The following is a 57,671-nucleotide window of genomic DNA, read 5'->3' as shown; positions in this document are numbered from 1 at the left end:
ATGCGGAAAAAGTTGAACTGATAACAACTCCAGCTAAGATGAGATTTAAAGGATTTAAGGAACCTTGACTTTTAGCTAAAAAGTAGACCAATATAACTGTAAATATAGCAAAGAGGAAGGAGAAGAAAGTAATTGTGGATAAGCCATAAATCCTATAATTAACCAAAAATGTCATAGCTAGAGTAGCGCCTAAACCTGCTCCACTGCTAACCCCTAAAGTATAAGGTTCTGCCAATGGATTTTTTAAAATACTTTGAAAAGCTACTCCACAACCAGCTAATACCCCACCTACCAACATACTCAAAACTACCCTCGGCATTCTCATTTGATATAAAATAACATAATAAGTTGTATTCGAGTTTAAGAATATTTCTCTTAAAGAAATGGGGGTTGCTCCAAAGGCTACCCCCAATATTAATACTGAAAAGAGAATTATTATGGTAAATAAATAAGTTTTTTTCAAATTACTCACCCTTTAAAATTTTAGCTATAGTAGCTATCCCTTCAACAATCCTTGGACCAGGTCTTGATGTCAAATCACCATCGATTAGGTATGTTCTTCCTTCTTTAACGGCAGTTAAGTTTTGCCACACTGGTAAAGAAGTTAATTCCTCCGATGGTTCCCATGTATATAATATCACATCTGGATCTAGTTCTAGTAATTTCTCTGCTGAAAATTCTAACCAACCAGTTTCTTCTGCCGCTATATTAATACCTCCGCTTTTTTCTATAACTTCGTTATAAAAAGTTCCTTTACCAGTAGTCCAAAAAGCTGTGCTATCTAAGAGGATGAATACAGTTGGCTTTTCTTCAAGGGTTTCTTTTTGTATTTTCTTTAGATCATCTTTCATTTTATTTACTATTTCTTGTCCTTTTTCCTCAACTTTCAAGATTTCAGCTACCTTTAAAATATCTTCATATATTTCCTCAATTGTTGTAGGATTAAGTATAAGTACTTGGATATCTAATTCCCTTAACCTATCTGCTACTTCTCCTTCATTCATCAACAATACTAAATCTGGCTGTAACCCTACAATTTTTTCAAAATTAACATTAAAGGCATTTCCTACTTTTTCTATACTCAGTACTTCTTCAGGATAGTTACAAAAATCCGATACACCAACTAAATTCTCTAATTTTCCTAAAGCTGCAACGATTTCTGTGCTACTGGGTGCTAAAGATACAATTTTAAAATTTTCAGTTTGCTGTAGATTTTCTCCTTTACTACAGGCTACTAAGGTAAGGGTAAGAAAAAATACTATTACCAGTGTCAATAATTTTTTCATTTAAATCCCTCCTAATTTAATTAGGGGCCCATAAAAAAACTGCCCTTTTTGGGCAGTTGAAGTCATGAATAACTTTACCTTTTCCTTCTGCCCCCGAAAGGAAAAAGTTTTAAGTATTGGCAGGTCTCCTGGCTTAGGTATAAGGCCGATATCCCTTCCCGTTATTTTCCTAACAGTGGTATGATATGGCCAAACCATCACAGTGGCGGGTCCGCTCAGGCTTTGCACCTGATTCCCTATTCTCCTCTAACGAGGCACCAATACTCAACATTTATTCACCTAAGTCAATTATATTCTTTTTTTTGCCAACAATCAAGGATTAAAAATTATTTATTCTTTATAAGAGATCAATTGTTAATCATCAAAGAAGCAATAAAAGATCAAACAACTGATACTATTGAAAAAGGACTAAACTTTTGTATGAAAAATAAGCTATACAGTGCGGCAGACCATTTTTGGTAAAAATTAGGTGCCAACTCTACAAGTGGGGGTTTAGTCTTTCTCTTAAGGTGGAATAGAGCCTTAAAAAATATATTATACTTAACTACCATGGAAATTTCTACGAGGTGGATTCAGTCACTTAAGGTATGGTAAAAATGTTTCTATCAGCTTTTAATATATTTTAAGGATAGAGTTGACTCAGATTTAGATATCCAGTGCTGGGCTTTGCCTAGGAAATTAGGTATCCAAAATATTACCTATTTAGAATAAGGTCAATACACGTCAATACCCTAATAAAGTTATATATCAACCCTCATTTTAATCAAATCGTACGGCATCGACTATCTTTATCCTTGATCCATAAATTGCAGGGATTATGCTTGCTATAAGAGAAATAACAAGAGATGTCAATAGCGAAATCAATATAGAACTAGGCTTTATAACAAGTAAAAGAGCATAGTAACCAGCTTCTTGTAAGTAAATTATGACAAGTGATACCAAGACAAGGGCTAAAAAAATCCCTATAATAGCTGCAATTATTCCGTATAGTAAGCCCTCAATAATAAATTGTATAACTATATCTTCATCCGAAGCCCCACAAGATTTTCTTATACCTATTTCGTTAATCCTCTCTTTAACAGAGAAAAACATTGTATTCATTATACAAATTCCAGAAAAAATAATTATTAATAAGACACCCAAATATAGGGTTTTCCTAGTCTCAATTAACTCGAATTCAATATCTCTATAAATAGATTTGTAGGAGTGAGCACTAACTGAATGGTTATAATCTCTTAAATACGTATCCAAGGCAGTAAAAGTTGCTTCATAATTAGGTAGATAACTATAAACAAGTGAAATAAACCTTGAAGAAGCTTCCATATCATCATAGTTAGAAAAAAGATCAATTGAATATGGGACAAAAACCCTTCCATTGTAAACTGTATTTATCTGACTTGAATTTTTATTAAATTCGTAGTACTTTTGTTTTGAATCATCAGATGCTTCAATAACCCCTATTATCTGCAATGGTTCATACCTAAGTGATGAAAAATTATTACTAAACTCTCTGATAGGTATATAGAGGTATTTACCTATAGAATCATGATCTCCGAATAATAAGTATTCTAAAACTGAATCGATTACAACTACCCTGTTACCATTTAATATATCTTCTAACTCAATAGATCTACCTTTAACTAAATAAGTTTTAAAATAAGTGGTTGAAGATAATTCCTCAACAGGTACTAAAAAATCTGTAAAATTAGCATTTGTTAGTATAATTTCAACATTAATATTTTTATTATTGGAACTGTATATAATATATGACCCTGGCACACGCTGATATGAAGCATAAGTACCACCAACTAAATTATTAATATTATTCATCGTGGTAATATCCATTTGGCCAGTAACCACAATAGAATTAGTTCTCTTATAATCATTTATTCTTGTAAAGTTGCTTTCATAATAACTATCAATAAAAACATACCCAAAAGTTAATAGAAAGCAAGCCAAAACCATTCCGCTTACTGTCAGTGTAAACCTCACCTTATTCTTGATTATATATAATAAACATGTTCTTATATACAATACAGCTTTATTCATTTGAGAAGGACTCCCTCCTCAAGAAAAAATCTTGTAGTTGCTTGCTGTGCTACATTTATGTCATGAGTTACAATAATAATCGTTTTACCATCCATATTTAATTCTTTGAAATAATCCATAACTATTTGAGTATTTTCATTATCTAAATTCCCTGTAGGCTCGTCCGCTATTATAAGGTTTGGGTTTAATGTTAAAGCTCTACATAGAGAAACTCTCTGTTTTTCTCCTCCTGATAATAGGTTTACATCTTTATCTTTTAAATCTGTGAGATTAAACCGCTTTAAAAGAAAATGTATTCTCTCTATATGCCCTTGATTAATTCTTTGCCTTGAATATAGGTGAGGTAGCATTACATTTTCATATACTGACATTCCTGGAATTAAGTTATATGCTTGAAACACAAAGCCAATATTTTGATTTCTAACATGTGCTAGATGAGAACTATTTAATTTAGATATATCTTTTCCGTAGAAAAGATATTTACCTTTAGAAAATGAATCTATAAGACCTAATATATTTAGTAGTGTCGTCTTACCAGAGCCAGATTTACCCATAATAGATACGAAACTCTTTTCTGGAATTCTTAAGCTGATATCTTTAAGAACATCTTTCTTTTGAGGATAAGACTTGTTTATTCCCACTAACTCAATCATGGCAATTGCTCCAAATATCTGGCTCCATCAAATTCATTAGTAATCAAAATAAATTCATCTCCTAAGTTAACATTGTTAGACAGTATTTCGATATAATTCTCATCTTCTATTCCTACGTCTATATATACTCTCGTTATTAAACCCTCTTCTGAGAGTTTTTCTAGGTATGTACCTCTTTCATCCCTCTTTAATACCTCTTTTTCAATGAGTTTCACATCCTTTCTTTCCTCTAAAATAAAGTTTAGCTTTACCTGACTTCCAGGCAAAAAGTCTCCTTGATATCTTATTTTCACTTCTAGTTCACCGTCAAAAATTTCAGGTGAAATATATATAATTTCACCATCTAAGATTAAATCATTACTTCCAATAATTTTCACTTGTGTTCCTTGATTTATAAGTCGTTCCTCGTCTTGTGTTATAAATGTATAGATATAATAATCGCTAAAATCAATGTACTCAATTATTGTTCTATTTTTATTATGAATAATTTGCGAGATCCATCCATTATCCTTACTAGTAAATTCTCTATCACCCATAGTATACAACACATCGCCAATGGAGAATCTATCGCCTACTACAAATTTAATGTCTGGTTTTGTATTAGAAGTATCGATAGCAATTTGCTTCAAACTATCTTTACTTGGGACAACAATCCCACTTTTTGAAATATGATTAGTAATATTTCCTCTAAATACTGTGTAATGGGTATATAATAACCTTTCAGTTATACCTTCGTCTTGGATTGACCATCTATTTTTTTGTCTTAACCCGCCTGAAGCTGTAAAGACTAGAATTAGCATTAGAGAAGTACAGAGAATGAATATTATAATATACAATACTATTTTCTTCACGGTATCCCCTACCTTTTATCGATGTATTTCATTATGTTTTCAGGGCTAATATCCCCTATCTTTAATAACATGGGACCATGAGAGTAAAATTTTTCCCCTGTATCAACTACTATATACTCTATAATTATATCAGTAAACAAAAATGTATTATTATTAATGTTTTTAGTTTTCACTAAATCAAACGAAAACTGGGCTTCAGTTTCAGCAGGTATAAGTCCATTCTCAGTAACTTTTACACCATTAAAAAATCTAAGATTTTCTGCTTGTATATCTTGGTTAGTGAAGGAAATATTTTTAATATCTATAGCCTTATTAGTATAAATCCTATAAGATAATTGTTCTGTATCCCAATTCCTTGTAACAGGCGCACCATCAATATAAAAATCTTTACCATATAGATTGCCTTGTTCAATATTATTAGTACGATAAAAAATCACTTTATTCAATGGAAAATTTAAGTCAGTGTTATTTATTTTTAAATCCACAGATTTAACTTCAAAAAAGTTTTCATTTTCATCTAAATCAACAATATCTATTCGAAAATCATATATATAAAATCCTTTGTATGTATCCAACAAATCACTAAGCTCAAAACTAAAATTAGTGCCATCGATATTTGTGCCGTTGATTCCAATAACATCCATTTTGTCTATTCTTTGATTTATTATCAATACAGAGCCAAAGTATGCAAAATCATCTAAAATTACATACTCTATACTCATTAGCTCTCCACCGAAGAATTCAAGGTCTCCTTCTGCCTCACTTCTCTTTGAATCACCCCTTATATTCCATAATCCCAATATAATAAAAACAACTAATAAGATGCTTATAATAGCCTTTTTATTCAAGATTTTTCCTCCTTAAGTCAGTCAAATAGGTGATGTATCCACCTATTTGACTGTTAGTAGTTACAAATTATGTCTCCAGATATCTATGTCTCCAGTTGTAGTATGATACCTATATATTTGATCGTTTGTAGAATAACTTCTCCAGACTCGTAGGATTCTTTTATCAGTATTTACCCTATATCTGTCAGCATACACTGTGTGTTTTAATGAATATCTACCTGCAGGTGATGTTCTATTAAGTGTATGAGCATGTGTTATTGTACTTGTAACAGTATAGGTTTGAGATGTTGTTCTACTACCACCTATTTCACCAGATACTTTCAAAGCATTTACTGGAATACTTAGCCCAAGTTTACTAGAAATTGTACTAGTTTCTGTAGCAGAAGCTATTGTTGTTTTTGTTAGCTTTATTGTAAGCGAACTCCTATGATCAGAGGATCCTCTCCAAACAAATCGTCCCTCTGTTAATCTTTCAAGACCTATCTGATAAGCATAGCCACTATTTTGAAGTGTAGCATTGAATCTCCAATGTGTTCTCACTCCCAAAGGTCCTGTCGTATATTGTCCCGAATAACTACGTGAGCCCTTAGGTGTCGCTAAATAATCTTTTCTCACAAAGACCTCAGAAGCTGAAGCACTTAAACTAAAAATAAAAACAAGTAGAATGCTTAAGACAAAAACTCTTATTCCCCTTGTCATTTAATTTCCTCCTCTTAATTGTTATATAACAATAGTTGCCGGCTAACTATTATTAACTAAGTCAACTTTCGCATATTAACTTCCATATTTATTAGTGCAAGGAAAATATCTTGTCCTAAGGAAAAGGATACTGATGCAAAATATCTTTAATTGTCATGGCTTCTTGAAAGCGTGTTATTACATCCCAAATCTCTCTTGTACAAAAAAGGAATGGGGTAGATGGGCTGTAATACCATATTCATTCTGTTCTTATAACCGTCTGTTTGTTTAGTATAGGTTAGCTTAACATGCCATTTTTTAGTAATACCTTTAGACATTTAGATATATATTTTTTAACATGTTATTAGCATTTAATTAAGATTCTTAGCCTTAGTTTCCGAGGTTACTCACTGATTGTTTCTTCAAAACTATAAGGTTCTACAGTATCTATGGGTGCACAATGGCTGATAATATTTGACCACCAGTTTAGAAAAAATACTATCAGATAGTGTTAGTGTAAATAAAAATCTTTGAAATTGTAATTTTCATAATTCTTAGTTAAAAACTTATCATAAAGATCGGTGTTTGTCAACAAAGTTATCGCATTTAATTAAAATAAATTATGAGTTCTTGACCCGATTTGTCATTGACATGGAGCCTCTGCCCACAAGGTACTAGTCCTTAAAGGCAGCCTAATGATAAGTCCTGCCTCTTCAACAGGCTACCATGTGGGCTTCTCCATGTAAATGATACGGGTTTTTGACAGTTGAAAAGTAAATACTAATCTCAAAAGTTTTGAAAACAGGGCTTTTTTTAGTAAAAAAACACAAATTATTTTTTTGAGATTGAGCAAGAGTTTGGACTTAAACAATATGGTGCCTCGAAGGAACATAAGCCTAATCCTATCGTGCAAATGGGATTATTTATGGATGGAAATGGTATACCCCTTGCTTTTAATATCAATCAAGGGAATACCAATGAGCAAACTACTTTGAAACCTTTAGAGGAAAAAATATTATCTGATTTTAAGCTTTCTAAATTTATTGTTTCTACTGATGCTGGTTTAGCTTCTGAAAGTAATAGAAGGTTTAATAGTAAGGGTGACAGGGCTTTTATTACAACTCAGTCTATTAAAAAGCTTAAAAAACATTTAAAAGATTGAGTTTTAGATACAAAGGGTTGGTTTTTAAGTGACAGTAACAAAACTTATGATATTTCTTCTTTAGATGAAGATGTTCATAAAGAAAGTGTTTTTTATAAAGAGCCCACTTTACTACTTGTTTTATTGCTCTTATCATCTATAGATAGATTGAGCATAAGTTAGATGGCAAATATACATGTCGCCAAATAATTGATGGGCTAAGAGATATGAACTTCCTAGAGATTTATGGTGATGGTTATACTCCAACATATACTAGGACTGATTTTACCGATGATTTACATGAAGTTTTTGGGTTTAATACAGATTATGAAATAATTCCTTTTAAAGAAATGAAAAAAATTTTTAAGTTAACAAAAAAATAATTTATATTACTCATTTTTTAGGGTAAAAGAAACAACGTCTCGTAAATATGAAGGTCTGTAAACCCTTGATATTAAAGGGCTTACAGACTTTTTTCTCTTTTTTAACTTTCGAAAACAAGTTATATTCTTTTTTTTGCCAACAATCAAGGATTAATTAGACAATTTATTTATCTTCTTTTCTTTCAATTTCTATAGTACATTTAGTTATTAAGGCAGACAGTACCCCTAAAATGGCTAAGTGAGGTGCTAATAATACCCCAATAGCTCCTGCAGTAACAGGTATTTCTACTATAGTTTTATCTCCTGATTTTACTATTATTTTTGTTACATTTCCTTGGTGAATTATTTCTTTAATTTTTTCTACCAATTCTCCACCGGTAACTTGTATTTGTTCCCTCCAAACCTTTTCCTTACCTTCTAATTCTATGATAGCCTTTAAAACATCTCCATCTGCTTTTTCCAAAGCTTCGTGGGCAGCTTTGTAACTACAGCCCACCCGTTCCCTAATAATGTCAACTTTCCGTAATTCATCCATTAAAATCCCTCCTATGGTAAGTTTTTTAATAAACCTTCGCTCTTGAATACATGTCCTTCACAATGATAGTTTATGTATTTTCCGATAATAGATTCCACTGTTTTTAACTTATCTGGTGTTATATTTACATTTAATATTTCTTCATAGGTGGATTTTAATAAAAATATTAGTAATAAAATTTCATTTTTAGGCAAAAACATGTTATTTTCTGGAACACATTTACTGCAAAGGAGACCTCCTTCTTTAATACTAAAGATAAACTTTAAATCATCTCCTTTAAAACCACATTTGACACAACTTGTCAATGTAGGGGTAAAGCCTATCATGGAGATAGCTTTAATTTTAAAAGCTGTAAATATAGCATGACTTTGGTCTGGGAAAGTGTTAATAAACTCTAAAGTCTTGACTGTTAAAGCAAAGAACCTAGGATGCTCTTGATTTTCTGGGAGAAAATAATCAATAAACTCACAGATGTAATAACCCATAAAGGTAAGTTTTAAATTAGAAATTATATTTTTATAATTGGCAAGAATTTCACTTTGCCTTAATACAGCAAGATTATAGTTTTTTTGGAAAAATGTATACTCTCCATAGGTAAATGGTTGGACACTTGATGCTAATTTACTCTTTATTTTTTTAGCTCCCTTTGCCAACATATCCATTTTCCCTTTTTTTTGAGAAAAAATCCTAACTATCATGTCAGCTTCACTATAGGGAAAAGTTTTTATCACAATACCTGTAGTTTTATAAAGCATAGTATCCCCTTATTCATTATTATCTAAACCAAATTCTTTTAATGCTCCCGGTAAATCCCGCCAATTCTTTTTAACTTTGACCCATAGTTCTAAATAAACTTTACTGTTGAAAAAATGTTCCATATCTATCCGGGCCCTTTTCCCTATTTCTTTAAGGAGTTTTCCGCCTTTACCAATAATAATCCCTTTATGGGATTCCCTCTCAACGTAAATATTAGCAGATATATCTAGTAAATTATCTCCCTTTGTAGTCATTTGAACAACTTCAACGGCTACTCCATGGGGAATTTCTTCTCTAGTTAATTCTAATATTTTTTCTCTAATTAACTCTTGGACAATTACCCGTTCTGGTTGATCTGTTATCATATCATCTGGATAGTATTTCGGTCCTTCTTGAAAGAATTCTAAAATTAATTTTACTAAACCTTGGGTATTAACTCCCTGTAAAGCGGAAATGGCAATTACATCTTTAAATGGAAATAACTGTGTAAGCTGAGCTATCCTTTCTTTTGCATCTTTTTCCACCGTTTGATCAATTTTATTTGCCACTAATACTACAGGTGTTTTGACCTTTTGTAAACCTTCTAAGATAAATTGGTCTCCTCTGCCTACTGGCTGGGAAATATCTGTGATAAAGAGAATGACGTCTACATCTAAAGTAGAACTTTTGGCTGCTTTAACCATTGCTTCTCCAAGTTTATGTTTAGGTTTATGAATTCCTGGAGTATCGATAAACACTATTTGATAATCTTCTCCCGTCAATACCCCATGGATTTTAGTCCTTGTTGTTTGTGCCTTATCTGAGGTAATAGCTACTTTTTGTCCTAGTAAATTATTAAGTAAAGTAGATTTACCTACATTAGGTCTACCTATAATTGAAACAAATCCTGACTTAAACATTGTTGACCTCCTTCAAGGATTTAGGTGTAAAGGCACCTGGAAGTAATTGTTCTACTGTGGTTATTTGATATTCCCCATACTCGTTAGCTAAAATAACTGGAGCTTTTGGTTCTAAAAATTCAGCAATTACTTGCCTACAAGCGCCACAAGGAGATGCTATTAATTTACCATTACAGATAATGGCAATAGCTTTGTAATCCCGTATACCTTCTGAAACACCTTTAAACAAAGCAGTTCTTTCTGCACAATTAGTCAAACCATAAGAAGCATTTTCAACATTACAACCTGTTATTATTTGATCATCTTCAGTAAGTAATGCTGCTCCTACTGGATAATTAGAATAAGGGACATAGGCATTATTCATGGCTTTTTTAGCTTCATCAATAAGTTTTTTAATTACTTTTTCTTCCATATTTTATCTCCTCCTTGAATATGCTGGTAAAGTTATTTGATCAACAATTTGTACATCGTATTTTATACCTCTAGGATCAAACCTAGTTCTAAAAAAGAGAGATAATCCACTTTTTAAAATTTCTGGATTTCCAACCACATGGATTTCAATAGGTTCAACCCTTATAGGTTCATGATCTACGTGAATTACTGGACCAACACAACGTATAGAACTAGTAGTTGTAAGCCTTCTGCCATCTATGGCGATTCCTCTAGCACCAGAACTAAAAAGTTCATTAACTAAATCTAATAAATCTAGATCATGAATAATATAAGGGGAAATATTTCCATAAACATTGGGATTATCATATAATTTTATTATTAATCCTTCTCCTGTCATTTCTGCATATCCTGTGGCTATTCTCAAACTTTCTATTTCTGCCTTTAACATATCAATTTCACTTCTAAGCCTTTGTTCCTTTTCTTCACTTGACCTAGGTGTTACTAAACGAGATGTTCCGTGTTCAATTTCCATCTCAATTACCCTTTCCCATAGGATAGGGATGCTATGAATATATTCAGAAATTTCGTCCTTTACAGCTTGGGATAGTAATCCACCGTCATTAAATATAATATCCCCTTGTGTATTGAAAGAAATACTTATTCTCATAGGCTCAACAATAGAACTTAAATTATAATCCGAACTTACCATCGCTAAAATTATATTGGCTTGCCTTGATTCTGTTTCTCTCCTAATAATATTTTGGGTTTCATTACCTAAATTAACAATTACCCTAGCTAATTCATCATTACTATTTGCTAAGTTAATTTCATACATAAATCTTGCCAAAACATTCTGAACCGCTGAATTTGAGTAAACCCCTGCATCCTTTGCAACTTTTTGGTAATAATCAACTATGGTTTGGGCATATTCCTTAGCTGTCTTTAAACTTTGACCCTTTTCTACAAAGTTTGTTAATAATAAAAAGGTATTAATAACAAATACCAAAATTAACATTACAGCAATTATAGATAACTTTAAATCTACTTTTCTAGTATACATCCTTTTAGCCCCCTTTATAAAAGTTAAAGTAATACCACAAACCCTATAATTCCAAACAAAATTCCCAAAACTGCACCTAAAAGAACTTCAATCAATGAGTGCCGGTTATTATTCATGCGATTTTGGGCAATCATTAAAGCGATAGCTATGCTACACATTGTTAGAAATAGATTTTCGGATAAAAATAATACAGCAACGACAAAGGCAAAGGCAACTGTTGTTTGACCACTAGGTAATCCAAGGTTTTTAAAATCTGAGATAAAGGTTTTAAAAACAATAATTAATAATAAAAGTATTCCAACTAATGAATTGTATAGATAAAGGGGAACTTCTTGAATAGAAGTAATGATAGTAAAGGTTAGTTTATCAAATTTATCGAAGAACAGAACATAGCCAACAGCTACAGCATTTATTGAAGATACTAATACTGCTCCTGCCGCAACATTTTTAGCTATTTTTGCTAAAGGATGATATTTATCAGTAATTAAATCAATTGTAGCCTCAATAGCTGTATTTATTAGTTCCATAGCAATTACTAGAGAAACAGTAAAAAAAAGTACCGCCAATTCAATTTTAGATAGACGAACCACAAACCCCATAGTTAATACTAATAAGGCTACAGCATAATGGATTCTCATGTTCCGTTGAGTTTTAACACTGTATATGATTCCATCCACTGCATATATAAAACTATGCAGCACTTTTTTAATTTCCAAATTTTTACCCCCTTACAATTCCTAAACTAGATAAGATTTTTTCTTCTTTTTCTCTCATTAATTCATTTGGTTGATCATTATGGTCATAGCCTAACAAATGTAATAGACCATGAACAGTTAAAAAAGCTATTTCCCTTGTTAATGTATGGTTATATTCCTCTGCCTGCCTTTTAGCGGTTTCTAGTGAAATATATACTTCTCCTAAAAATTCGGGGGTATCAAAGGGGAAAGATAACACATCTGTCGGGCAATCTTTCCCTCTGAATCTAGAGTTTAAGTTTTGAATAAAAGGATCGTCTACAAAAATAATATTAACTTCATATTCCCCGTTTATTGCTTCTTCCTCAGCCACTTGCCGACATATCTTATTGATTAACTCTTCTATTTCTGCAGTGATTTCTATTCCTTCTATTTCTTCGATTATTGGATATAACATTTTATATTCCTCCTTTATTTATTAGGATATTGGATCCTTTGATGGAAAATTCCCATTATAACTTTTGTCAATTTTTCCTTTATTTTATTGATCTCATAAAAAGTTATAGGACATTGATCTAACTGCCCATCAGCAATTTTATTGTTTATAATTCCTTCAATTATTTGACATATTTTCTCTTTCGTTGGTTGCTTAATAGAGCGAACCGCAGCTTCTATGCAATCTGCAAACATTAGAATTGCTGCTTCTTTTGTTTGAGGTTTAGGTCCTGGATACCTATAATCATCTTCATTTACATTTTCTTCACCATATAGCTCTTTTGCTTTATGATAGAAATATTCCAATTTAGTAGTTCCATGGGATTGCCTGATTAAATCAATGATAATACCGGGAAGTCCAAAGCTTTTACCTAATTCAACACCCTGTTTTAAATGGTCAATTATAATTTTCGCACTTTCTTTTGGCTCCATAGAATCATGGATATTTTCAATCCCTAACTGGTTTTCTATAAAATAATAGGGATTTGTTACTTTACCAATATCGTGATAATAAGCTGCCACCCTTGCTAAAATAGGATCTGCCCCTATTTCTTCTGCTGCCGCTTCAGCTAAATTACCTACTATAATACTGTGATGATATGTCCCTGGAGTTTCCATTAATAAACGCTTTAATGCTCCATTATTAGGATTTGCTAATTCTAAAAGTCTTATAGAAGTAGTCAGGCTAAAGGCATTTTCTAAAAAAGGCAATATCCCAATAGCCAAAATACTAGCAATTAACCCACTTAACATTCCCATTATTATATCCATTATTAAGTTTTTTATCATAGTAGATGTTCCCCCAAAGGAACCGGTTAATAAAGAAATAGATACTAATATAATAACATTGACACCTGAAATTATGGCACCAGCTCTAGTTAAATCTGACCTTTGACTAACTTTATTAGTAGTAAATATAGCCACTAAACCAGATACCAAAACTAGTACTATAAATTTAAACTCATTTCCTACAATAATACTAGCAAAAATTGCTAAAACTATTGTCATCATTGTGGCTAGACCTTTATTAAACAAAATAGAAATTAATAGAGGTGCTAATGCTATGGGAATTAAATATATTGAAAAAAAGCTTAAAGCTTTAGCTAAAATCAAAGTTATTAACAATATTAAACCTAAAAGTAAGAGTTTATGGGAATTATAGTACACATCTGGCTGATACAAATATAAATAAACACCAATAACAGCAAAAATCGTTAGAGTTAATAATAATATTCCTAAATATAAAACTAAATCCTGGTTAGAAGTTTTTTGTAAACCTAAAGCTTCTAATTGCTTGATGTGATGTTCTGTAACAACTTCCCCTTTATCAATTATTTTAGAGTCTTTTAGGATTTTAACTTCTTCTACGAGCCTTCTGGCTTCTCTCCGATTTTGTTCAGTGGCTTCTGCTGAGTAAACTAAGTTGACCTTTAAAAATTCAGAACTTAATGTATAAAGGTATTCCCTTAATTCTAAATCAGTAGTTAAAGTATTAACTTCTTGTTTTAAATTATCTTGTGCATTCTCTAAAGTATTTACTTTTATCCCTTGATTTAACAACCTTTCAACAGCTTCATAAATTTTATTATAAATAAGGGCCCTAGAATTATCCGGTAAATTTGCAAGCTTTTCTAAAGCTGTTTCCTGTTGTAATGAATCGGGTAAAGCCTCAAATAAGCCCCTTCTGATTTCTTCATCAGATTCCAAAGCAATTTCTTCTATTTTTTCAAAAATAGAAGAAAGGCCTTTTAGGGCATGGTTAGTAATAGTTTGATCGTGAACATATACATCAGGAACATTTGCTACTGCTTCCTCTTCCGCTAATTTAGTTAGGTAAGGATCAACGACAGTTCTAGGGGCATAAATAGTTTCTGGTGAAACCTGTCCAACTTCCAAAGAATATTTAGGGGGTATTAACCCAACAGCTAATAAGAAAAAGGTAGTGATAAATACCCCAAAATATATTAAATAACGATAAGTTTTAGATTTCTGTAAAAATTTGGAACTTTTAACGGTAAATCTTTTTAGGTTAAACACTTCCCCCACCTCATATCTAATTATATCAATTGTTATTATAAATTAAAGTTAGAATCTAATGACTTTCATATGCTTGGATTATTGCTGTAACTATTGGATGTCTAACTACATCTGATTCAGTTAAATGGATAAATTCCAAGCCTTCAATATTTTTTAAAATTTTTTCCACTTGTTTTAAACCTGAAAACTTCCCTTTAGGTAAATCAATTTGGGTAATATCTCCTGTTATTATAGCTTTAGAACCAAAACCAAATCTCGTCAAAAACATTTTCATTTGTTCTGGAGTTGTATTTTGAGCTTCATCTAAAATTATAAATGAATTGTCCAAAGTTCTACCTCTCATATATGCTAAGGGAGCTACTTCTATTATACCTTTTTCCATATAACGTTGGAAGACTTCTGGTCCTAACAAATCATTTAAACCATCGTAGAGGGGACGTAAATATGGATCTACTTTATCTTGCAAATCCCCTGGTAAAAAACCTAATTTTTCCCCTGCTTCAATAGCTGGACGGGTTAAGATTATTCTACTTACTTTCTTTTCCTTTAAAGCCTTTACCGCCATGGCTATAGCTAAATAAGTTTTACCTGTACCCGCTGGACCAATACCAAAAACTATATGATTTTTCTCTATTGCTTGGATATATCTATTTTGTCCTAACGTTTTAGGTCTAATATTTTTTCCTTTAAAATTCCTTATAATTGTCTGTTGTAATTCTTCCACTACCTTTAATTCACCCTTTTCATCGATGTTTAAAATATAATTTGCCTTTTGCTCATCTAAATAACCATCTAACTGAATGAGTTTAATTAAATCTTCAATTAACTTTTTAGTTTTATCTATTTCCCTTTGATTTTTTCCTGTTATGATTATTCCATTACTGTTAAGATTTATTATTGCATTTGTTTTTTCTTCAATTTTTAATAAGAAACTACCATTTTGGGTATTTAACTCCCTAAAAATAGTATAATCTTCAATTTTAATGTTATAAGTAAATTCTGTCAAAGTCATGCCTCCTTGAATGTTAATTAATAATTAATTCTTTGTATCTTGCCAATATCCTCTATTGTTTCTAAAATAACTTTTACTCTTACTATTTTACCACTTCTCTCTATTATATTAACAGTTTTATTTACAATTTCCACCCCATCAGGCACTTTTTTCATAGCATTTTCTATAGCCCTTTCCCTTGCTAATCTTTCCATTTGAGTAATATTGTATTTATTTTTTTCTTCTTTAATTTCATAATACCTTTCAATTACCACTTTAAATGGTAAAGGTGAGTCTTTAATTGCTAGTCTATTTACAGTTATTCCCTTTGAGTATTTTTCATAAGGGATATTTTTTTTTGAAATTCTTATCTTTTTGCCAAATACCTCTATATATTTTACTGCTACTGAATTTCCCGTCTTTTTATACAAAGATTCTTGTTGTAATGCTTCTCCATAACCTTCGTACCAAACCCTAGCCTCTACAATACCGAAGGCTCTTACTAACATATGGGTCCTTGTCTCTTCATTAAATAATTGACCTGAAATTAGTAATTGATTTTTAGCAACAGTATCTCCCACATTTACTTCTTGTTGCCCTGATAATACTAAAATTTTTGTTATTACTCCATCTTTTACCGCTATTAAGTTAGCTGGCCCTTTTTCTGTAGCTTCTTCTCCCTCTTTTTCCACAACTTCCACTAAAACTTGTGTTCCTCTAACATTAATTGATACCCAAGCGATTTGTGGAAATGCCAATTTTATATTTTGCTCTAATTTTTCAGTATCTATAAAATATTTAAAGGTTCCTACCTTTAAATTTTGTTCTTTTAAAAAGGTAGAAAACTGGTTATAGTCTATAGTTTCCAAGCCTGTTACATCAACAAACCAAATAAAAGAAGAAATAATATAGATTACTAAAATAAACAGAATTAATCCTACTGAAAATACTTTTCTTTTTCTAAGTTTATGTAATAAAAAGGGCCCTCCCTTTTTTCTAATGATTTTTATAGGTATATTTTCCTTTCGACATTGTTGCCACATTTTCCTGTATCCAGCTATAGATAAATTTAATATTAAGTAGTCTTTTTCCCTTTTTATATTCCAAAGTTCTACATCCATCCTCATAGCTAAGTTAATAAATCTCTCACCCTTTTTGCCCATCACTTTGACCGTTACATACCCTTTTAATTTTTTCATAAGTTGTATTAAAAACATTTTATCACCAACCTATTTAATAAAGTTAATAGAAGTTATTTCCCCATCCAAAAGCAAATCATCGCTATAGACATTTCTTAATAGTAGGTTTTTCCCTTTAATTTCCAAAATTCCTTGGGGCAAATCAATTTTTACATAATCATCTCTAAACTCTTTTATTCCTTGATGATTTTCTATATAAATTTGTATCTGTCCAATAATTATTATACGGGGTAAATTAAGGATAATATCTTTTGGTATATCAAAAAATTCCGCCAAACCTAGCTTTATCTTATCACCTCTTTTAGACATAAAAAAACACCTCCTGTCTATTTTAACAATATGCCAAAATAGAAGGAGGTATAACTAAATATTAGCGGAATTTATAAGGTTTTTTAAATCTTGGATTCTCAAGGATTTCAGACATAATAAACCCTTTAACTATATCATCATGTTCAAAACTTAACTCTAAATTTTTATTTGAAAATTGTTCCTCATGTTTATTTTCTTTAACTGTCATTGTCAGATTATGAGTAGTTGTAGTTTTTATAGGTTTTTCTATCTTTTTAGATATTAACTTTTCTTTATTGATTACAGCTTTAGATTTTTGCTGTTCAACAGGAAATTTCTCATATTTAGGTTCTAATATTGGCTTACCTTTATTTTTTTGATCTTGATCAATTAAACTTTTAATTAAACTAAATACCACAGTGAAGATCAGGAATATTATGAGCTCCATAATTTTTCACCTTAGCTTCCTTTTTCTTCTTTAGAACCTCTAGAAATCGCTTCCCTCATGTTTGTATCTGCATTTATATTTTTTAACTGATAGTAATCCATAACAGAAATTTTTCCTTCCCTTAAAGCTTGAGCCATAGCTTTAGGTACTTCAGCTTCAGCTTCTACAACTTTTGCTCTCATTTCTTGAACCCTTGCCTTCATTTCTTGTTCTAAAGCAACGGCCATTGCCCTTCTTTCTTCAGCTTTAGCTTGGGCAATACGTTTGTCAGCTTCAGCTTGATCTGTTTGTAACTCTGCTCCAATATTTTTACCTACATCGACATCAGCAATATCGATAGATAGTATTTGGAAAGCAGTACCTGCATCTAAAGAACGGTCTAAAACAGTCCGTGAAATTGCATCTGGATTTTCTAAAACTTCTTTATGGGTTTGAGCAGAACCTATGGTTGTTACAATACCTTCACCAACCCTGGCAATAATGGTTTCTTCACCAGCTCCACCAACAAGGCGATCAATATTAGCCCTTACTGTTACTCTGGCCTTTGCCTTTACTTCTATACCATCTTTTGCCACAGCGGCTACAACTGGGGTTTCTATAACTTTAGGGTTAACACTCATCTGTACAGCTTGTAATACATCTCTACCTGCCAAATCGATAGCAGTTGCCCTTTCAAACCCTAAATCAATGTCTGCCCTTTGAGCAGCAATCAAAGCATTAACTACTCTATCGACATTACCTCCTGCTAAATAATGGGCTTCTAATTTATCAATCTGTAAATCTAATCCTGCTTTAGTAGCTTTTATCAGGGGGTTGACAATTCTAGCTGGAATTACTTTTCTTATACGCATTCCTATTAGGTTAAATAAACCTATTTTAACACCTGCTGCCCAAGCAGAAATCCATAGCCCTACGGGTATAAAACTAAATAACAGTGTTAAAAAGAATATACCTAAAGCTATAACAATTACCATAAAAATCATTGTCTCTGGCATAAATAAAACCTCCTAATCAATTTTTTTGACTATTATATTATTACTTCCAACTTTAACGACTTTTATTTTTGCGTTGGAAGAAATAAAACCACCTTCTGAAACTACATCATACCGTTGACCTTCAATTTCAGCGATACCTGAAGGTCTTAACATTGTAATTGTTCTTCCTTCTTTTCCAAGTAATTCTTCATATTTTCCAGAAGCTATATAACCTTGTTCTTTATTTTCTTGTTGTTTTAACACTAATTTATCTAATCCTTTGGATCTTGATAGCAATCTGTAAAAAATAATTAGCAAAATAATTGTAAATAAAAGTGTCCATCCTAAGATAACTATCCCGTCTGAAAATGACCTGGCGGTGAAAATTACACTTAAAAATATCAAAGTAACCCCTCCAACTCCAAAGATACCGAAACCGGCAAAGAACATTTCCACAATCAACAATAAAATCCCTAAAATAAATAGAATTATAAACTCTAAATTGGCAAAACCTGCAATAATATGTCCACCGAAAAATAGTGTAAAGGATATTATGGAAATTATACCTGCTACACCAAAACCAGGAGCTAAAACTTCAATAATTAATGCTACCATTCCTACAGAAAGTAAAATTGAAGCAACTTGCGGGTTTGTGATAAAGCGGGCTAAACTTTCTGCCCATGATTGATCAAATATAATTATCTGTGGATTTTTATAATTCAAAGCTTTTAACAATTCATCTATTGAATTATATATACCTTCACAATATCCATATTGAACAGCTTGATGGGCTGTCAATGTTAATAGTTCTTTGCTACTAACTAATCCTTCAATTTCCTTCTCAATTCTCACCATTGCAGAGGCTATCTCAGGATCCCTACCCCTTGCTTCAGCTAAAGAACGCATTTGGGCATCCCATGCAGAGATTATCTTTTCAGGTGCCGGTTGACCATCTGCTAGGATTACTTGGGCATCTCCAATAGAGCCTTGAGGGGTCATATAAATTCTATCACAAGCTAATGCTAAAAAAGCTGCTGCTGAAAATGCATTATTTCGAACAAAAGCATAAATAGGAATATCTGTAGAAACTAAAATATCCCTTATTTGTCCTGCTTCTTTAACATAACCTCCAGGGGAGTTAATCTCTAATATTATTAAATCAACTTTAGACATTTCCGCTTCATTAATAGCTCTTTTTAAAATCCTTGGTAAAGCTCCGTCTATGGGACCTTCTAAAGTTATAACAAAGATAGTATCTTTTCCGTTAGCGGAACTACTTGTTGTAAAAAGAAACAAGGACAAGAATAATAGTACAAATACTGCTAAAAATCTAAACCTTTTCATTTAGTCACCTCCTTTAGTCAAACCTATTTCATTATTTATTCTATGTAAAAATAGTAAATTCCTGCAAAATTTCGGAAATTTATTTTTAGTTAAGGAAGACTTTACATTAAATAGATAATTCCTTTATATTACAAAAAAAGCTATCTAATTAGATAGCTTTTCTTTCACTAATTGATTAACGAGTTTTCCATCAGCTTTGCCTTTTACTTTCGGCATAATGTAAGCCATAAGTTTTCCCATTTCTTTTACAGAAGAAACTTGGGTTTCTCTGATTGCTTCATCTATTATACTCTGGATTTCTTCTTTAGTTAGCTGTTTAGGCAAGTAAGTGCTAATGATTTCCACTTCTTTTTCTAATTGGGCAGCTATATCTTGACGATTCCCTTTTGTATATTCTTCAATGGAATCCCTTCTCTTTTTACATTCTCTACTAAGAACTTCTAGGACATCTTCTTCAGTGAGAGGACTTCCTTTAGAGATTTCTGCATATTTGATTTCCGAACGCATCATACGTATAACAGACAGAGCCAATTTATCTCCATTTTTCATGGCAGTTTTCATGTCTGCCGTCAGGCGGTCTACCAAATTCAATGGCTTTTCCTCCTCTAGAACTTTTTCTTCTTCCTTGCTGCTTCTGCTTTCTTTTTACGTTTTACGCTTGGTTTATCGTAGAATTCTCTTTTGCGGAGTTCTGAGAGAACGCCAGAGCGTTGGCATGAGCGTTTAAAACGCCTTAGGGCATTATCCAGGGACTCGTTTTTGCCAATTTTGACTTCAGCCACCTTGTTTCCCTCCCCTCGCTACAAACCAGTAAAACTCAATATTATAGTACTGGAATATTAGTAAAATTTAATATAACAATGATATTATACATAAAAGGTAAATAACTGTCAAGGTAATAATATCCTATCCTGGAGGCCAAGTTAATTTTCTTTTTCCTAAAAGGTGAAAGTGTACATGGTCTACTGTTTGACCACCTAGTTCACCGCAGTTATTAACTATCCTAAAACCTTCCTCTAATCCCAAATCACTTACAAGGTTTTTAATAGCGGAAAAGATAGGTTCTATTTCCCTTAATTCTGTTTGAAGGATGTTAGAGTAATGTTTTTTAGGAATTATTAGTATATGAATGGGAGCTTGGGGATTTATATCATGGAAAGCTAAAACATTATTATCTTCATATACTTTCTTAGCAGGAACTTCACCTTTTATAATTTTACAAAATATACACTCCATAGCTTCACCCCCTTATATATATTATTTCAACACCTAGGCAAATAATTCCTCTTTTATCTTTGTTTTTTCTTAATCTTTTTTAATAGTTGATGTAAATATTATAAGGGTAAACCTTTTACGGATTTACCCTTATTCTTACACCTTCCAACTTTCTTCCCCGTTCGTCATAAAAATTCCAAACTACATCATTTTGATCTATTTGTTGATCCTTAGGCACTATGTAAATTTTATATTGAGCATTTTTTTCACTACAGATTACATTTAGTACTTTTCGTCCTAAATCATCTGATGTTCTGGTAAAACTTTGAATTTGAAAATTCATTGTAATTATTGCCAGATTGTTATTTGGGTCGAAATTGTGATTAGGTAATGCTATGTTATTATTTTGTAAAAACTTGACATAGCTTTCTAAGTTGTCAAAAATCAGGAGTTGTTTCTGTGGGTATAGATTTCCCTGTTCAACATTTACGTAATGTACTAACTCCCCAGTAAGGATAGCTGGAGTTGTTGTAGGAAATAAAGCATCATAAACAGATACAGTGATCAATAGCATTAGTAAAATAAACAGAGGAATCAACCGTTTTCCTTCAAAAACAAATACTCTTCCCATATTTTTTTCCCCCTTGTTTTTTTCACTAATACTATATGCACTTATCTTCCGTTAAATTCACCTTTTATTCTACCAAAAATAGTTTCTCCTTCAATTTCTAATAACTCCACAGGTAAAATAGAACCTAGCAATTCTTTTGTTCCATTGGCTTGAACTACCATGTAGTTAGTAGTATGTCCTTCTATTTTACCATCTACCTCTTTTTCAAATAAAACCTCTACTTCTTCCCCTAAAAACTGCTGATAATATTTATGTTTTAGTTCTAAAGCTTTTTTTGTTAAGATATCACTTCTTTTTTCTTTAATGGAATTTGGTACTTGATTAGGAAATGTACTGGCAGGGGTACCTTCCCTTGGAGAATACTTAAATACGTGGATACCAGAAAAGCGAATTTTTTCCACAAATTCAAGGGTTTTATTAAAATCTTCATCAGTTTCTCCAGGAAAACCTACCATAATATCAGTGGTTATAGCTACATCTTTTTTTATAGAACGTAAAGTTTCAATTACTTTTTCATAATATGCTGAATCGTATTTACGACCCATCAAATCTAAGATTTTATCACAACCATTTTGTAAAGGTACATGAAAATGATTGCAGATATTATTTGAATTTTTAATAGCTGTTAGCAATTCCATAGAAAAATCTGTAGGTTCAATTGAACTTAATCTTAACCTCTTTAAATCAGTTATTTCACTTAAAGAATTTACCACATCTGCCAAACTTAAAGTTTCAGATAAATCCCTTCCATAGGCCCCTAAATGAATTCCCGTTAAAACAATTTCTTGATATCCCTCTTTTACCAATTGCTTACAGTCCTCTACCACATCTTTCAACGGTTTACTCCGTATTGGTCCCCTTGCGTATGGAACAATACAGTAAGTACAGAAGTTATCACAACCTTCTTGTATTTTAAGGGTAGCCCTGTGACGCTGACGATTTGTAGCAATTGGCAAGGAATGGAATTTGGTCAGCTCATGTCTTTGTGAAACCAAAACTTCAGGCTTTTCTGCTTTATTTTTACCCAATGCTTCCTCTGATAATTTTACAATATTGTGTTTTTGATCATTACCAACTATTAAACTGACTCCAGGTATTTTTGCTACTTCTTCGCTAGCTGTTTGAGAATAACAACCTGTTACTACAATTAAAGCATCGGGATTTAAACGATGGGCCCGTCTAATCATTTGCCTGGACTTTTTACTTCCAACCTGAGTAACGGTACAAGTATTAATTACATAAATATCTGATTTCTCATTGAAATCTACTATTTGATAACCTCTTTTTTTAAATAAATCTATCATGCTATCTGTTTCATCTTGATTAACTTTACAGCCTAGTGTCATAAATGCTACTCTATTCAAATCCCTTACCTCCTAGTTCTCCTAGGTTATACATTACTAAAGAAGTTGCTACTATACATGCAGTTTCTGCCCTTAAAATTCTTTTACCTAAGGTAATGGTTGAAAAAGAATTAAATACTTCTAATTCTCCCCTATCCAAACCACCTTCAGGACCAACAAAGACTATGATCTTTCCCTTTACTTCCTTTAATTTTTCTTTAGGGAGGGTATTTTCCATCTCTTCCTCCCAAGGTATTAATAAAATGTCTTCTCCATTTAGGTTTTTTGCCATTTCTTTAGTAGATCTAAAAATTTTTATATTAGGAACCTTTAACCTGCCACACTGTTCAGTTGCTTCTTTGGCAATTTTATAAAGTCTTTCTTTCTTTTTTTCTATTTTATTTTCATCTAATTTTATCAATGAGCGATTTGTTATAACTGGCCAGAGTTCACTTACTCCTAGCTCTGTAGCCTTTTGTACTATCCAATCAATTTTTTCTCCTTTTGGATAACCAAAGGCTAAAACTACTTCTTTTTCTGGTTCTTTGTTATTTTCTAATTTTTGTTCTATAAGTAATGTTACATCTTTTGGGGATTGAGACAAAACCGAGGATAAAAATTCCTCGGCTTGATTAAATACAATAATTTCATCTTTTTCTTTCAGCCTTAATACTTTAGTTATATAATGATATTCTTCACCTGTAATTAACAGTTTTTGTCCTATACTTAGTTTTTGATCTATTGCTATCCTAAACATTTTACTCCATCCTTTGAGCTGTTATAGCTACCCAATCTCCGTCAATATCAATGTCTTTGATTATATAATTATGGTTATTTAAACATTCAATAACTTCTTTTTGACGGGATAAAATTATTCCTGAAAAAATCATATACCCTTTAGGTTTTAAAACAAATTCTATTTGAGGAATTAATGTTAATATAACATCTGCGATGATGTTAGCCACTAAGATATCACATTGGGGTAGATTTTGAGTGGAAAGGGTTCCTTCTAATACCTTTACTCTATCCGATAAATTATTTAACTCTACATTCTCTTTAGCTGCTTTAACAGCCAGAGGATCAATATCTAAAGCTATTGCTTTACCTCCAAATAAAGCAGCTGCTATAGATAAAATTCCTGAACCACATCCCACATCAATAATAGTACTATCGGTAGATACAAGTTCTATTAACTTTTTTAGACAAAGATTTGTTGTAGGATGAGTACCGGTCCCAAAGGCAAGTCCTGGATCTAATTCAACTACCTTTTCATCACCCTTTTTAGTATACTCTACCCACTTAGGTTTAATTACTAATTTAGGGGTTACATAAACGGTTTTATAATACTGTTTCCATTGATGTTCCCAGTCTTGTTGTGAAAGTTGGGTGGTGGTTACACTGTACTCCCCTTGTTCATTAACTGTTGCTACATAACTTCTAATAGCTGATAGGGTGTCATGTAACTTATCATTTACCGGTAAATAACATTTAATTATCATGCCTTCTTCTAGAACATAAACATCTTCGCTGTAATAGTCCCAAGCATTACTATTAATATAGTTTTCCACTGTTTGCTGATCTTCAATAACAACTCCGCCAACACCTATTTCATGGATAAAGTTACAAATTGCTTCTCCATATAAAGGGTCAGTGTTAATCTTAACTTCTAACCACTCCACCTACTTCACTCCTTAAAATTAATTTTTAAAAGCATCTTTTACTCTACTAAAAATGCCCTTTGAACTATTATCCACTGTCTCTTTGCGAATTTCTGCAAGTTTTCTCAATAATTGTCTTTCTTCTTCAGATAAGGTTTTAGGAATTTCTACCTTTACTTTAACATGTTGATCTCCACGACCTATACCTCTAATATAGGGTATTCCTTTTCCCTTCAATTTAAAAATAGTACCACTTTGAGTTCCTGGAGGAATTTTCAATTTTGCTCTGCCGTCTAATGTAGGAACTTCAATTTCTACACCTAGAGCTGCTTGAACGTAAGATATAGTTTCTTCAACTACCACATCATTATCTATACGTTTAAAGATGGAGTGGGGCTTAATATGAATAAATACATATAAATCTCCTGGTGGACCACCTTTTTCCCCTGGTTCTCCTTCTCCAGCAACCCTTAACCTTTGACCATGATCTATTCCTGCTGGCACCTTTATGAGGATTTTTTTATTCCCCAATACTTTACCTCTACCATTACATTTTGTACAGGGTTCTTTAATAACAGTTCCTTCACCATTACAACTATCACATGTTTTAACATTGATAAAACGTCCAAAAGGGGTGTTTTGTGTATATTGTATTTGACCTGTACCTTTACATGTTGGACAAGTTTTTATACTACTTTGGCTTTTTGCCCCAGTTCCATTACATGTTGTACAATTAGTCATCTTTTGAACAGAAATTTCCCGCTCTAAACCAAATGCTGCTTCTTCAAAGGTAATTTCTAAGTCATAGCGAAGATCAGCACCTCTAACAGGACCTCTTCTAGCTCCTTGACCACCAAAGCCACCACCAAAAAAGGATTCAAATATATCTTCAAATCCTCCGAATCCTTGACCAAAGCCCCCAAAACCTCCATTGTTAGGATCTGCGTGACCAAATTGATCATAATATTGTCTTTTTTGAGGATCGGAAAGGGTTTCATAAGCTTCTTTTACTTCTTTAAATTTTGCTTCTGCATCTTTATTTCCCGGGTTTACATCGGGATGATATTTTCTTGCTAATATCCTATATGCCTTTTTTATTTCTTCTTGACTTGCATCCTTTTTTACACCCAGCACCTCATAATAATCCCTTTTACTCATCACTCTCACCTCAATTTGGTTTCAAAAAAAATTTATCATAGTTAGGCGAAAAAGTCAAAGCACCTTTTGATGCTTTGACTTTTTTTTATTTACTTACCAGAAAGGTCTTCAAAATCAGCATCTACTACATTATCATCTTTAGCATCCTTAGGAGCTGGGCCTTCAGTGTTTTGTCCTCCACTTTGTGTTTGTTGATATAACATTGTTGAAAGTTTATGAAGCTCTTCAGTTAATTTTTCTGAAGCATCTTTAATTTTTTCGATATCTGTACCTTCTAAAGCTTTTTTCAAGTTATTAATTTTTTCTTCTACTGTTCCTTTAAGATTGGCATCTACCTTATCTCCCAATTCTTTTAATGCTTTTTCAGTACTGTAAATTAAGTTATCTGCATTGTTTCTAGTTTCTGCTTCTTCTTTCCGTTTTTTATCTTCTTCCGCATACTTTTCTGCTTCTTTAACCATCCGTTCAATTTCTTCTTCACTTAAACCACTTGATGAAGTGATGGTAATTTTTTGCTCTTTACCAGTACCTTTATCTTTGGCAGAAACATTTACAATACCATTGGCATCGATATCAAAGGTAACTTCAATTTGTGGTACTCCCCTTGGAGCTGGTGGGATACCATCAAGGATAAATCTACCTAAAGTCTTATTATCCCTTGCCATCTCCCTTTCACCTTGTAGAACATGGATTTCTACACTGGTTTGGTTATCTGCTGCAGTAGAGAAGATTTGACTTTTAGAAGTTGGAATAGTAGTATTTCTTTCAATTAGTTTAGTAAATACTCCTCCTAAAGTTTCAATACCTAAAGACAGTGGTGTAACATCAAGGAGTAATACATCTTTTACTTCTCCTGCTAGTACACCTGCCTGAATTGCTGCACCCAAGGCAACTACCTCATCGGGGTTAATTCCTTTATAAGGTTCTTTACCTAATTCCTTTTTAATTGCTTCTTGAACTGCTGGGATCCTTGTTGATCCACCTACCAAAATAACTTTATCTATTTGAGCAGGAGTTAAACCTGCATCCCTTAAAGCCCTTCTAGTTGGTTCCATAGTTGCTTCTACTAAATCTTCTGTTAGTTCATTGAATTTAGCTCTAGTTAAATTGATATCTAAGTGGGCTGGACCCTCTGGACCCGCTGAAATAAAAGGTAGGTTTATATTTGTAGTAGTTACACTAGATAACTCAATCTTAGCTTTTTCTGCCGCTTCTTTTAAACGCTGCATAGCCATTTTGTCTTTGCTTAGGTCTATACCCGTTTCTTTTTTAAACTCTGTAATTAAATATTGAATAATTCTTTCATCAAAATCATCTCCACCTAAGCGGTTATTACCACTTGTAGCCTTTACTTCAAAAACTCCATCCCCTAGTTCTAAAATACTTACATCAAAAGTACCGCCACCTAAATCATAAACTAAAATAGTTTGATTATCTTCACCTTTATCTAAACCATAGGCCAAGGCCGCAGCTGTTGGTTCGTTAATTATTCTAAGTACTTCTAAACCAGCAATTCTACCAGCATCTTTTGTCGCTTGTCTTTGACTATCATTAAAATACGCAGGTACAGTAATTACTGCTTTAGTAACTTTTTCTCCTAAAAAGTTTTCAGCATCTGTTTTAAGTTTTTGTAAAATAAATGCTGATATTTCTTGAGGAGTATATTCTTTATCTTCTATTTTAACTTTATAGTTTGTTCCCATGTGTCTTTTAATAGAAATAATTGTATTTGGGTTAGTTATTGCTTGCCTTTTAGCAGCTTGACCTACTATCCTTTCTCCAGTTTTAGAAAAACTCACCACAGAAGGAGTTGTTCTGCTACCTTCAGCATTTACGATAACAGTAGGTTCTCCTCCTTCCAAAACAGCAACTACTGAGTTTGTCGTTCCTAAGTCTATACCGATTACTTTACTCATATATTTATTCCCTCCTATTTTTATATTATTTACTTACTTTGACCATTGCTGGTCTAATTAGTTTATCTTTAAATGTGTAACCTGTTTGTAAAACTTCAACTACAGTATTTTCAGGCTTATCTATATCTTCAACTTGCATTATTGCTTCGTGAAAATTAGGGTCAAAGGGTTTATCTAAACAATCTATTTCCTTTAATCCTTCTTTTTCTAAAATATCTTTAAATTGCCTATATATCATCTGAATACCTTCTAAAAACTTAAGATATTCCCCATTTTTATCTAGATTTTTTTCCTGACCTGATAATGCCCTTTGAAAATTATCGAGGACAGGTAATAGAGCCGTTACCAAATCGGCATTTGCAAAGTTGAGAATTTCAGTCTTTTCTTTAGTCATCCTTTTCCTAAAATTTTCAAAATCTGCCTGCAGTCGTTGAAGGCGATTGAAAAGTTCTTCTTTTTCTTTAGTTAGTTTCTCAATCTCTGAATTTTCCTTATTTTCTCCAATATTTTCTTCGACTTGTTTTTCTTCTTCTGTTAAATCTTGTTTATCTTCTTGAAGATTCGGAGAGTTTTCCTTTAATTCCTCCAATTGTTTCACTCCCTTATTCAATTAATTTTTTGAAATTCTTAGTAAAGAAATCTAATATTTTAATTACTTTTTCATAGTCCATCCTTTGAGGTCCTAATATTCCTATTTTACCTGTAATCTTTCCATCTAAATCAAAGTTTGCGGTAATTAAACTACATTGTCTCATCTGATTAATTATTAACTCATCTCCAATAACCACCGATACTGAACCGTGTTCACCCTCATTATGGTGCTCTAATAAAGAGATCAATAGATCTTGTTGTTCAAAAACAGTTAATAATTCTCTAATTTTACCAATATCATTAAATTCCGGTTGACTTAAAAAATTGGTCGTTCCTCCTGTAACAACCTTTGTAGGGTTTTCCCCTAATAAAGATGAAATAACGGTATTGGCAAATTCTTCTAAGATAGGAGAATGTTTGAATCCTGTAGTAATATCATCTAATAACTGTTTTTCACTTTTAGATAATCTCTTGTTTATCAATTTACTTTTCAAAACTTGTAAAATTATTTCAAGTTCTTCTCTATTAAAGGAGTAATTAAAAGTAATTTTTTTGTGTTGAACAATTCCTGTATCGGTGACAAAGAGAATTAATCCTTCCCTTTGGTTTAACTGGATAAAATCTAAGTGCTTTAAAGTAATTGACGGGTTAGGGGTACTTAACACAACTGAAGTATAGTTGGTTATGTTAGATAATACCGATGCAGTTTCTGTAATTAATTGGTTTAAATCATCTATTTTTCCAGAATAATATTTTTTTAGATCAAGGAGGTTTAAATCATCGGTATAAATCTCTTCTAACAAATTATCAACAAAATACCTATACCCTTGTTGGCTAGGTATTCTTCCTGCTGAGGTGTGAGGCTGCACTAGAAAACCTAATTCTTCAAGGTCAGCCATTTCGTTTCTAATAGTTGCTGGACTTAGGCCTATATTATATCTTTTGACTAAAGTCCTTGACCCTATAGGCTCAGCTGTATTGATATATTCTAGTACTATAGCTTTTAGTATTTGGCTTTTCCTTGAACTTAGTTTACCCCTCACTTTCAACCCTCCTTTCTTTTTGTTAGCACTCTATTTATTTGAGTGCTAATCTAATAAAAAAATACCATATTTCCTGGGATAAAGTCAATATTTAAAAGGAATTTTTTGTATTTAACATAGTTTATTAATTATTTCATTTGAAACTAAATATCCTTTGGCAGTAAGCTTCAATCTATCCTTTTCTATATATGCTAATTCGTTATAGATGAGGTCTTTAACCACTTCAATGTTTTTTCCTTCGTCAAGTTTCAAGCCTCTGTGGGTTCTTAAAGATAACATTTTTTGTTCAAATTCCATCTCTTTGTTAGTAAGGATTTCCACTTCCTTTATCGGAAGATTATTTTGGTTTAATTTAAAGCAATACTCATCTAAGTTATCGGTATTAGCATATCGTTTATTACCAAGTTTAGAATAACTACTTACCCCAAACCCTAAATAATCTTTGTATAGCCAATAATTATAGTTGTGTAAAGCGATATTATTGCCTAAAGCAAAATTAGAAACTTCGTAGTGTTTAAAGCCTCTTTTTATTAAAAATTCTACTCCTGCTAAATAAAGATTTTCCTGGATTTCTTCATCAGGGATAGTCAATTCCTTGGATAATATCATTCTTTCTAAAGGGGTATCCTCCTCTACTTGTAAGCCATAAAAAGATATGTGGTTTATCCCTAAACTGTAAGTAATTTCTAAACTTTCCATCAATGTTTCTAATGTTTGAAATGGCAAACCATAGATTAAATCGATAGAAATTCTATCAAAACCCTGTCCTTTAGCTAATTGTACAGTATCTATGGCATCTTGAGGGGTATGAATTCTACCTATAGCTTTTAATTCCCTTAAATTAAAGGTTTGTACCCCTAAACTTAAGCGATTGATATTCTTGACCTTATAAAACTGTAGTTTTTCTGAAGTTAAAGTTTTGGGATTTGCTTCTATAGTAAACTCTTTAATTTTATTAAAATCAATATACAGAGCTAATTCATCTATAATTTTTCCTAAGTTATTTAAAGATAATAAACTAGGAGTACCTCCACCGAAAAAAACGGTGGACCACTCCTTAGTCTTTAAAATATCTTTTTGTAAGTGTATTTCTTTAATCAAGCTTTGTGTATATTCATTTTCCTTTTCTATATCTGGAAAGGAAATAAAATCACAATAATAACATTTTTTTAAACAAAAGGGGATGTGAATATATATACCTGCCATTATTCTATACTTAACACCGCCATGAAAGCTTCTTGAGGTATTTCTACTCTACCTACTTGCTTCATACGTTTTTTCCCTTCTTTTTGTTTTTCTAATAATTTTCTCTTTCTGGTGATGTCACCACCATAGCATTTAGCTAAAACGTTTTTACGCATTGCTTTAACGGTTTCTCTAGCAATTACTTTATTACCTATAGCAGCTTGTATAGGGACTTCAAACATTTGTCTTGGGATAATTTCCCTTAATTTCGTAGCTAAAGCTTTTCCTCTAGTATATGCTCTATCTTTATGAACAATAACTGATAATGCATCTACCATTTCTCCGTTAAGCAATATATCCAATTTAACTAATTTCCCTTCCTTATAACCGATAAATTCATAATCTAATGATGCATAACCTCTAGTTTTTGATTTTAGATGGTCAAAGAAATCATAAATAATTTCACTTAAAGGAATTTCATAGATAATCATAGCCCTTTTTTGATCTAAATAATCCATATTTTTAAAGACTCCCCGTTTTTCCTGACAGAGTTCCATAACAGCTCCAATGTAATCAGTAGGAACAATTATACTTCCTTTTACGTAGGGCTCTTCAATACGATCTATTTCTCCCACAGGTGGTAATACCGATGGATTATCTATAGCTAACATACTGCCATCTTTTTTATAAACATGATAAATAACACTAGGGGCTGTTGTTATTAACTCTAACCCATATTCCCTTTCTAAACGTTCTTGAATAATTTCCATATGCAATAAGCCTAAGAAACCACATCTAAAACCAAATCCCAAGGCTACAGAGGTTTCTGGTTCATAGACCAAGGAAGCGTCATTTAAACTAAGTTTATCCAATGCGTCTTTTAAATCTTCATATTGACTTGAATCTATAGGGAATAACCCACAATAGACCATAGGATTGGCTTTTTTGTACCCAGGTAGTGGCTCTGATGCTGGATTTTTCACAGTAGTTATAGTGTCACCAACCCTTGTATCTTTAACATTTTTAATACCAGCTACTATAAATCCTACATCTCCCGCACTAAGACCAGGGACAAGAACAGGAGCAGGTTTAAATACCCCTGTTTCTGTTACTTCAAACTCTTTACCATTTGACATCATTTTAATTTTATCACCTTTTTTAACACTACCTTCAACTATCCTTGTATAAACAACTACACCTTTATAATTATCAAAGTGAGAGTCAAAGATTAATGCCCTTAGGGGTTTATCTTCTTCACCTTTAGGTGCTGGTATCCTTTGTACAATTGCTTCTAAGATATCTTTAATACCTATTCCTTCTTTAGCAGAAGCTAAGATGGCACTTTCACCATCTAAGCCAATAATATCTTCAATTTCCCTTTTTACTTTTTCTACATCTGCATTTGGCAAATCAATTTTGTTTATTACTGGAATAATTTCTAAATCATGTTCAAGGGCTAAATAAACATTGGCTAAGGTTTGAGCTTCAATCCCTTGAGCAGCATCTACTACTAAAATAGCTCCTTCACATGCCGCTAAACTTCTAGAAACCTCATAAGTAAAGTCGACATGGCCTGGAGTATCTATAAGATTTAATTTATAGGTCTGGCCATCATCGGCTTTATATTCTAAAGCAACGGCCTGAAGCTTAATAGTTATTCCCCTTTCCCTTTCTAAATCCATTTGATCCAAGACTTGATCTTCCATTTCCCTTTCACTTAATGTCCCAGTGTACTCTAAAAGACGGTCAGCGAGGGTTGATTTTCCGTGGTCTATATGAGCAATAATAGAAAAATTACGAATTTTACTTTGATTCATGGTTTATCCTCCCCGAATTCAATATACTTACTAAATTATAACATAAATTCTTACCTTAACAAGGGGGTGTTATTTAATTCTAATAAGTTAATTATTATAGGAATTTTAATTTTTTTATTATAAACATGTATAATAACATTGTTATCTTCACGATAAATACTAGCAATTCTTATATTTGGTATAGGAATAGCATAGTATCCGATGTATATTTTCTCCATTTTTAGATCTATTCTCAAAAAATATTGAATTTCACCATACTTTTCTTCTAATCCAATATTAACAATTGTAAATAATAAGCCTAGTATTAAAATTCCTAAAGTTAGCATGGAAATCCATTTATTCATATTTTCTCCTAATCCCCTATGGTTTTATTTATTATTTGTGCTAAAGGTTCCACTGTATTTATTGCTTCTTCTAGAGTATTCCAATGGCCTCCTATCTCTATTAATATCATTTTATCACTTAGATCTTGATTGTAATTACCTGATGTTTTTAACACTACTCCTCTACTAATACTTAAACTTTCTTGTTCAACTGGATATAAACTTTTAGCCATATTATTTAAGGACTGGGCTAAAATATAGTTATTTCTCCAAGAATCATGGCGCTGTCCTACTACAAATAATAGTCTACCCATTTGTACTCCATTTATTGTAGTAGTTGTTATTGGCCTACCTAATTCTGAGCTTTGACCTATTCCATCTCTATGTAAATCTATTATCAAGTCAAACTCTACCCCTGAATTTAGATATCTCAAAACTGTTTCCCTACTTCTTCGATAAGATTCTGAGTGCCTTTTACTGTGATGGGTGGTATCATGGATAACTGTTGCCCCTAAATTTCTCAAGGCCTCCGTTAATTTTTCTCCAACTTTAACAATTGTTTCATCAAATTTTTCAGTATGGGGAATGCCACTGGTGGGAACAAAGGCTTCAGTGGTATGTGAATGATAAATTAATATAGTTTTTCCTACTAGTCCTCCCTCTGACGGTTCCCTTGGTAAAGGGGGATTGACAATTTCTCCATTATCATCAGGTTCTTTATCAATAGGGGGTGTAACAGGGATAACTGGTGTATATTCAAATTGATTAAATACTGGTATTTGTGCTTTGATTAAAGTTGTAGGATTAGTCACATTGATCCCTAATAGATAATGAAAAGTGGCTACAGATAAATTATCCTTTAAAATATCTTCTTCCCTAGGTAAAAAGGTTTTATAAAGTGGTATCGTTTCTGCTAAATATCCACTAAATAAATGGGGATTTTGAGGTAAATAATAAACGGCTGAAAACCAGATTATACTAACAAAAAGGGCAGCCAATAGTAGACATACTAAGGCTGATTTTATGTCTGTACTAAAGTAAAATCTTTTTTTCCTTCGAAATTTTCTAGATCTATTAAAATTCAAGTTAATCACCTCATTTTCTTGCTACCTAATGTTTATTCTAAGAAGTGAAAAAATTGAACAAAAAAATAAAGAGTTACTGTTTAATTAACAGTAACTTTAATATAAATGTTTGGTAGCATCTGCAAATCCAATTACTGGGTGAAGGGCTGCGTTAATTCCCCCTGCTAAAATTTCTCCCATATCTATCATAAGTCTATCAATTTCCTTTGGTGAGACAATTAACGGGCCTAAATTTTCTCCTAAAACCTCTTTTATAAGTTGTTGTTTTTCTTCCCGATCTAATTCTTTTAAAATTTGATAAAACTGTCCCCCTTTACCTACTGATTTTATTAATGTATCAATAACCATATCTATAGTGTCATTTGTTAAAGTAACAGCATCTACCACAGTTGGAACACCAATAGCTATTACTGGTATCCCAAGGATTTCTTTAGTAATACCTTTCCTTTTATTACCAACACCACTTCCAGGATGAATTCCCGTATCAGCAATTTGGATTGTTGTATTTAATCTAGTAATATTTCTTGCTGCCAATGCATCTACAGCTATAACTAAATCTGGTTGTATTTTCCCTACAATTGATTCAATAATTTCACTGGTTTCAATTCCTGTAATACCTAAAACCCCTGGAGCTATGGCACAGACAGTACAATATTCTTCATCACTGATGTTTTCTGGCATTAGCTCCTTTAAATGCCTTGTTATTAAAAGATTTTCCACAACCTTTGGACCTAAGGCATCTGGGGTAACATTCCAGTTACCTAATCCTACTATTAATACACTGTATTTGTCTTTGGTCATAATTTGATTAACCATAAAATTTAATTCTTTTGCGAAAACTTGACTTACTTTTTCTTCTAAAGCAGAATTCTTTTGTCTTAGTGTAGGGATTTCTAAAGTTACATAATTACCCATTTCTTTTCCCATCTGTTCAGCAGCTTTTAAATTATTAATTTTTACCCTTTTTACTTTAATATCATCATAATCAAATTCTTCTATTTCTACACCATCTAAATCTTGTTGTTTTATAGTTTGGGTGATATATTCATGGGCTTCAATTGCCAAGTCAGTACGAACATTTCCTAAATTGCTCATAATTCACCTCTTAACGTAGTTCTGTAGGTACCACCGCATCAATTAAACCAATTACAAAAGAAGCTAACAACGCCCCAAAAATACTTACTTGAAGTTGAGGGACAATGAATTGGGCCATATAAATAACTACTGCTGATACTATAAATCCTGTTATACCTCTGTTTTGAGGTGAAACATTTTTACCAAATAAACTTTCAACTATATACCCCAATACCGCTATAACAACAGCAGCTAGCAAAGCTCCTGTGAAACCAATAGCCCCAAAGCCTGGGAGAAAAAAACCTAATAGCATTAATACCAATGCTGAAACAATAAATCTTACTATTAAACCTATCATTTCCATTCCTCCTAAATATTATTTGTCATATTTAATTTTTCCAATAATAACCTTAGATATTCATTGAATTTTTAGGTAAAAAATGATAAAATATTAAACATAAGTTACAGTGAAGTGTTGCTTTTTTAATTTAATCATGGTAAAATGTTTTTGGTTATTTTAGGTCGTTCTGTTCTATAAAGGAGGTGACTTTATGCCTAATATCAAATCTGCTAAAAAACGTGTAAAAGTTATCGCTAAAAAAACTGCTCGTAACACTGCTATTAAATCATACGTTAAGACTATGATCAAAAAGTATGAAAATGCTGTGGCAGCTGGTGATAAAGAATTAGCTCAAACTGCCTTTGTAAATGCAGTTAAAGCATTAGATAAAGCAGTATCTAAAGGTGTTTTACACAAAAACACTGCTTCAAGGAAAAAATCAAGATTAGCAAAAAAATTAAAAGTTATTGCTTAATTTAATACTTAAATAAACAAGTCTTCCTTTTAGTTAAAAAGGAAGACTTTGTTTTTTAGTATCTATCAATAAAATTTAAATTACTTATTAGTAATTCTAATCCTATGTTATAATCTAAAGCCCCTGTCTTAATTTTTATTTCATAGTCAGCTACTATTTCCAAAGATTTTTTAATTGAACTTACTGTAAACTCATTGCTTTGCTTTACTAATTGGGCTAAAGCATAAGAGTTTGTTACACCTATCATCTCTCCAATTTGTTTTGTTGTATATCCTTTAGAAGTTAAAGATTTAACCTTAGCTATATTTCGTATTTGCTTAATGATCATAAAAAGAATAATCATAGGTGGCTCACCATCTTGTAACATGGCTTTAAGGGTCGATAGTGCAGCCCCTAGATCTCTATAAATTATCTGATCTATTAGTTTAAATATATTTTCCATCACAGTAAACGAACAGATAACTAAATCTTCTATTTCAATAGAGTTTTTTTCCCCTACATAAGATAGCAATTTATTTATTTCATTTTCTACCAAATATAGATCATTAGGAAGATTATTTCCTAAATATTCTATAAGTTTGGGGGAGATTTTTTTGTTCTCTTTTTTAAATTTTTCCCCAATCCAGTTTTTTAACTCAAAGGGCTTTAATTGATTCCCTTCAAAAACTTCACCAAAATTACTAATGGTTTTAAATAATGACTTTTTTTTATCTATTTTTTCACCTTCCACTATAACAATAACTGTATCTTCCACTTTGTTTTTTATAAAGTCTTCTATATACTGAGAAATTTCTTCTTCCTTTTTACCGGCCTTTTGTTTGAATAATTCACAACCTTTAAAAATTACCATTCTCTTTTTACTCATAAAGGGTAAAGTTTCTAATGCTTCTATATATTTTGTAAAAACATCATCATAAGTTAAAATATCGATATTGTATTCTTTCATTTCCTCATTATTTTTAAAAGTTTCGTTAATTATTTCTTGTAACCTATTATTTATTAGATATGGTTCATTTCCATATAGTAAATAAACTGACAAAATCATTACCTCCCATAAGTTGCTATCCTATATTGGCCATTTCTTTTAATTTTTACTGTAATCATTCCATCCCTTTGAGTAGTATAATAAATAATATTTCTATCTAGTAATCTTTGGAGCACTTCATTTGAAGGATGCCCATACCGATTAGGTCCTACTGATATTATAGCATATTTAGGTGTACTTATAGATAAAAATAATTCTCCTGTAGATGTATTACTTCCATGATGGGCTACTTTTAATATATCCACTGGTACCAACTGATCTAATAGTATACTTTCTCCTTCCCCTTCTATATCCCCTGTAAACAGTACTTTAACCCCTTTATAATCTAATAAAGTAACTAAAGAGATATTGTTGAGTACTGATTGACTTGGATAATAATTTTCAGGGGGATGTAAAACTTGTTTAGTAATATTACCTAAAATTAAACTATCTCCCCTTTTAAGTTTTTGCATACTTATACCCTTTTCCAGTATCCTTTCTAAAACATTTAAAAAGGTAGTAGTATACATTTCCCTATTATCTGGTATAAGAATATTATTAATTTTAATATAGTCTACTATTTCCTCCAATGCTCCCATATGATCATAATGGGGATGGGTAATAAACAGATAATCTATTTTTTTTACTCCGAGATAATTGAAAGTAGGAAGTAAAACATTTTTCCCTATATTTGCCCCCATAATCCCCCCGGTATCCACTAATATGTTATACCCCCTATACTGAATTAATGCACAATCACCTTGGCCAACATCGAGAAAATGGATTTTTACTGTTGGCTGTTGAAAAATGACTATTAACAATATAGCTGATAATAAAATAACAACAAGGCATTTAAATTTATAGTTTTTAAGCTTATAGATGGTAAAACCACAAAGTAATAAAAATAAAATAAATATCAACATTATCTCACTTATATGAAGCCAATAACCTGTTATTTCCGATACATTCAATATATAGTATGAAATTATTTCTAATGGTATTGCAATTATCCTCCAAGGAAACAATGTATAAAAAATAAGATTACCTAAATATAGTGGTAAAATTGGGGCAACTAAGAGATTTGCCATTGGGGTTAGTAACGGTATCCCTTTATTATAATAATAATTTAAAGGAAAAATAGCCACTTGAACAGCTATAGTAATTTTTAATATAGAACTAATATAACTATTGGGGATTTTATCTAAAAATGTAAGCTTAGGTGCAATATAAGCAATACCCCAAACTGCTAGATAACTAAATTGAAAACCAGGATCTAATACTACAAGGGGATAATATAAAATATTTACTAAGGCGGTAATTTCTAAAGCCCTTTTTAAACTATATGGATAACCTTGAATTTGAGCAAAACTATAAATACCCAGCATAATTATTGCCCTTAAAGTAGAAGGTTTAAATCCTACAATTCCTGTAAAAGCAAAGGCAGTAGTAAATGCTATTATTAATGACATTTTTTTTGAGAATAAGTTTTTTAGTATAGTATGTACTATCAAATATATTATCCCTACGTGTAGACCAGAAACTGCAGTTATATGAAGTAAACCTGCCTGATTTAAATTAATAACTTGTTCTGTAGTTAATTCCCTTCTCTGACCTAAAAGGACTCCCTTCGCTAATGGAACAACTTCCTGTGCTAACCCTTCAAGCCGTTTATTTATAAGAGAATTAATTTCCCTATCTCTAGCCTTATCTCCAAATTGAATAATAGCTATATTGCCACTATTTTCTGTAATATAACCGTAATTTCTCCACCTATAGATGTTGTATGGAGAAAAACTTCCTGGATTTTTATACTGATTAAACCTCCTTATATCCCCCTTGTATAATAAAATTGTATTTATGGGGAGTTCTTGTTGTGTAAAAAACAATATACTATCTTTTGTTTTTCTATTATTAGAAGAAATTATATTTAAAGTATAATAATGACCGTTATTTTCAGTAACTTTTAGCAAATATTCTCCCTGTTGATGTTGGACAACCTTGAATAAATAATCAACTTGCTGTTTATGGCCTAAAGAAGTAAAATAAACAAAAATTATTAAAAGTAAAGCTATAACTATTTTTATTGTACTTATTTTAAAATCTAATTTTATATATAAACATAAAATAATTAAAGAAAATATTGGTAAATAAATAAAGGGAAGAAAGGGTAAAAAAGCAGCTACTATTATACTGATTATCAAAAGTAACATAACCCCATCCTCCTTTAAAATTTCTATATACTTTCTATAAAATAATTGAAAATCCCTGCTTAAAGAATGAAAAAAGGCAAGATTTAAGAAAAAATCTTGCCCTAAATTTATAGTATTTCTTCTATTACAACTTCATTTATTCCATCATATTGTTCTAATTTTACCTTTACTAATTCTCTTTTTGATGTAGGAACATTTTTACCCACATAGTCTGCCCTTATGGGAAGTTCTCTATGTCCTCTATCTACTAATACTGCTAATTGTATCCCCCTAGCTCTTCCTAAATCTGTTAATGCATCTAATGCTGCTCTAACAGTTCTTCCAGTATAAAGGACATCATCTACTAATACTACTATTTTGTCTTCTATGGAAAAGTCAATTTGGTGTCCCTTTACTTCCGCTTGATGATTTTTAGTACTTAAGTCATCACGATAGAGGGTTATATCAATGGTTCCAACTAAAACTTTTTGTCCTTCAATTTCCATTATTTTTTCTGCAATTTTTTCAGCTAAAGGAACGCCCCTTCTCTTTATTCCTACTAAAACCACATCTTCAACACCTTTATTCTTTTCAATGATTTCATGGGCAATTCGGGTAATCGCCCGAAACATGGCTTTTTCATCTAAAATCTTTGCTTTTTCAACTAAATTTTTCATTTTTAACACCCCTTTATTCTTTCCCCTTGAATATTACTATAATAGTCATTTTTTGTCAAATTCCTTTCCTAATTTTGTTATATGGTAGTTATTTAGAGGATATGGCAGTATATATCCTTTATGGTACAGAATATATAAATAATCCCATGAGAAAAGGGATTATCTACTTTGAATTATGTAAACCAAAAAGTTATAATACTTAAAAAGCTATGTTAGTTATAGAAAGGGGAGATTAATATGTTTAATATTAAGAAGTTAGCTATGGGAATGATGATTGGTACAATGATTTTAGCTACTTCCATTAGTGCCTATGGTTTAGAATATAAAATTCAAAGGGGCGATACTTTATTTCTCATAGGTCAGAGGTTTGGAGTCACTGTTCAACAGTTAAGGGAAGCTAATAATATAAGTGGTGACCTTATCTATGCCGGTGATACAATTACTATTCCAAACCAGAACAATAGCCAAACATATACAGTTGTTAGAGGTGACTCTTTATTCTTTATAGCTCAACGTTTCAATACTACTATCCAATCATTAAAAACTATTAATAATTTAACTAGTGATATTATTTATCCTGGACAAGTATTAAAGATAACAGAAAATACAAGGACTACAACTACAACTGCAAACAGATCAACTGCTAATAGAGTTTTCAATGTTACAGATAGAGAGATGGAATTATTAGCTAGAGCTGTATACAGTGAGGCTAGAGGAGAGCCTTTTGAAGGTCAAGTTGCAGTAGCTGCTGTTATCTTAAATAGGGTAAGACATCCAGAGTTTCCTAATACTATAGAAGGAGTTATTTTTGAACCTTGGGCTTTTACAGCTGTTCATGATGGTCAGTTTTGGTTAACACCAAATGCAACAGCTTATAAAGCAGTGGAAGAAGCATTAAGGGGTGTTGACCCATCAAATGGAGCTATTTTCTACTATAATCCAGTTACAGCGACAAATCAATGGATTAGAACCAGAACAATCATTACCCGTATTGGTAGACACGTATTTGCAATATAATTCAGCAAAGACAAAGTCATTTTATTTTGACTTTGTCTATAGTTTATCTTCAGTCTGAGACAAAGTCATTTTATTTTGACTTTGTCTTTTTACTTAAGAAGACTTTATAATTTTACAATAAGTTTGGTACATAGTTGTTCCTATACCTATATCAGTTAACCCTTCATCTGTTATTAAATTAGGGGTATTACCGTAACTTAAAGGCCTTCCTTCATAAGTAAAGAGTACTTTTCTATGGACCCAATCAACTAGCGTAATCTCTCCTTTTAATTCTCCAGTTTTAGATTTGATTATAACTATATCCCCATCTTTTAACCCCTCTTTTTTTGCTAATTTAGGGTTAATAAAAATTTGCGGATAATCACCTAATTTTAAATGTTGTTGAAATTGACTATGTAGGCTTAATTTAGGATGAGGTGTCATAAAAAGATAAGAAAAATCTTTATTTTCTTCCAACAATAAAATTTTTTCATTCAGTAGGTTAAATTTCCCATCGGATGTGGAAAATTTTAAGCCTTGCCAAGGTAAACTATACTGATCTGTTGGGGATAATGATTTTTCTTTTAGTTTTTCTAAGGTTATATTGTATTTTTCCATAGGTTTTAAAGCCTTTTCTATCCATTGTGAAGCAGTGATTTGGGGAAAATTGGGCAAATCTAAATACTTAGCTAATTCTTGAAAAATCATCCATTCTGGTTTACTTTGCCCTTGTGGTTCTATAACTGGATGCACATAATTAATATAACGATGCCACATGGAAGTAAAAATTAAATCTTCTTCTTCAAAGGATGTTGTAGCGGGAAGGACCAAATCGGCAATTTTTGTAGTATCTGTATGAACCACATCACAACATACTACAAAATCAATATCCAAGAATGCTTTTAAAGTTTTATTGGTATTAGGTAAGGTAACAATGGGGTTTGCCCTGGAAATATATAAAACTTTGATAGGAGGTTCTTTTTCCTTTAATAGGTATTCAGCAAACTGGGGTTTAGGAAAATATCTAGGTTGTGCTGAATTTGCAAGGGTTAAAGAATTAATATCTAAATTCTTTGCCACATAAGAATCTGCATAATTGACACCCCCACCTTTAACTCCCACATTCCCACTTAAATATGCTAAGGAGTTGATTGCCCTTATGGTATTTCCTGAGTTATAATAGCGCTGCATTCCATAACCTAAGTATATAGTACTCCTACCTGATAAATATAGCTTAGCAAATTGATCTATCTCATTTACGCCAATCCCTGTTATTTCTGATATTTCCTCTACGGTGTAACAATCTACTATTTTTACTAAGTCATCGTAATTATTACAATGCTTTAAAAGTTCTTGGGATATTCCCAAGTTAATTAGTTTTTTTATCAATGCTAAGGCTAAAAAGCCATCGGTTGCAGGATTAATTTTTAAATAAAGGGTTGCTTTTTCACTAATTTTAGTTTCATTAGGATCTATGACCACCAATTTTTTTCCTCTTTTTAACCCTTCATTTATAAAAGGTAATAAATGAATATTGGTTTCTGTCACATTTCTACCCCAAATAACGATACAATCACTATTATACATATCTAAGGGATGATGGCAGTAATATGTACCGAAATCCTCCTTTGTCCCTTCCAGGCCTGCTGCCCAACATAAACTGCCAATAGGTTCTGTAACTCCTCCTAAAAGATTAAAAAAACGATGCTCTAAAGATTTCAATAACCCCCCTGCTCCAGAATCATAGTAATGGGCTATAGCCTTAGGGCCATAATTATCTAAAGTTAATTTTATTTTTTCAGCAAAAATAGATATAGCTTGTTCCCAAGATATAGGAATATGACTTTCCCCTTGTTTTAACAAAGGTGTTTTTATTCTATTTGAACTAAAGACCCTTTCTTTAAGATATTCCCTCCCTTTTTTACAAAGAAATCCTTGAGTTATTGGATGATTTGCATCTCCTTTGACGTTAAAATCACCATTTTCTTTAACTTCTACGATAAAACTACAGGCATCCCAACAATCTAAAGGACAGGCACTTTTTAAGGTCTTCATAATTAACACCAATCCTTTCTTAATATATGCTTAAAGGAGCAACTAAATTGCTCCTTTAGCTTACAATAATTCTTTTATATACTGAGGTAAATCAAAGGTACTTCTTTGAATTTCTTTATTAAAATACTTCAATTTCATATTTTCATCATAGTGCCTTGCATCTTCTCTTTTATATTTTTTACTACCTAAAGTAAAGGTCCAGGGTCCAATGGAATATGTAGGAACTTGTGCTGTATATAAATAATAGATAGGAAAAATTTCTTTTATTCCTGAGTAAACATCTCTAATTAACTGACTATTAAACAGTGGAGATTCAGTTTGAGCTGTAAACAAACCATCACTCTTTAAAGCTTTATATACATTTTCGTAAAAAGGTTTAGCAAATAGTCCCACTGCTGGTCCTATTGGATCTGAAGAATCAATTATAATAACATCGTAATATTCTTCTTTCTCTTGGACAAATTTAAACCCATCTACATAATATACATTTACCCTAGGATCAGCTAAACATCCAGCTAATTCTGGTAAATATTTTTTGCAACTTTCAACTACTTCTTTATCAATTTCTACTAAGTCAACTTGTTTAATGGTAGGGTGCTTCAGTACTTCCCTAACTGTTCCACCATCTCCTCCACCGATAACCAAAACCCTTTCAGGCCTTTGATGCATAAATAATGGAACATGGGCAATCATTTCATGGTAGATAAATTCATCAAATATGGTAGTTTGAATAATACCATCTAAAACCAAAGCTCTACCAAATTCTGCAAATTCTACGATATCCACTTGTTGAAAAGGGGATTTTTTAGAATAGAGGGTTTTGTTGACCTTCCATTGCACCTTAATATTATCTGTTTCTCTTTCTGTAAACCATAATTCCACTCAAAAAACCTCCTTTCTTATTTATATATAGTACCATGATATCCCAAAAAGGGCAACCCATAATCAACACTATAAGCTAATTCACTGTTATTTTATCCTTTATTTGGTTAAAAGTGGCTGGGCCTATTCCAGATACCTTTTGAATATCTTCAATTTTTGTAAATGCCCCGTTTTTTTGGCGATAATCAATTATTGCCTGAGTTTTAGCAGGGCCTATCCCTGGCAAAGTTTGTAAAAGTTCTGAAGGGGCAGTATTTATATTTATTTTCCCCAAATCACTAGATAAATTAAAATTAGAATCAGTCCCCTCATCCTTTTCTCCCGGTACTATGATTTTTTGCCCATCTTGAACTATTTGAGCTAAATTTAATTTCTGGATATCTCCTTCTTCCGTAGGACCCCCAGCTAATCCTATTGCCTGATAAACCCTAGACCCTGACAGTAATTGGTATACACCGGGATTTAAAACATGGCCACTGACATGGACATAAATATATTCTTCCTTTGTATTTTGTTGCTTTTCTCCTTCAGGAATTGTTATATTCAAAGTAGGACTTGGTTGAATCCATTGAAAATAAGTAACTCCACCTATTATAATTACCAATAAAAACACAATAATACTTATATATATTTTATCTTTATCCACTTTATCACCCCCATAGACAGAATTCTACAAAAATTAAAAAAATCCTTCAAAAAATACATTAAAAAAGCTCCCCTATTGCAGGGGAGCTTTGGTCACTATTGAGCGATTACTTCATTTAATTCTTTGATTAGTTTTTCAACATCTATACCATGTACCATGGCTGCTTGAGCAACACTTTCACCTGTTGCAGATGGACATCCTAAGCAATGCATACCGTATTTCATAAATACATCAGCAGTTCTGGGATCCTTTTGTAATACTTCCCTTATAGTCATTTCTTTTGTAATCATTTAAATTCCTCCTTTATATTATATCAATGCATAGGTTTTTCAACCTATCCAAAGCTAACAAAATAATTTTTCCTTTTTTTAATTCAATAATTCCTTTATCTTTTAATTCTTTTAATGTTCTAGTTACTGTTTCCCTAGTAGTACCAATTAATTCAGCTATTTCTTGTTGGGTTAATTTCATATCTATAATAATTTTATCGTTAGTACACTTTGTACATTTTATACACCCGGTACAACCGTAACATTTTGCTTCAGCCCATTTTAAAATTAAATTATATAAGCGTCTTTTTGTATCTAAAAGAGCTAATTCTTTTATTTTATCTTGAGCTATTCGCAAACGGGTAGAAATTATCTTAATTAAATTTATCGCTAACAAAGGATTATTAGCTATTTGTTTTTCTAGCTCTTCATTATATAAAATGGCAACCTTACTATCTTTAACTGCCAAGGCTGTGGCAGGATAATTACCACCTAAAAATAAGACAATTTCGCCAAAAACAGAACCTTCTGGAACCATTTTTAATATATGCTCTTTTCCAAAAGAGTCTGATTTTAAAAGCTTTATTGCACCTTCAATTAAAAAACAAACTCCGAAAGCCTTTTGATCTTCTAAAAAAATATGGCTTCCTTTTGGATAGTTTTTTATCTTTAATAAATTTGCTATTGTTTCTAAAGTTTTTTCATCGGCATTTTGGAAAAGATCTAAGTTTTTAACTATATCTATATTCATTTTTTTCACCCATTACCATTGTACCATAAATTCTATAGATTAAGAAGACATTAATTCTATATTTTTAGCATTTCTCCAAAATTTTTCTAACTGATAATATTCCCTACTTTCTGGGTTAAAAAGATGTACTACTATATCACCATAATCCATTACAATCCAAATAGCTTCATCATAACCTTGAGTACTAATAGGGTTAATCCCCTTTTCCTTTGTTTTTTCATCAATAAAATCACAAATACTTTTTAGATGTGATTGAGTATTACCACTAGCAATAACAAAAAAATCAGCAATCTCTGTTAAACCCTGAAGATCTAAAATTTTAATATCTTCACCTTTTTTATCATCAATTGCTTTGGCTATGGTTTGAGTTAATTGTAAAATTTCCAATGATTTTCCTCCCTCAATCTAAATCTTTTCCTATGATTACTATAATTTTATTACTTATATCATCTTCAATAAAATCACCTTCAATATTTAGCTTTATAGCAATTTCTTCTGCCAAAAATCTGTATCCTTGGGGATAACGAATAATTGTTTTTGGATAATTGTAATTATCTGCATTGCCAGTACTAATATTAGTATAACCTAAAGTTTCAATAATTCTTGCATATCTTCCTGCTATACCACTTTTACCATTACCATTTAAGACTTCCAAATTAATAGAAGTTTTATCGACAATAGGTTGACCAAATTTAATATTATTAATAACTGAGTTTAAACTTTCTGTGTTAACAATCCAAACTTTTTCATCTAGTAGTCTTTCAGTTTTTCCTGGTACAGTCATAGTATAACTTTCCCTAGAAATAACATCATCTAACATATTTCTAAACCAAGCTAGATCTCTAATAGTCATGTCAGTGATAAAACTACTATCTAGGGAAGAAATCCCCGATACTAGACTTACAGCTTTTCCAAATTTAAAATATTGATCAAATAAGTTTTGAAGAACTATTATTTGTCTTTCAATATATGATCCCCTATTATTTTCTTCAATAAAACTAAAAAAATGCTGTACCCGAGTTCTATCAAAATTTCGGTTGTAACCGGTATAATATGTTATATTACCTAATATATAATTTTTAGGCAAATCTGCTATAGTTAACCCTCTTAATTTATCAACTAAATTCAATAAACCATCTTCTTTAATTACCAAATAATTATTGATACTTAAGTTCCCGTCTAATAAGTTTTCTATACCCCCTAATAGCCCTTGTACCCCTTTTTGGGTATATAAATCTGATAATAATACTTTTTCCATATTACTATCTACCCTAGTATTACTAGGTATATCTAAAAAATATGCTGCCCCTTCTTTATCAACTGATAAAATAAAAACAGTCTGCAAATTTTCTTCCTTTGTTTCTTCATTTGTTGTTGTAAATGCTATTAAATATGTCTCTAAATTTTGAGCTTTCCTTTGAAAATAACCTTCTTTACCTTGCAGCACTGTTATTAAATTAACTGCCCGATAGATAAATATTATAAATACCACTAAAGTAAAAAGTAAAGTTAACTTCAAAAACCCTTTAAATTTTCCCTTTTTCTTTTTACCAAATCTTTGGTTCCTTGATCTATAACTCATGATACTCCCCTCCCCTTTGTAATCACTATAAATTACTTATATAAACTATGGAGATAAATATATTTCTCCACTGCATCGGGTACCAAGTATTTGATGCTATTCCCCCTCTTTACTTCTAGACGAATATCTGTTGAGGAAATTTCAATTATCGGTGTATCTATTTCCTTTACTCTGTTAGGGTTTAAACCATGGGCTTTTAAGTGATTGTAGACATCAATTTCAAAACCCTTTCGTTTTGCATAAACCAAAGTACAAAGGTCTAATATTTTTTCAGGTTCTTTCCATTTATGGATATCTAAAAGGGAATCTCCACCTACGAAAAAATAGATATCTTTATTATAAAATTCCTTTAAATAAGCTAAGGTTTCAAAGGTATAACTTACTCCTTGTTTTTCTACTTCATAGGTGCAAATTTCAAAATTTTCATTATCTTTAATGGCCAATTTAAGCATTTCTAACCTATGTTTTACTGGTGTAGTAATAATTTTATGGGGTGGATTCCCTGTAGGTAGAAAAACCACCCTTGCCTTTAACCTTTGTCCACAAATCTGAGCTAAGATTAAATGTCCCAAATGAATGGGATCAAAAGAGCCACCAAAAATAAAGATTTTATCCATTCTATAACCCTACTTTGGCAATTCTATTTTATTTTTTTTAGATGGTCTATATAAAGTAATTATTGAACCGAGAATTTGAACTACTTCACTATTAGTAAGTTTAGAAATTTCCTCTGCTGCATCTTCTTTTTCTAAAATACTATTTTTTAATATTTTAACTTTTATTAATTCCCTAGCCTCTAAAGCATCATTTAATTGTTTAATTAAATTTTCTGTTATATCATTTTTACCAACTTGAAATATTGGATCTATAGTATTTGCTAAACTTTTTAAGTATCTCCTTTGTTTACTAGATAACATTTCTTCATCTCCTTCTCTATTCAAAAAGCAAGCTTATAGGCTTGCTTTTGTATTTTATGCTTTTTGTGCCTCTTTTTCTTTTCTCACTCTGCGAAAATCTTCTTTCTTCCAACCAATTCTTTTTTTCTCTTGACAAACATATTTGGGATTAATTACAAAGCCCCCTTCTTTAATACAATAATAAGTTCTCTCTCCCAAAGTACAATTGCCACATTGCACGCAATCCACGACCAAAAAATCCTCCTTAAAATAATCTTTCATAATTATTAAGTTTAAAATCATAATAAACTACCATTTAACTTCAAACTCTAAATTAAGTATCCTTACTGTATCCCCCTCTTTTACCCCCTTTTGACGTAGTGCATCTTCAATACCTGATTTCTTTAAAGCTCTTTGAAATCTTAATAGACTATCATAATTATCAAAATTGGTCATTCGAAGGAGCTTTTCTACTTTTTTTCCTTCTATAACAAATATATCACCATCTTTAGTAATTGTAAATTCCTCTTCTTCTTTTGGTTTATAAATTTTAAAGTCTTCAGCTTTAAATAGTTGTACTTTAGGAATAACATCTAATTGTGCCGCTAAATAATTAAATAACTCTTCAACACCTTCTTTAGTTGCAGCAGATATAGGAAATACTTTATATTTATCACCTATCTTTTCTCTAAATTCATTTAAAGTTTTTTCTACATCTTCCACTAAATCTATTTTATTTGCAGCAATAACTTGAGGAAGTAAAGCAAACCTTTCATTATATTGGAGTAATTCATTATTTATGGTTACAAAATCCTTATAAGGATCCCTTTGTTCAGAACCTGATATATCAATAACATGGACTAACATTCTAGTTCTTTCTATATGCCTTAAAAACTGTAAACCTAGTCCTGCTCCTTGATGGGCACCTTCAATTAAACCAGGGATATCAGCTAAAACAAAGGATTTGTCTTTAACTTTAACAACACCTAAATTAGGATGGAGAGTTGTGAAATGATAATTGCCAATTTTAGGCTGAGCGGAAGTTACTACTGATAACAATGTGGACTTCCCTACATTTGGAAAACCGACAAGACCTACATCTGCTAAAACTTTTAATTCTAAAATTACTTCTAATTCTTCACCTTGTTCTCCCATTTCTGCAATTTTAGGTGCTTGACGGGTAGAAGTGGCAAAGCGGGCATTACCTCTACCACCCCTTCCTCCTTTTGCCACAACTACTTCTTGACCTGGTTCCGTTAAGTCAGCAATAACTCCTAAAGTTTCTGCTTCCCTTATGACAGTACCAACAGGAACTTTAAGATAGAGATTTTCACCGTTTTTTCCATGTCTATTTTTCTTTTGGCCTTTACCCCCTGACTGGGCTTTGTGGTGTTTCTTATATTTATAATCAAGTAATGTGTTGATATTGGGATCAGCTACAAAAATTACACTGCCGCCATCTCCACCATCACCACCATCTGGACCACCCATATCTACATATTTTTCTCTACGGAAAGTGGCAGCTCCATCACCACCATCCCCTGCTTTAATATAGATCTTCACTTTATCTATAAACATTTTAATTCATCCCTTTCTAAATCAAAGCAACTAATAATTTGTCCTATAAAGGAAAACTTATTCCTGAATTAGGAGTCAAAATTTCTATACAGTCTTTTTCTATTTCAATGGTAAATGTAATAATATCATCATTAACTTTAGTATAATGATGATCTTTAGATTTTAAATAATTATATATCTTAAAGATAGTTTTTACAAATTTGACGGAAAAAAACATATTTGTACTGATATTTTGATTTAAATAAATACGGAAATTAGAAGTTATTTTATGAAGCTTATAATATAATAATAAATAAGATATTTTAATTAATAGATTTGTTCGTTCCAATTTAGCATATAAGTCTTTTTTCTCATAAGCATTATTTAGGTATTCTTTACATTTATCCCTTTTATCTAACATTAAAAAACCATCTATAAGTTGTAAATCATTATATAAATCATGGCGAAAAATTGAGTTTATCTTTCTCGTAACAAAAAGATAAGTAAACAAATATAAATTTAACAAAATAAATATTATTGATAAAAGCATTAGAAAAAGCATATAAAAGCTCCTTTAATAAACAATGATTAATAATTTATTCGACAATCTTATAAAAAGTCCTGCTTTTTCAGTAGATAAAATTAGTAAAACCTGGGTAACTCCCAGGTTTTAAGCATTAGCTGCTTGCTCTTCTACAGCATATATAGAAACTTGTTTTTTGTTTTTTCCTTTATTCTCAAAGGCTACGATACCATCTATTTTGGCAAATAAAGTATCATCGCCACCAATACCAACATTTTTACCAGGGTGAAACTTAGTACCCCTTTGGCGTACTAATATTGATCCAGCGGTAACGAATTGACCAGATTGTCTTTTTACTCCAAGCCTCTTAGAGTGACTATCCCTACCGTTTTTAGAACTACCAACACCTTTTTTAGATGCAAATAGTTGAAGGTCAAATCTTAGCATTTCAAGACACCTCCTTTTTTTAAATAGAGATAATAGAAACTTTCAAATATTTTCCATACTGTTTTTCTATTTCCCTTAATCCTAAGAACATAGATTCTGTTAATAAATTTATATCTGCCCGTTGTTTTTCTGTAAGATTTTCAGGGTATGTGACTTTTAAATACCCTGAACTAATATCATAGGTTAAATCTTCTGTTACTAATTCTTTTATTGCTAGAAGAGTCGTCTGTGCTAATGCTGAAATTGCTGCACACACTATATCTTCTCCATGCTGGGAATAATTACTATGCCCAGTAATTTCGTAACCTAGATAACATTCTTTTTGTTTTTTTAACTTCACTTTAACCATAGCATTAGTTAATAATTTTTTCTACAACTACTTTTGTAAATGGTTGACGGTGACCAGTTTTACGGCGATAGTTCTTTTTAGGTTTGTACTTGAATACGATAATTTTCTTAGCTTTATCGTGTTCTAGTACCTTAAGTTGAACTTTAGCACCTTCTACTACTGGTTTACCAACAGTAAGTTCTGTTCCGTTAGAAATAGCTAGAACATCATTGATTTCAACAATTTCATCGATGTTAGCATCTAGCTTTTCTACTTTAATTACATCTCCTTCAGAAACTTTGTACTGTTTTCCACCTGTCTTAATTATAGCGTACATAGGTATTCCACCTCCTCAAAAAATACTCGCCAAATTCAGGTACCTATTCAGGATTTAAAACCTGTTATGTGCGGTTGTAACTAAGCAGTTACTAGAAAATAATATCATAAATAACTTAAGCTTGTCAAGGTTTAGGTACTTTCAATTTCTAAATAATTAGCCTCTACATTTTCAACAGATTTAATAATCAATTTTACTCCTAGTTCCTGCTGAAAGATGTCTAATGTCTTTGTTAATTCTTCTACCATTACAGGATTTACTTTTACTTCAAATTGTTTACTCTGATTTGCATATACATAATTTCTTATTTTATCTTCTAAAAACATCTTTAAAGCTGATTTAGTCATAGTTTTACCTATACCATGACATGTTGGGCAAACTTGCTGTAGAGAATTATATATTCCCTTCCTTACTTTTTTCCTGGTTATTTCTACTAAACCTAATTTTGTTATTCCTAAGATTTGCCCCTTTGTTTGATCTTTTTTCATTTCAGCTTCTAAATATTTTAAAACTAATTCTTTATCTTCTTCCCTAAACATATCAATAAAATCAATAATTATAATTCCACTAACATCCCTTAATCTAATTTGCCTGCAAATTTCTTTTACTGCTTCTAAATTAGTTTGTAGTACCGTATCAGCTAAATTATTAGTGCCAACAAATTTTCCAGTATTAACATCTATGACAGTTAATGCTTCTAATTGATCAATTATAAGATATGAACCATTTTTTAACCAAATTTTCCGTTGAAAGGCTTTTTCTAAATCTTTTTCTATCCCGAAGGCATGAAATATCGGACTCTTTGATTGATATAATCTAACTTTATTTAATAAATGACTATGCCCAGCTTTTCTCTTTAATATATTAACTATTTTACGATATTGCTCATGATCATCTATATATAAACCATCAACCTGATTATCAAAAAGGTCCCTCAAAGCCCTTTCAACTAAATCCACATCATTATAAATTAAGGCTGGACTTGGATAGTTTTGATAGTTTTCTAAAGTATTATTCCAAAGACCAAATAGATAATTTAAATCGTTCTCTAATTCCTCTTTATCGATATATTGAGCTACTGTACGGACAATTAAACCCATATTGGGATCTTTAATTTCTTCAGCTACTTCCTTTAGCCGTTCTCGCTCCCCTTCATCCTCAATTCTTCTAGAAATACCTATATAATTGTTAAAGGGCATGAGGACTAAATATCTTCCCGGTATTGTCAGTTGACAAGTTACCCTAGGACCTTTACCACCCACTCCTTCTTTGGAGATTTGTACCATTATTTCTTGGCCTTTTTTAAGGAGTTTTTCTATAGGTTGTTGATGTTCTTCTCCATTAGTAACCAAATCACCAACATATAAAAATGCATTTTTACTAAAACCGATGTTTACAAAAGCCGCTTGCATTCCCGGCAATATATCCTGGACTATTCCTTTATATATGTTCCCTACACTTCTAGTATTGGTTTCTCCCTCTGTATAAAATTCTACCAGTTGACCTTCTTCTAATAACGCCACCCTAGTATTATTAGTTTTGTAGCTAATAATAATTTCCTTTTTCAAGATGTCACTTCCCCTTTGCTGTTTTCCCTAATTTAACCATTGTAAAGGTGTAACTAATTTATCCCCCTTAGAACAATATGTCTCTATTTTATCAATATTAGGATTATCTATATTTAAGATTGATAAAACTTCCTTAGGTTTTACGTTAGCGGTGCTACTTGTAGTCAATAACATAGAAAGTACATCATCTTTATATTCTAGTTTTAAAATTAATGGCAATATATCTACCATTTTAATTCCTTTTTTACTAGTTCTTTGGATATAGATATTTTCACTATTTAAAAGTTCTTTGATTTTCCCTTCTAATTCTAATGATTTAACCTTTACTTTATACTCTGCCGCTTCTACCAATGCCCCTAATGTTGGAACCTTTTTAGTTAGTTTTTTCCCATCTAAAAGCTTGATTCCTTGAGGAAGATTAGCATTCATTTTATTAATTATCTCATCTGTTTCTAGGTCTTTTGTCAACTCTATTTCCAAATAATCCCCGTAGGATACTATTCCTACAGATAAGGGAGTAGCAAAACTTAATTTAGGATGGGGATTATATCCCTGAGAATAAGCTATTGGTACGCCAGCTCTTCTAGAGGTTCTTTCAAAAGCCCGTAAAAGGTCTAAATGGGATATAAAGCGAACTTCTTCACCTTTTTGATATTTAATCCAGTATTTATACATTAGAACCTCTCCTTACTTTTTGTATATCATAGTGTAAATTATGGCATACTCCACAACCACCACAGGCACTAAAAGAACAATCTTCAGTCAACTTACCTTCCAATGCCTTTTTATATTCCATTGCCAAATATTTTTTATTTACACCTGAAGATATATGGTCCCATGGTAAAGGAGAATCTAAATTAATTTCTCCATAAACATAGTTATCTGGATTTATCCCTGATTCTTCAAATGCTTCCATCCACTTTTCAAGTTTAAAATGATCATTCCAGCCATCCATTTTACATCCCTTTTGCCAAGCTCTATATAAAACATGACTTAATTGTCTATCCCCTTTAGCAAAAACTCCTTCCAGATAACTGATATCTACTTCATGCCAATTATAATTTATATATTTAGAACGCAGTTTCTCTTTTAAATAGTTTTGTCTATTAATTAACTCCTCTTTACTTAATTGAGGAAACCATTGAAAAGGAGTATGGGGCTTAGGTACAAAGGAAGATGTACTTACAGTTACTGAAAAACGACTAAGATTTTTTCCGTGTTGTTTATAAGCTTTTACTACTTTATTTGCTAAGTCTACAATTCCATCTAAATCTTCATATGTTTCTGTAGGTAACCCAATCATAAAATACAACTTTACTCTATTCCATCCAGCTTTAAAAGCATCTTCCACAGCTTTAATGAGATTTTCTTCTGTCACATTTTTATTGATTACATCCCTTAATCTTTGGGTCCCAGCTTCCGGCGCAAAGGTTAATCCAGTTTTTCGGACCTGTTGAACCATTTGAGCTAATTCAATAGAAAATGAATCTACCCTTAAAGAAGGTAAAGATACACTAATACTTTGGTCTTTATACTTATCTAATAATTCTTTAGTCAACCTTTGAATTTCAGAATAATCTGCACTACTTAAAGAACTTAAAGATATTTCTCCATATCCTGTACTTTTTACTAAATGTTCTGCTTGTTCAATTAGTGATTGTAAATTTTTTTCCCGTACAGGTCTATATAACATTCCTGCCTGACAAAATCTACAACCTCTACTACAACCTCTACATATTTCCAGCATAATCCTGTCGTGTACTATTTCCATAAATGGAACTAGCATGCTTTTAGGAAAATCAGCCATAGATATATCTTTAATGTATCGTTTAGTAATTACTTTAGGGTACTTCTCTGAAATAGGAAAAGTCCCTAGATACTTCCCTGATTCATCGTACTTCACTTCATAAAATTTAGGAATATATATTCCAGGTATCTGGACTAACTCCTGAAAAAGTTCTTCTTTACTGCCCCCTCTTTTCTTCCACTTTCTAACTGCATCTAAAAATTCAAGTATTACTTCTTCTCCTTCTCCAATAATAAATACATCAATAATGTTATATAATGGTTCAGGGTTAAAGGCACAAGGACCTCCTGCTACAATAATAGGGTCTTTATCAGTTCTTTCGTCAGCTAATACTGGGATTTTCCCTAAATCAAGGATATTTAAAATATTAGTATAACTCATTTCATATTGTAAGGTAAATCCTATAACATCAAATTTATTTATTGGTTGCTGACTTTCTAAAGAACATAAGGGTAGATCATTTTCCCTTAATTGTTCCTCAAAGTCTAACCAAGGGGCATTTACCCTTTCTGCAGCAAATTCTTCCCTGGAATTTACAATGTGGTATAAAATTTTAAAACCTAAGTGGGACATAGCAACTTCATATACATCTGGAAAGGCTAATAACATAGAGACATCAACTTTATCCAGATCTTTTTTGATAATATTCCACTCATTACCTGTGTATCTTGATGGTTTTTCTACTTTATGTAATATTTCTTTATAAAGGTTGTGCTGCATTTCAGTTCCTCCCAAAATTTCTTCCTTATCATATTACCATATTTACATAATAATGCAAATATCATCTCTTTTAGTATTACAAAAAAATACAGCTAATACTCTAAGAGTAGCTGTTTTAATGTTAGGTTACCTAAACCTTTATTATAAACTTGTAAGACTTTTTTATCTGTTATTAAATCTACAACTTCACCTTTTTCATCAATTATACAGATTAATATCCCCCTATCGGTTTCGAGATGCTTTATTATTTCGTTAATTTTTACCCTCAAAGAACAAATCAAAATCTTTCCTTCTACAATATCAATAATCTTTTCTTCTTTCCCAATACCCATACGTATAGGTAAAAATTTCGCTGATTTATACTCTTTTATAGCAGATATAATCAAAAAAAAGCCAAGGATAGATAAATACAAAAAATCAGCCTTGATATAATAGTAAAAATAAGCCATAGACAAAATAGTTAAACCAATTATAATCCCTACTATTGATGCAAGTTTTTTAGCTTCTACCATTGAGCGTTTTTTTGCTAATTTAGCTTTTAACAATCTACCACCATCAAGGGGAAAAGCAGGTAAGAGATTAAACATAAACAATGTCAAGTTATATTTAATTAACCTATCACTTCCGGGGATAAATAACAAAACTATAACAAATAAAATGTTATTTATAGGCCCTGATAAGGCTATAAACCATTCATCTGAGCTTTTATTATAATCCCCCTCATAAATTTTAGCTACACCCCCAATGGGTAACAGTTCAATACTTTCTACATCATAATTAAGTTTTTTAGCTACTATTACGTGGCCGATTTCATGTACAATTACTACTAAGAAGATTAATAAACTATCTACTAACATTCCTAATAAACCCATACAAATTATCATCACTAAAAATAAATTATTCAGTTTAAGATTGATACCTGCTAATCTACCGATATACATTTTAATCAATTCCGTCCTTAATATCAATTATTTTTAAAATTACTTAACCAACTGACAATACTATCATATAAATTTATATCTTTACTGCCATCTATGTAAACTGTAATTTTAGAAATAAGCCACTGTGAAAAATCATTATATAAAAAGCTATTCATATAAATAAATAATCCTATAGCTATACATAGTAACCAACAAAAACTAGAACCTAAAATACTAGTAAACATCCCGTCCTCTTCATCTTTTTCAAAATTATATTTTAAACTTCTTTCCCTTAATCTCATCTCTAATTTTCTTTTTAATTGAGATTCCATTTTCCTCCCCCTCCTTCTCTAATAATTTATATTAAAAAATAATAAAAAAATACCAAAAGCAGTAGCTTTGTTTAGCTACTGCTTTTAGTGTTAAAAGATTGTATCTCTTTCCCTGCGAAGGGCTACATTTAATACTAAACCAATGGCAATACAGTTAGATAAAAAGTTACTACCTCCATAAGATATAAAAGGTAATGGTAATCCGGTAACAGGCATAATAGACAAGGTCATTCCCACATTAACCAAAATTTGAAATGCTAACATTGAAGCTACACCTACACAAATAAAAGTACCAAATTCATCGGAAGCCGTCAATGCAATTTGAAGAATTCGATAAATCATAAATAAAAATAACATTAGTACTATAGTCGTTCCTATTAAACCAAACTTTTCCCCTATCACGGAGAAAATGAAATCTGTATGGGGTTCAGGAACAAAACCATGGTCAGTTATGTCATAGGGGATAATTCTGTCATATCGGGGGTTACTACCAGTAAACCAGTTACCCCAAATCCCCCCTGAACCAATGGCTATTAAAGATTGAACGATTTGAAAACCAATGGTGTGATAATATTTAAATGGATCAGTAAAGGCAATTAATCTATTAATTTGATATTCTTCTAATACTTTATAATAAGCGAAAATTGAAGTTAATACCCCAAGTATCCCTAATAATACAATATGCCTCCACTTTAATCCCGCTACAAACAACATGCCTGCCATTATTGCTATAAAAACCAATGAAGTACCTAAGTCTGGCTGAAGAAAAATTAACACCATTGGTACTGCTACGTGAATTCCAGGTCTTATCAAATCTAATAAAGAATTGATCTGCAACTCTTCTCTAGACATTAAATAACTTAAGGTAATAATAATTGCTACTTTAGCAAATTCTGATGGCTGTAATCTAAAGGCTCCTATTTGTATCCAACGCTGTGCTCCTAAACTTGCTTTACCAAAAAACATAACTGATAATAATAACAAAATGTTAGCACCGTAAATTAAATAAATTATACTTTTGAAATCTTTATAGTCAAAGTAAATTACTACAGCCATAACGCCTAAACCAATTATAAACCAAAGGCTTTGCATTTTGAGGTAATGGGAGTTTGAAGCTTGATATACTGCAAAAATTCCAATAATAGAAAGGAATATAGTAACAATCAACAACGGAAAATCAAAATTGGCAAAATTTTTCTTATCAATCAAAGCTTCTCCCTCCTTTCTCACATTTATATATTATATTACATTTAATTCTTTTTTGAAATGGGTATATTTGCTTCTAAAATAGTTTCCCTTTTTTCATTT

At 31.6% G+C, this 57,671-nt stretch carries 65 protein-coding genes, 1 pseudogene, 1 riboswitch and 1 other annotated feature (2 of these 68 cut by a window edge); of the genes and pseudogenes, 3 read left to right on the top strand and 63 right to left on the bottom strand.

Going from position 1 to position 57,671, the window contains the following annotated elements:
• From BMX60_RS01490 to BMX60_RS01460, 7 genes are all read right to left on the bottom strand, one after another.
• Positions 1-463, bottom strand: the beginning of a protein-coding gene (locus BMX60_RS01490; RefSeq protein WP_177159641.1) for a FecCD family ABC transporter permease. It extends 512 nt beyond the left edge of the window; only the first 463 of its 975 coding nucleotides appear in the window; its start codon is at positions 461-463; its stop codon lies off the left edge, out of view.
• A gap of 1 nt (position 464) precedes the next feature.
• The gene (locus tag BMX60_RS01485; RefSeq protein ID WP_091348290.1) at positions 465-1,286 is read right to left on the bottom strand and encodes an ABC transporter substrate-binding protein; all 822 of its coding nucleotides are present in this window, start codon (positions 1,284-1,286) and stop codon (positions 465-467) included.
• Between the two features lie 101 nt (positions 1,287-1,387).
• Positions 1,388-1,563, bottom strand: a riboswitch (cobalamin riboswitch).
• Positions 1,564-2,045: 482 nt separating this feature from the next.
• Positions 2,046-3,335, bottom strand: a complete 1,290-nt coding sequence (locus tag BMX60_RS01480) for an ABC transporter permease (RefSeq protein WP_091348288.1) — start codon at positions 3,333-3,335, stop codon at positions 2,046-2,048.
• Positions 3,332-3,988 (bottom strand): ABC transporter ATP-binding protein, encoded by a 657-nt coding sequence (locus BMX60_RS01475; protein ID WP_091348285.1) that lies wholly within the window; start codon positions 3,986-3,988, stop codon positions 3,332-3,334. The genes BMX60_RS01480 and BMX60_RS01475 overlap by 4 nt, the downstream gene beginning before the upstream one ends.
• A complete protein-coding gene (locus BMX60_RS01470) occupies positions 3,985-4,839 on the bottom strand; it encodes an HlyD family secretion protein (RefSeq protein ID WP_091348283.1) in 855 nt (284 codons plus the stop codon). The genes BMX60_RS01475 and BMX60_RS01470 overlap by 4 nt, the downstream gene beginning before the upstream one ends.
• 8 nt (positions 4,840-4,847) lie before the next feature.
• Positions 4,848-5,687, bottom strand: coding sequence for a hypothetical protein (locus tag BMX60_RS01465; protein WP_091348281.1), 840 nt, complete (start codon positions 5,685-5,687; stop codon positions 4,848-4,850).
• A gap of 60 nt (positions 5,688-5,747) precedes the next feature.
• A complete protein-coding gene (locus BMX60_RS01460; protein ID WP_091348279.1) occupies positions 5,748-6,386 on the bottom strand; it encodes a hypothetical protein in 639 nt (212 codons plus the stop codon).
• A gap of 805 nt (positions 6,387-7,191) precedes the next feature.
• Here BMX60_RS01460 and BMX60_RS12440 point away from each other — a divergent pair.
• Positions 7,192-7,889: pseudogene (locus BMX60_RS12440) on the top strand (IS1634 family transposase); the annotation flags it as partial.
• Positions 7,890-8,052: 163 nt separating this feature from the next.
• Here BMX60_RS12440 and BMX60_RS01450 read toward each other — a convergent pair.
• The 31 genes from BMX60_RS01450 to BMX60_RS01300 all read right to left on the bottom strand — a co-directional run bounded on the left by BMX60_RS01450 (position 8,053) and on the right by BMX60_RS01300 (position 35,406).
• A complete protein-coding gene (locus BMX60_RS01450) occupies positions 8,053-8,424 on the bottom strand; it encodes a DUF4342 domain-containing protein (protein WP_091348276.1) in 372 nt (123 codons plus the stop codon).
• Between the two features lie 11 nt (positions 8,425-8,435).
• Positions 8,436-9,179 (bottom strand): DNA repair protein RecO, encoded by a 744-nt coding sequence (gene recO, locus BMX60_RS01445; protein WP_091348273.1) that lies wholly within the window; start codon positions 9,177-9,179, stop codon positions 8,436-8,438.
• Positions 9,180-9,188: 9 nt separating this feature from the next.
• Positions 9,189-10,079 carry a GTPase Era gene (gene era, locus BMX60_RS01440; protein ID WP_091348271.1) on the bottom strand — a complete coding sequence of 297 codons (891 nt, stop codon included), beginning with the start codon at positions 10,077-10,079 and terminating at the stop codon, positions 9,189-9,191.
• Positions 10,072-10,491, bottom strand: a complete 420-nt coding sequence (locus BMX60_RS01435; RefSeq protein WP_091348268.1) for a cytidine deaminase — start codon at positions 10,489-10,491, stop codon at positions 10,072-10,074. Before BMX60_RS01435 ends, era begins: the two co-directional genes overlap by 8 nt.
• Before the next feature lie 3 nt (positions 10,492-10,494).
• Positions 10,495-11,532 (bottom strand): DUF881 domain-containing protein, encoded by a 1,038-nt coding sequence (locus tag BMX60_RS01430; protein WP_091348266.1) that lies wholly within the window; start codon positions 11,530-11,532, stop codon positions 10,495-10,497.
• A 23-nt stretch (positions 11,533-11,555) separates the two neighbouring features.
• Positions 11,556-12,248 (bottom strand): diacylglycerol kinase, encoded by a 693-nt coding sequence (locus BMX60_RS01425; RefSeq protein WP_091348263.1) that lies wholly within the window; start codon positions 12,246-12,248, stop codon positions 11,556-11,558.
• Between the two features lie 4 nt (positions 12,249-12,252).
• The gene (gene ybeY / locus BMX60_RS01420; protein ID WP_207648372.1) at positions 12,253-12,684 is read right to left on the bottom strand and encodes an rRNA maturation RNase YbeY; all 432 of its coding nucleotides are present in this window, start codon (positions 12,682-12,684) and stop codon (positions 12,253-12,255) included.
• 14 nt (positions 12,685-12,698) lie between these two features.
• Positions 12,699-14,759 (bottom strand): HD family phosphohydrolase, encoded by a 2,061-nt coding sequence (locus BMX60_RS01415; RefSeq protein WP_143055885.1) that lies wholly within the window; start codon positions 14,757-14,759, stop codon positions 12,699-12,701.
• Positions 14,760-14,814: 55 nt separating this feature from the next.
• Positions 14,815-15,771 (bottom strand): PhoH family protein, encoded by a 957-nt coding sequence (locus tag BMX60_RS01410; RefSeq protein WP_091348258.1) that lies wholly within the window; start codon positions 15,769-15,771, stop codon positions 14,815-14,817.
• 17 nt (positions 15,772-15,788) lie between these two features.
• On the bottom strand, positions 15,789-16,967 hold the full coding sequence (gene yqfD / locus BMX60_RS01405; RefSeq protein ID WP_091348256.1) for a sporulation protein YqfD: 1,179 nt from the start codon (positions 16,965-16,967) through the stop codon (positions 15,789-15,791).
• 12 nt (positions 16,968-16,979) lie between these two features.
• On the bottom strand, positions 16,980-17,258 hold the full coding sequence (gene yqfC, locus BMX60_RS01400) for a sporulation protein YqfC (RefSeq protein ID WP_091348254.1): 279 nt from the start codon (positions 17,256-17,258) through the stop codon (positions 16,980-16,982).
• A 61-nt stretch (positions 17,259-17,319) separates the two neighbouring features.
• Complete coding sequence (locus BMX60_RS01395; protein WP_091348251.1) at positions 17,320-17,685, bottom strand: hypothetical protein; 366 nt, start codon at positions 17,683-17,685, stop codon at positions 17,320-17,322.
• 11 nt (positions 17,686-17,696) lie between these two features.
• Positions 17,697-18,668, bottom strand: a complete 972-nt coding sequence (gene floA, locus BMX60_RS01390) for a flotillin-like protein FloA (RefSeq protein ID WP_423230151.1) — start codon at positions 18,666-18,668, stop codon at positions 17,697-17,699.
• Positions 18,669-18,692: 24 nt separating this feature from the next.
• On the bottom strand, positions 18,693-20,003 hold the full coding sequence (locus BMX60_RS01385; RefSeq protein ID WP_091348246.1) for an NfeD family protein: 1,311 nt from the start codon (positions 20,001-20,003) through the stop codon (positions 18,693-18,695).
• A 144-nt stretch (positions 20,004-20,147) separates the two neighbouring features.
• Positions 20,148-20,594, bottom strand: coding sequence for a GatB/YqeY domain-containing protein (locus BMX60_RS01380; RefSeq protein WP_091348244.1), 447 nt, complete (start codon positions 20,592-20,594; stop codon positions 20,148-20,150).
• A 14-nt stretch (positions 20,595-20,608) separates the two neighbouring features.
• The gene (gene rpsU, locus BMX60_RS01375) at positions 20,609-20,785 is read right to left on the bottom strand and encodes a 30S ribosomal protein S21 (RefSeq protein WP_072906824.1); all 177 of its coding nucleotides are present in this window, start codon (positions 20,783-20,785) and stop codon (positions 20,609-20,611) included.
• Between the two features lie 124 nt (positions 20,786-20,909).
• Positions 20,910-21,239, bottom strand: coding sequence for a histidine triad nucleotide-binding protein (locus tag BMX60_RS01370; protein ID WP_091348242.1), 330 nt, complete (start codon positions 21,237-21,239; stop codon positions 20,910-20,912).
• Positions 21,240-21,354: 115 nt separating this feature from the next.
• Positions 21,355-21,849 (bottom strand): hypothetical protein, encoded by a 495-nt coding sequence (locus BMX60_RS01365; protein WP_091348240.1) that lies wholly within the window; start codon positions 21,847-21,849, stop codon positions 21,355-21,357.
• Positions 21,850-21,890: 41 nt separating this feature from the next.
• Complete coding sequence (gene mtaB, locus BMX60_RS01360; RefSeq protein ID WP_091348237.1) at positions 21,891-23,213, bottom strand: tRNA (N(6)-L-threonylcarbamoyladenosine(37)-C(2))-methylthiotransferase MtaB; 1,323 nt, start codon at positions 23,211-23,213, stop codon at positions 21,891-21,893.
• Entirely contained in the window at positions 23,206-23,949 is a 744-nt protein-coding gene (locus tag BMX60_RS01355) for an RsmE family RNA methyltransferase (protein ID WP_091348235.1), read from the bottom strand. Before BMX60_RS01355 ends, mtaB begins: the two co-directional genes overlap by 8 nt.
• Position 23,950: 1 nt before the next feature.
• Complete coding sequence (gene prmA, locus BMX60_RS01350; protein WP_091348232.1) at positions 23,951-24,871, bottom strand: 50S ribosomal protein L11 methyltransferase; 921 nt, start codon at positions 24,869-24,871, stop codon at positions 23,951-23,953.
• Between the two features lie 18 nt (positions 24,872-24,889).
• Positions 24,890-26,008, bottom strand: coding sequence for a molecular chaperone DnaJ (gene dnaJ / locus BMX60_RS01345; protein WP_177159640.1), 1,119 nt, complete (start codon positions 26,006-26,008; stop codon positions 24,890-24,892).
• 89 nt (positions 26,009-26,097) lie between these two features.
• Positions 26,098-27,924 carry a molecular chaperone DnaK gene (gene dnaK / locus BMX60_RS01340; protein ID WP_091348228.1) on the bottom strand — a complete coding sequence of 609 codons (1,827 nt, stop codon included), beginning with the start codon at positions 27,922-27,924 and terminating at the stop codon, positions 26,098-26,100.
• A 25-nt stretch (positions 27,925-27,949) separates the two neighbouring features.
• Positions 27,950-28,522 (bottom strand): nucleotide exchange factor GrpE, encoded by a 573-nt coding sequence (grpE, locus tag BMX60_RS01335; RefSeq protein WP_423230150.1) that lies wholly within the window; start codon positions 28,520-28,522, stop codon positions 27,950-27,952.
• 4 nt (positions 28,523-28,526) lie between these two features.
• Positions 28,527-29,558 carry a heat-inducible transcriptional repressor HrcA gene (gene hrcA / locus BMX60_RS01330; protein ID WP_177159639.1) on the bottom strand — a complete coding sequence of 344 codons (1,032 nt, stop codon included), beginning with the start codon at positions 29,556-29,558 and terminating at the stop codon, positions 28,527-28,529.
• Positions 29,559-29,669: 111 nt separating this feature from the next.
• The gene (gene hemW / locus BMX60_RS01325) at positions 29,670-30,764 is read right to left on the bottom strand and encodes a radical SAM family heme chaperone HemW (protein WP_091348220.1); all 1,095 of its coding nucleotides are present in this window, start codon (positions 30,762-30,764) and stop codon (positions 29,670-29,672) included.
• Positions 30,764-32,560 (bottom strand): translation elongation factor 4, encoded by a 1,797-nt coding sequence (gene lepA, locus BMX60_RS01320; RefSeq protein WP_091348218.1) that lies wholly within the window; start codon positions 32,558-32,560, stop codon positions 30,764-30,766. The genes hemW and lepA overlap by 1 nt, the downstream gene beginning before the upstream one ends.
• A 50-nt stretch (positions 32,561-32,610) precedes the next feature.
• The gene (locus BMX60_RS01315; RefSeq protein ID WP_091348215.1) at positions 32,611-32,904 is read right to left on the bottom strand and encodes a hypothetical protein; all 294 of its coding nucleotides are present in this window, start codon (positions 32,902-32,904) and stop codon (positions 32,611-32,613) included.
• 8 nt (positions 32,905-32,912) lie between these two features.
• Positions 32,913-33,968: a stage II sporulation protein P gene (gene spoIIP, locus BMX60_RS01310; protein ID WP_177159638.1), complete on the bottom strand. Its 1,056-nt coding sequence runs from the start codon at positions 33,966-33,968 to the stop codon at positions 32,913-32,915.
• 96 nt (positions 33,969-34,064) lie between these two features.
• Positions 34,065-35,063 carry a GPR endopeptidase gene (gpr, locus tag BMX60_RS01305; RefSeq protein WP_091348209.1) on the bottom strand — a complete coding sequence of 333 codons (999 nt, stop codon included), beginning with the start codon at positions 35,061-35,063 and terminating at the stop codon, positions 34,065-34,067.
• Between the two features lie 10 nt (positions 35,064-35,073).
• Positions 35,074-35,406, bottom strand: coding sequence for a phage holin family protein (locus BMX60_RS01300; protein WP_341422634.1), 333 nt, complete (start codon positions 35,404-35,406; stop codon positions 35,074-35,076).
• Between the two features lie 187 nt (positions 35,407-35,593).
• Here BMX60_RS01300 and rpsT point away from each other — a divergent pair, with 187 nt between their 5' ends.
• Positions 35,594-35,857, top strand: coding sequence for a 30S ribosomal protein S20 (gene rpsT / locus BMX60_RS01295; protein ID WP_091348203.1), 264 nt, complete (start codon positions 35,594-35,596; stop codon positions 35,855-35,857).
• A gap of 55 nt (positions 35,858-35,912) precedes the next feature.
• Here the strand turns inward: rpsT and holA are convergent, their stop codons facing one another.
• The 3 genes from holA to pyrR all read right to left on the bottom strand — a co-directional run bounded on the left by holA (position 35,913) and on the right by pyrR (position 39,747).
• Positions 35,913-36,896, bottom strand: a complete 984-nt coding sequence (gene holA / locus BMX60_RS01290; RefSeq protein WP_177159637.1) for a DNA polymerase III subunit delta — start codon at positions 36,894-36,896, stop codon at positions 35,913-35,915.
• Between the two features lie 5 nt (positions 36,897-36,901).
• A complete protein-coding gene (locus tag BMX60_RS01285; protein ID WP_091348198.1) occupies positions 36,902-39,091 on the bottom strand; it encodes a DNA internalization-related competence protein ComEC/Rec2 in 2,190 nt (729 codons plus the stop codon).
• Between the two features lie 107 nt (positions 39,092-39,198).
• On the bottom strand, positions 39,199-39,747 hold the full coding sequence (gene pyrR, locus BMX60_RS01280) for a bifunctional pyr operon transcriptional regulator/uracil phosphoribosyltransferase PyrR (protein WP_091348195.1): 549 nt from the start codon (positions 39,745-39,747) through the stop codon (positions 39,199-39,201).
• Between the two features lie 237 nt (positions 39,748-39,984).
• Here pyrR and BMX60_RS01275 point away from each other — a divergent pair, with 237 nt between their 5' ends.
• Positions 39,985-40,764, top strand: coding sequence for a cell wall hydrolase (locus BMX60_RS01275; protein ID WP_091348192.1), 780 nt, complete (start codon positions 39,985-39,987; stop codon positions 40,762-40,764).
• Between the two features lie 93 nt (positions 40,765-40,857).
• Here BMX60_RS01275 and BMX60_RS01270 read toward each other — a convergent pair whose 3' ends face one another.
• The 22 genes from BMX60_RS01270 to minE form a co-directional block, all read right to left on the bottom strand.
• Positions 40,858-42,798: a molybdopterin-dependent oxidoreductase gene (locus tag BMX60_RS01270; protein ID WP_091348189.1), complete on the bottom strand. Its 1,941-nt coding sequence runs from the start codon at positions 42,796-42,798 to the stop codon at positions 40,858-40,860.
• Positions 42,799-42,858: 60 nt separating this feature from the next.
• Positions 42,859-43,680, bottom strand: coding sequence for a polyamine aminopropyltransferase (gene speE, locus BMX60_RS01265; protein ID WP_091348187.1), 822 nt, complete (start codon positions 43,678-43,680; stop codon positions 42,859-42,861).
• Positions 43,681-43,756: 76 nt separating this feature from the next.
• A complete protein-coding gene (locus BMX60_RS01260; protein ID WP_091348185.1) occupies positions 43,757-44,326 on the bottom strand; it encodes a helix-hairpin-helix domain-containing protein in 570 nt (189 codons plus the stop codon).
• Positions 44,327-44,421: 95 nt separating this feature from the next.
• Positions 44,422-44,616, bottom strand: coding sequence for a DUF1858 domain-containing protein (locus BMX60_RS01255; protein WP_091348183.1), 195 nt, complete (start codon positions 44,614-44,616; stop codon positions 44,422-44,424).
• A gap of 13 nt (positions 44,617-44,629) precedes the next feature.
• A complete protein-coding gene (locus tag BMX60_RS01250; RefSeq protein WP_091348181.1) occupies positions 44,630-45,346 on the bottom strand; it encodes a Crp/Fnr family transcriptional regulator in 717 nt (238 codons plus the stop codon).
• Positions 45,347-45,385: 39 nt separating this feature from the next.
• Positions 45,386-45,733, bottom strand: coding sequence for a ribosome silencing factor (gene rsfS, locus BMX60_RS01245; protein WP_091348179.1), 348 nt, complete (start codon positions 45,731-45,733; stop codon positions 45,386-45,388).
• A gap of 13 nt (positions 45,734-45,746) precedes the next feature.
• Positions 45,747-46,928 carry an LCP family protein gene (locus tag BMX60_RS01240; RefSeq protein ID WP_091348177.1) on the bottom strand — a complete coding sequence of 394 codons (1,182 nt, stop codon included), beginning with the start codon at positions 46,926-46,928 and terminating at the stop codon, positions 45,747-45,749.
• A gap of 32 nt (positions 46,929-46,960) precedes the next feature.
• The gene (nadD, locus tag BMX60_RS01235) at positions 46,961-47,545 is read right to left on the bottom strand and encodes a nicotinate-nucleotide adenylyltransferase (RefSeq protein WP_091348175.1); all 585 of its coding nucleotides are present in this window, start codon (positions 47,543-47,545) and stop codon (positions 46,961-46,963) included.
• A gap of 9 nt (positions 47,546-47,554) precedes the next feature.
• Positions 47,555-47,845 carry a ribosome assembly RNA-binding protein YhbY gene (gene yhbY / locus BMX60_RS01230; RefSeq protein WP_091348173.1) on the bottom strand — a complete coding sequence of 97 codons (291 nt, stop codon included), beginning with the start codon at positions 47,843-47,845 and terminating at the stop codon, positions 47,555-47,557.
• 54 nt (positions 47,846-47,899) lie between these two features.
• On the bottom strand, positions 47,900-48,073 hold the full coding sequence (locus BMX60_RS11965; RefSeq protein ID WP_177159636.1) for a hypothetical protein: 174 nt from the start codon (positions 48,071-48,073) through the stop codon (positions 47,900-47,902).
• Positions 48,074-48,133: 60 nt separating this feature from the next.
• Positions 48,134-49,402, bottom strand: a complete 1,269-nt coding sequence (obgE, locus tag BMX60_RS01220; protein WP_091348168.1) for a GTPase ObgE — start codon at positions 49,400-49,402, stop codon at positions 48,134-48,136.
• 43 nt (positions 49,403-49,445) lie between these two features.
• Entirely contained in the window at positions 49,446-49,943 is a 498-nt protein-coding gene (locus BMX60_RS01215; protein WP_091348167.1) for a Spo0B domain-containing protein, read from the bottom strand.
• A 108-nt stretch (positions 49,944-50,051) separates the two neighbouring features.
• Positions 50,052-50,351, bottom strand: a complete 300-nt coding sequence (gene rpmA, locus BMX60_RS01210) for a 50S ribosomal protein L27 (protein WP_091348164.1) — start codon at positions 50,349-50,351, stop codon at positions 50,052-50,054.
• Between the two features lie 19 nt (positions 50,352-50,370).
• Complete coding sequence (locus BMX60_RS01205) at positions 50,371-50,691, bottom strand: ribosomal-processing cysteine protease Prp (protein ID WP_177159635.1); 321 nt, start codon at positions 50,689-50,691, stop codon at positions 50,371-50,373.
• 13 nt (positions 50,692-50,704) lie between these two features.
• Positions 50,705-51,016, bottom strand: a complete 312-nt coding sequence (rplU, locus tag BMX60_RS01200; RefSeq protein ID WP_072907020.1) for a 50S ribosomal protein L21 — start codon at positions 51,014-51,016, stop codon at positions 50,705-50,707.
• 12 nt (positions 51,017-51,028) lie between these two features.
• Positions 51,029-51,102: a sequence feature (ribosomal protein L21 leader region), on the bottom strand.
• Positions 51,103-51,147: 45 nt separating this feature from the next.
• Positions 51,148-52,584: an Rne/Rng family ribonuclease gene (locus BMX60_RS01195; RefSeq protein ID WP_177159634.1), complete on the bottom strand. Its 1,437-nt coding sequence runs from the start codon at positions 52,582-52,584 to the stop codon at positions 51,148-51,150.
• Positions 52,585-52,611: 27 nt separating this feature from the next.
• The gene (locus BMX60_RS01190) at positions 52,612-53,259 is read right to left on the bottom strand and encodes a TIGR03936 family radical SAM-associated protein (protein WP_091348158.1); all 648 of its coding nucleotides are present in this window, start codon (positions 53,257-53,259) and stop codon (positions 52,612-52,614) included.
• Positions 53,252-55,111, bottom strand: a complete 1,860-nt coding sequence (locus BMX60_RS01185; protein WP_091348155.1) for a TIGR03960 family B12-binding radical SAM protein — start codon at positions 55,109-55,111, stop codon at positions 53,252-53,254. Before BMX60_RS01185 ends, BMX60_RS01190 begins: the two co-directional genes overlap by 8 nt.
• A 92-nt stretch (positions 55,112-55,203) precedes the next feature.
• Entirely contained in the window at positions 55,204-56,052 is an 849-nt protein-coding gene (locus tag BMX60_RS01180; RefSeq protein WP_091348153.1) for a M50 family metallopeptidase, read from the bottom strand.
• A 23-nt stretch (positions 56,053-56,075) separates the two neighbouring features.
• On the bottom strand, positions 56,076-56,363 hold the full coding sequence (locus tag BMX60_RS01175; protein ID WP_091348150.1) for a hypothetical protein: 288 nt from the start codon (positions 56,361-56,363) through the stop codon (positions 56,076-56,078).
• A gap of 90 nt (positions 56,364-56,453) precedes the next feature.
• The gene (rodA, locus tag BMX60_RS01170) at positions 56,454-57,572 is read right to left on the bottom strand and encodes a rod shape-determining protein RodA (protein WP_091348147.1); all 1,119 of its coding nucleotides are present in this window, start codon (positions 57,570-57,572) and stop codon (positions 56,454-56,456) included.
• 41 nt (positions 57,573-57,613) lie between these two features.
• A protein-coding gene (gene minE / locus BMX60_RS01165; RefSeq protein WP_091348144.1) for a cell division topological specificity factor MinE crosses the window boundary here: on the bottom strand, positions 57,614-57,671 show its end. 191 nt of this gene lie beyond the right edge of the window; only the last 58 of its 249 coding nucleotides appear in the window; its start codon lies beyond the right edge, outside the window — the gene reads right to left on this strand; its stop codon occupies positions 57,614-57,616.

Origin of the sequence: Anaerobranca gottschalkii DSM 13577 (genome assembly GCF_900111575.1) — a bacterium.
GTDB classification, from domain to species: Bacteria; Bacillota; Proteinivoracia; order Proteinivoracales; family Proteinivoracaceae; genus Anaerobranca; species Anaerobranca gottschalkii.
This window is presented reverse-complemented; position numbering and strand designations above follow the sequence as displayed.

Excerpts from the sequence above, each read along its gene's own strand:
- floA (WP_423230151.1), bottom strand. The coding sequence starts at position 18,668 with ATGATTTTTATGGTAATTGTTATAGCTTTAGGTATATTCTTTTTAACA.
- BMX60_RS01285 (WP_091348198.1), bottom strand. The coding sequence starts at position 39,091 with ATGTTACTTTTGATAATCAGTATAATAGTAGCTGCTTTTTTACCCTTT.
- rpmA (WP_091348164.1), bottom strand. The coding sequence starts at position 50,351 with ATGCTAAGATTTGACCTTCAACTATTTGCATCTAAAAAAGGTGTTGGT.
- BMX60_RS01395 (WP_091348251.1), bottom strand. The coding sequence starts at position 17,685 with ATGGAGCTCATAATATTCCTGATCTTCACTGTGGTATTTAGTTTAATT.
- BMX60_RS01215 (WP_091348167.1), bottom strand. The coding sequence starts at position 49,943 with ATGCTTTTTCTAATGCTTTTATCAATAATATTTATTTTGTTAAATTTA.
- BMX60_RS01435 (WP_091348268.1), bottom strand. The coding sequence starts at position 10,491 with ATGGAAGAAAAAGTAATTAAAAAACTTATTGATGAAGCTAAAAAAGCC.
- era (WP_091348271.1), bottom strand. The coding sequence starts at position 10,079 with ATGTTTAAGTCAGGATTTGTTTCAATTATAGGTAGACCTAATGTAGGT.
- BMX60_RS01315 (WP_091348215.1), bottom strand. The coding sequence starts at position 32,904 with ATGAATAAATGGATTTCCATGCTAACTTTAGGAATTTTAATACTAGGC.
- BMX60_RS01480 (WP_091348288.1), bottom strand. The coding sequence starts at position 3,335 with ATGAATAAAGCTGTATTGTATATAAGAACATGTTTATTATATATAATC.
- lepA (WP_091348218.1), bottom strand. The coding sequence starts at position 32,560 with ATGAATCAAAGTAAAATTCGTAATTTTTCTATTATTGCTCATATAGAC.
- hemW (WP_091348220.1), bottom strand. The coding sequence starts at position 30,764 with ATGGCAGGTATATATATTCACATCCCCTTTTGTTTAAAAAAATGTTAT.
- ybeY (WP_207648372.1), bottom strand. The coding sequence starts at position 12,684 with ATGTTATATCCAATAATCGAAGAAATAGAAGGAATAGAAATCACTGCA.
- BMX60_RS01410 (WP_091348258.1), bottom strand. The coding sequence starts at position 15,771 with ATGACTTTGACAGAATTTACTTATAACATTAAAATTGAAGATTATACT.
- yqfD (WP_091348256.1), bottom strand. The coding sequence starts at position 16,967 with ATGTTTTTAATACAACTTATGAAAAAATTAAAAGGGTATGTAACGGTC.
- yhbY (WP_091348173.1), bottom strand. The coding sequence starts at position 47,845 with ATGTTATCTAGTAAACAAAGGAGATACTTAAAAAGTTTAGCAAATACT.
- gpr (WP_091348209.1), bottom strand. The coding sequence starts at position 35,063 with ATGAGCAATTTAGGAAATGTTCGTACTGACTTGGCAATTGAAGCCCAT.
- BMX60_RS01240 (WP_091348177.1), bottom strand. The coding sequence starts at position 46,928 with ATGAGTTATAGATCAAGGAACCAAAGATTTGGTAAAAAGAAAAAGGGA.
- BMX60_RS01485 (WP_091348290.1), bottom strand. The coding sequence starts at position 1,286 with ATGAAAAAATTATTGACACTGGTAATAGTATTTTTTCTTACCCTTACC.
- yqfC (WP_091348254.1), bottom strand. The coding sequence starts at position 17,258 with ATGTCTAAAAGAGGTGATAAGATAAAGCTAGGTTTGGCGGAATTTTTT.
- BMX60_RS01460 (WP_091348279.1), bottom strand. The coding sequence starts at position 6,386 with ATGACAAGGGGAATAAGAGTTTTTGTCTTAAGCATTCTACTTGTTTTT.
- BMX60_RS01385 (WP_091348246.1), bottom strand. The coding sequence starts at position 20,003 with ATGAAAAGGTTTAGATTTTTAGCAGTATTTGTACTATTATTCTTGTCC.
- BMX60_RS01300 (WP_341422634.1), bottom strand. The coding sequence starts at position 35,406 with ATGGAAATGATAGGTTTAATAGTAAGATTTATTGTTTCAGCATTGGTA.
- BMX60_RS01175 (WP_091348150.1), bottom strand. The coding sequence starts at position 56,363 with ATGGAATCTCAATTAAAAAGAAAATTAGAGATGAGATTAAGGGAAAGA.
- obgE (WP_091348168.1), bottom strand. The coding sequence starts at position 49,402 with ATGTTTATAGATAAAGTGAAGATCTATATTAAAGCAGGGGATGGTGGT.
- dnaK (WP_091348228.1), bottom strand. The coding sequence starts at position 27,924 with ATGAGTAAAGTAATCGGTATAGACTTAGGAACGACAAACTCAGTAGTT.
- BMX60_RS01270 (WP_091348189.1), bottom strand. The coding sequence starts at position 42,798 with ATGAAGACCTTAAAAAGTGCCTGTCCTTTAGATTGTTGGGATGCCTGT.
- rplU (WP_072907020.1), bottom strand. The coding sequence starts at position 51,016 with ATGTACGCTATAATTAAGACAGGTGGAAAACAGTACAAAGTTTCTGAA.
- BMX60_RS01355 (WP_091348235.1), bottom strand. The coding sequence starts at position 23,949 with ATGTTTAGGATAGCAATAGATCAAAAACTAAGTATAGGACAAAAACTG.
- BMX60_RS01450 (WP_091348276.1), bottom strand. The coding sequence starts at position 8,424 with ATGGATGAATTACGGAAAGTTGACATTATTAGGGAACGGGTGGGCTGT.
- BMX60_RS01275 (WP_091348192.1), top strand. The coding sequence starts at position 39,985 with ATGTTTAATATTAAGAAGTTAGCTATGGGAATGATGATTGGTACAATG.
- rpsT (WP_091348203.1), top strand. The coding sequence starts at position 35,594 with ATGCCTAATATCAAATCTGCTAAAAAACGTGTAAAAGTTATCGCTAAA.
- BMX60_RS01370 (WP_091348242.1), bottom strand. The coding sequence starts at position 21,239 with ATGGAGTGTATATTTTGTAAAATTATAAAAGGTGAAGTTCCTGCTAAG.
- BMX60_RS01180 (WP_091348153.1), bottom strand. The coding sequence starts at position 56,052 with ATGTATATCGGTAGATTAGCAGGTATCAATCTTAAACTGAATAATTTA.
- BMX60_RS01190 (WP_091348158.1), bottom strand. The coding sequence starts at position 53,259 with ATGTATAAATACTGGATTAAATATCAAAAAGGTGAAGAAGTTCGCTTT.
- BMX60_RS01430 (WP_091348266.1), bottom strand. The coding sequence starts at position 11,532 with ATGTATACTAGAAAAGTAGATTTAAAGTTATCTATAATTGCTGTAATG.
- BMX60_RS01365 (WP_091348240.1), bottom strand. The coding sequence starts at position 21,849 with ATGGGAAGAGTATTTGTTTTTGAAGGAAAACGGTTGATTCCTCTGTTT.
- BMX60_RS01250 (WP_091348181.1), bottom strand. The coding sequence starts at position 45,346 with ATGAATATAGATATAGTTAAAAACTTAGATCTTTTCCAAAATGCCGAT.
- BMX60_RS01185 (WP_091348155.1), bottom strand. The coding sequence starts at position 55,111 with ATGCAGCACAACCTTTATAAAGAAATATTACATAAAGTAGAAAAACCA.
- dnaJ (WP_177159640.1), bottom strand. The coding sequence starts at position 26,008 with ATGAGTAAAAGGGATTATTATGAGGTGCTGGGTGTAAAAAAGGATGCA.
- nadD (WP_091348175.1), bottom strand. The coding sequence starts at position 47,545 with ATGGATAAAATCTTTATTTTTGGTGGCTCTTTTGATCCCATTCATTTG.
- BMX60_RS01475 (WP_091348285.1), bottom strand. The coding sequence starts at position 3,988 with ATGATTGAGTTAGTGGGAATAAACAAGTCTTATCCTCAAAAGAAAGAT.
- pyrR (WP_091348195.1), bottom strand. The coding sequence starts at position 39,747 with ATGAAAAATTTAGTTGAAAAAGCAAAGATTTTAGATGAAAAAGCCATG.
- recO (WP_091348273.1), bottom strand. The coding sequence starts at position 9,179 with ATGCTTTATAAAACTACAGGTATTGTGATAAAAACTTTTCCCTATAGT.
- BMX60_RS01255 (WP_091348183.1), bottom strand. The coding sequence starts at position 44,616 with ATGATTACAAAAGAAATGACTATAAGGGAAGTATTACAAAAGGATCCC.